Source organism: Bacteroides faecis, from assembly GCF_020091505.1.
Lineage (GTDB): Bacteria > Bacteroidota > Bacteroidia > Bacteroidales > Bacteroidaceae > Bacteroides > Bacteroides faecis.
Genome location: NZ_CP081916.1, coordinates 5,189,342 through 5,247,012, shown reverse-complemented (window position 1 = coordinate 5,247,012; position 57,671 = coordinate 5,189,342). Strand labels below are relative to the sequence as shown.

The 57,671-nt window shown below is 41.8% G+C and carries 46 protein-coding genes and 1 riboswitch (1 of these 47 cut by a window edge); of the genes, 23 read left to right on the top strand and 23 right to left on the bottom strand.

The window, feature by feature from the left end:
* The 5 genes from K6V30_RS20695 to K6V30_RS20675 form a co-directional block, all read right to left on the bottom strand.
* On the bottom strand, nt 1-1,083 hold the 5' portion of the coding sequence (locus K6V30_RS20695; RefSeq protein ID WP_055269022.1) for a DUF5074 domain-containing protein. It extends 258 nt beyond the left edge of the window; 1,083 of the gene's 1,341 nt are visible here — the first part of the coding sequence; the start codon lies at nt 1,081-1,083; the stop codon falls past the left edge of the window.
* Between the two features lie 20 nt (nt 1,084-1,103).
* Nucleotides 1,104-2,480: a DUF5074 domain-containing protein gene (locus K6V30_RS20690; protein ID WP_055269021.1), complete on the bottom strand. Its 1,377-nt coding sequence runs from the start codon at nt 2,478-2,480 to the stop codon at nt 1,104-1,106.
* 346 nt (nt 2,481-2,826) lie between these two features.
* Nucleotides 2,827-3,035: riboswitch (cobalamin riboswitch) on the bottom strand.
* A 159-nt stretch (nt 3,036-3,194) separates the two neighbouring features.
* Nucleotides 3,195-4,136 carry a DUF5106 domain-containing protein gene (locus tag K6V30_RS20685; protein WP_055269020.1) on the bottom strand — a complete coding sequence of 314 codons (942 nt, stop codon included), beginning with the start codon at nt 4,134-4,136 and terminating at the stop codon, nt 3,195-3,197.
* A gap of 749 nt (nt 4,137-4,885) precedes the next feature.
* On the bottom strand, nt 4,886-6,667 hold the full coding sequence (locus tag K6V30_RS20680; RefSeq protein ID WP_010538735.1) for a sensor histidine kinase: 1,782 nt from the start codon (nt 6,665-6,667) through the stop codon (nt 4,886-4,888).
* Nucleotides 6,668-6,676: 9 nt separating this feature from the next.
* On the bottom strand, nt 6,677-7,366 hold the full coding sequence (locus K6V30_RS20675; protein WP_010538734.1) for a response regulator transcription factor: 690 nt from the start codon (nt 7,364-7,366) through the stop codon (nt 6,677-6,679).
* A gap of 240 nt (nt 7,367-7,606) precedes the next feature.
* Between K6V30_RS20675 and K6V30_RS20670 the strand changes: the two genes are divergently transcribed.
* The 4 genes from K6V30_RS20670 to K6V30_RS20655 are packed head-to-tail and all read left to right on the top strand — an operon-like array spanning nt 7,607 to nt 12,415.
* A complete protein-coding gene (locus tag K6V30_RS20670) occupies nt 7,607-8,800 on the top strand; it encodes a hypothetical protein (protein ID WP_010538733.1) in 1,194 nt (397 codons plus the stop codon).
* A gap of 50 nt (nt 8,801-8,850) precedes the next feature.
* Complete coding sequence (locus tag K6V30_RS20665) at nt 8,851-9,651, top strand: DUF3805 domain-containing protein (protein WP_010538732.1); 801 nt, start codon at nt 8,851-8,853, stop codon at nt 9,649-9,651.
* Nucleotides 9,652-11,520: an ABC-F family ATP-binding cassette domain-containing protein gene (locus K6V30_RS20660; protein ID WP_055269019.1), complete on the top strand. Its 1,869-nt coding sequence runs from the start codon at nt 9,652-9,654 to the stop codon at nt 11,518-11,520.
* Between the two features lie 49 nt (nt 11,521-11,569).
* Nucleotides 11,570-12,415 carry a histidinol-phosphatase gene (locus K6V30_RS20655; protein WP_010538730.1) on the top strand — a complete coding sequence of 282 codons (846 nt, stop codon included), beginning with the start codon at nt 11,570-11,572 and terminating at the stop codon, nt 12,413-12,415.
* 131 nt (nt 12,416-12,546) lie between these two features.
* On the opposite strand, the gene K6V30_RS20650 is transcribed toward K6V30_RS20655, so the two are convergent.
* Nucleotides 12,547-13,782, bottom strand: coding sequence for a fucose isomerase (locus K6V30_RS20650; RefSeq protein ID WP_224207196.1), 1,236 nt, complete (start codon nt 13,780-13,782; stop codon nt 12,547-12,549).
* A gap of 180 nt (nt 13,783-13,962) precedes the next feature.
* Between K6V30_RS20650 and K6V30_RS20645 the strand changes: the two genes are divergently transcribed.
* From K6V30_RS20645 to rimI, 4 genes are all read left to right on the top strand, one after another.
* A complete protein-coding gene (locus tag K6V30_RS20645; protein WP_022301816.1) occupies nt 13,963-15,162 on the top strand; it encodes a pyridoxal phosphate-dependent aminotransferase in 1,200 nt (399 codons plus the stop codon).
* A 156-nt stretch (nt 15,163-15,318) separates the two neighbouring features.
* Nucleotides 15,319-16,563, top strand: coding sequence for an ABC transporter permease (locus tag K6V30_RS20640; protein WP_055269018.1), 1,245 nt, complete (start codon nt 15,319-15,321; stop codon nt 16,561-16,563).
* Nucleotides 16,564-16,693: 130 nt separating this feature from the next.
* Nucleotides 16,694-18,160: a RimK family protein gene (locus tag K6V30_RS20635; RefSeq protein WP_055269017.1), complete on the top strand. Its 1,467-nt coding sequence runs from the start codon at nt 16,694-16,696 to the stop codon at nt 18,158-18,160.
* A gap of 2 nt (nt 18,161-18,162) precedes the next feature.
* Nucleotides 18,163-18,615, top strand: coding sequence for a ribosomal protein S18-alanine N-acetyltransferase (rimI, locus tag K6V30_RS20630; protein ID WP_055269016.1), 453 nt, complete (start codon nt 18,163-18,165; stop codon nt 18,613-18,615).
* A gap of 13 nt (nt 18,616-18,628) precedes the next feature.
* Here rimI and K6V30_RS20625 read toward each other — a convergent pair whose 3' ends face one another.
* Nucleotides 18,629-19,801, bottom strand: coding sequence for a glycosyltransferase (locus K6V30_RS20625; protein ID WP_055269015.1), 1,173 nt, complete (start codon nt 19,799-19,801; stop codon nt 18,629-18,631).
* 56 nt (nt 19,802-19,857) lie between these two features.
* Entirely contained in the window at nt 19,858-20,883 is a 1,026-nt protein-coding gene (locus K6V30_RS20620) for an AI-2E family transporter (protein WP_010538723.1), read from the bottom strand.
* Nucleotides 20,884-21,250: 367 nt separating this feature from the next.
* On the opposite strand from K6V30_RS20620, the gene K6V30_RS20615 reads away from it, so the two are divergent.
* Nucleotides 21,251-22,033: a hypothetical protein gene (locus tag K6V30_RS20615; protein ID WP_224207195.1), complete on the top strand. Its 783-nt coding sequence runs from the start codon at nt 21,251-21,253 to the stop codon at nt 22,031-22,033.
* Nucleotides 22,034-22,083: 50 nt separating this feature from the next.
* Here K6V30_RS20615 and K6V30_RS20610 read toward each other — a convergent pair whose 3' ends face one another.
* Nucleotides 22,084-22,539 (bottom strand): GNAT family N-acetyltransferase, encoded by a 456-nt coding sequence (locus K6V30_RS20610; protein WP_010538721.1) that lies wholly within the window; start codon nt 22,537-22,539, stop codon nt 22,084-22,086.
* 133 nt (nt 22,540-22,672) lie between these two features.
* Here K6V30_RS20610 and K6V30_RS20605 point away from each other — a divergent pair, with 133 nt between their 5' ends.
* The 5 genes from K6V30_RS20605 to K6V30_RS20585 all read left to right on the top strand — a co-directional run bounded on the left by K6V30_RS20605 (nt 22,673) and on the right by K6V30_RS20585 (nt 29,471).
* The gene (locus tag K6V30_RS20605) at nt 22,673-23,263 is read left to right on the top strand and encodes a sugar O-acetyltransferase (RefSeq protein WP_010538720.1); all 591 of its coding nucleotides are present in this window, start codon (nt 22,673-22,675) and stop codon (nt 23,261-23,263) included.
* A 775-nt stretch (nt 23,264-24,038) separates the two neighbouring features.
* Nucleotides 24,039-26,516: a TonB-dependent receptor gene (locus K6V30_RS20600; RefSeq protein ID WP_055269013.1), complete on the top strand. Its 2,478-nt coding sequence runs from the start codon at nt 24,039-24,041 to the stop codon at nt 26,514-26,516.
* Nucleotides 26,517-26,572: 56 nt separating this feature from the next.
* A complete protein-coding gene (locus K6V30_RS20595; RefSeq protein WP_055269039.1) occupies nt 26,573-27,652 on the top strand; it encodes a sensor histidine kinase in 1,080 nt (359 codons plus the stop codon).
* Between the two features lie 53 nt (nt 27,653-27,705).
* Entirely contained in the window at nt 27,706-28,755 is a 1,050-nt protein-coding gene (locus K6V30_RS20590) for a sensor histidine kinase (RefSeq protein WP_168166747.1), read from the top strand.
* The gene (locus K6V30_RS20585; RefSeq protein WP_022301823.1) at nt 28,752-29,471 is read left to right on the top strand and encodes a LytR/AlgR family response regulator transcription factor; all 720 of its coding nucleotides are present in this window, start codon (nt 28,752-28,754) and stop codon (nt 29,469-29,471) included. The genes K6V30_RS20590 and K6V30_RS20585 overlap by 4 nt, the downstream gene beginning before the upstream one ends.
* A 36-nt stretch (nt 29,472-29,507) precedes the next feature.
* Here the strand turns inward: K6V30_RS20585 and K6V30_RS20580 are convergent, their stop codons facing one another.
* The 7 genes from K6V30_RS20580 to K6V30_RS20550 all read right to left on the bottom strand — a co-directional run bounded on the left by K6V30_RS20580 (nt 29,508) and on the right by K6V30_RS20550 (nt 35,787).
* On the bottom strand, nt 29,508-29,801 hold the full coding sequence (locus tag K6V30_RS20580) for a YidH family protein (RefSeq protein ID WP_022301824.1): 294 nt from the start codon (nt 29,799-29,801) through the stop codon (nt 29,508-29,510).
* Nucleotides 29,802-29,912: 111 nt separating this feature from the next.
* On the bottom strand, nt 29,913-30,350 hold the full coding sequence (locus K6V30_RS20575) for a glycosyltransferase (RefSeq protein ID WP_224207194.1): 438 nt from the start codon (nt 30,348-30,350) through the stop codon (nt 29,913-29,915).
* Between the two features lie 142 nt (nt 30,351-30,492).
* On the bottom strand, nt 30,493-31,053 hold the full coding sequence (locus tag K6V30_RS20570) for a DUF1349 domain-containing protein (protein ID WP_224207193.1): 561 nt from the start codon (nt 31,051-31,053) through the stop codon (nt 30,493-30,495).
* Nucleotides 31,054-31,276: 223 nt separating this feature from the next.
* Nucleotides 31,277-31,771, bottom strand: coding sequence for a thioredoxin (trxA, locus tag K6V30_RS20565; protein WP_029425622.1), 495 nt, complete (start codon nt 31,769-31,771; stop codon nt 31,277-31,279).
* A 296-nt stretch (nt 31,772-32,067) separates the two neighbouring features.
* On the bottom strand, nt 32,068-33,567 hold the full coding sequence (locus K6V30_RS20560; protein ID WP_010538712.1) for an L-lactate permease: 1,500 nt from the start codon (nt 33,565-33,567) through the stop codon (nt 32,068-32,070).
* Between the two features lie 153 nt (nt 33,568-33,720).
* A complete protein-coding gene (locus tag K6V30_RS20555) occupies nt 33,721-35,175 on the bottom strand; it encodes a DUF3868 domain-containing protein (protein ID WP_055269038.1) in 1,455 nt (484 codons plus the stop codon).
* A gap of 24 nt (nt 35,176-35,199) precedes the next feature.
* A complete protein-coding gene (locus K6V30_RS20550; RefSeq protein ID WP_055269010.1) occupies nt 35,200-35,787 on the bottom strand; it encodes a DUF3575 domain-containing protein in 588 nt (195 codons plus the stop codon).
* A gap of 246 nt (nt 35,788-36,033) precedes the next feature.
* Between K6V30_RS20550 and K6V30_RS20545 the strand changes: the two genes are divergently transcribed.
* The 4 genes from K6V30_RS20545 to K6V30_RS20530 all read left to right on the top strand — a co-directional run bounded on the left by K6V30_RS20545 (nt 36,034) and on the right by K6V30_RS20530 (nt 42,095).
* Nucleotides 36,034-37,578 (top strand): acyl-CoA carboxylase subunit beta, encoded by a 1,545-nt coding sequence (locus K6V30_RS20545; RefSeq protein ID WP_010538709.1) that lies wholly within the window; start codon nt 36,034-36,036, stop codon nt 37,576-37,578.
* Between the two features lie 12 nt (nt 37,579-37,590).
* Complete coding sequence (gene accC / locus K6V30_RS20540) at nt 37,591-39,102, top strand: acetyl-CoA carboxylase biotin carboxylase subunit (protein WP_055269009.1); 1,512 nt, start codon at nt 37,591-37,593, stop codon at nt 39,100-39,102.
* 11 nt (nt 39,103-39,113) lie between these two features.
* The gene (locus tag K6V30_RS20535; protein ID WP_010538707.1) at nt 39,114-39,638 is read left to right on the top strand and encodes a biotin/lipoyl-containing protein; all 525 of its coding nucleotides are present in this window, start codon (nt 39,114-39,116) and stop codon (nt 39,636-39,638) included.
* A gap of 90 nt (nt 39,639-39,728) precedes the next feature.
* On the top strand, nt 39,729-42,095 hold the full coding sequence (locus K6V30_RS20530) for a PAS domain-containing protein (RefSeq protein WP_055269008.1): 2,367 nt from the start codon (nt 39,729-39,731) through the stop codon (nt 42,093-42,095).
* A gap of 100 nt (nt 42,096-42,195) precedes the next feature.
* Here the strand turns inward: K6V30_RS20530 and bioD are convergent, their stop codons facing one another.
* The 6 genes from bioD to K6V30_RS20500 form a co-directional block, all read right to left on the bottom strand.
* On the bottom strand, nt 42,196-42,843 hold the full coding sequence (bioD, locus tag K6V30_RS20525; RefSeq protein WP_055269007.1) for a dethiobiotin synthase: 648 nt from the start codon (nt 42,841-42,843) through the stop codon (nt 42,196-42,198).
* Nucleotides 42,840-43,625: a malonyl-ACP O-methyltransferase BioC gene (gene bioC, locus K6V30_RS20520; RefSeq protein WP_010538704.1), complete on the bottom strand. Its 786-nt coding sequence runs from the start codon at nt 43,623-43,625 to the stop codon at nt 42,840-42,842. Before bioC ends, bioD begins: the two co-directional genes overlap by 4 nt.
* Before the next feature lie 9 nt (nt 43,626-43,634).
* The gene (locus tag K6V30_RS20515) at nt 43,635-44,294 is read right to left on the bottom strand and encodes a DUF452 family protein (RefSeq protein ID WP_010538703.1); all 660 of its coding nucleotides are present in this window, start codon (nt 44,292-44,294) and stop codon (nt 43,635-43,637) included.
* A complete protein-coding gene (locus K6V30_RS20510; protein ID WP_010538702.1) occupies nt 44,291-45,445 on the bottom strand; it encodes an 8-amino-7-oxononanoate synthase in 1,155 nt (384 codons plus the stop codon). Before K6V30_RS20510 ends, K6V30_RS20515 begins: the two co-directional genes overlap by 4 nt.
* Before the next feature lie 25 nt (nt 45,446-45,470).
* Nucleotides 45,471-47,885, bottom strand: a complete 2,415-nt coding sequence (bioA, locus tag K6V30_RS20505; protein ID WP_055269006.1) for an adenosylmethionine--8-amino-7-oxononanoate transaminase — start codon at nt 47,883-47,885, stop codon at nt 45,471-45,473.
* Between the two features lie 91 nt (nt 47,886-47,976).
* The gene (locus K6V30_RS20500; RefSeq protein WP_055269005.1) at nt 47,977-49,083 is read right to left on the bottom strand and encodes a DUF4421 domain-containing protein; all 1,107 of its coding nucleotides are present in this window, start codon (nt 49,081-49,083) and stop codon (nt 47,977-47,979) included.
* Nucleotides 49,084-49,247: 164 nt separating this feature from the next.
* Between K6V30_RS20500 and K6V30_RS20495 the strand changes: the two genes are divergently transcribed.
* Nucleotides 49,248-52,376: a SusC/RagA family TonB-linked outer membrane protein gene (locus K6V30_RS20495; RefSeq protein ID WP_055269004.1), complete on the top strand. Its 3,129-nt coding sequence runs from the start codon at nt 49,248-49,250 to the stop codon at nt 52,374-52,376.
* A gap of 17 nt (nt 52,377-52,393) precedes the next feature.
* Entirely contained in the window at nt 52,394-53,875 is a 1,482-nt protein-coding gene (locus K6V30_RS20490; RefSeq protein WP_055269003.1) for a RagB/SusD family nutrient uptake outer membrane protein, read from the top strand.
* Between the two features lie 79 nt (nt 53,876-53,954).
* Here K6V30_RS20490 and K6V30_RS20485 read toward each other — a convergent pair whose 3' ends face one another.
* Complete coding sequence (locus tag K6V30_RS20485) at nt 53,955-55,160, bottom strand: MFS transporter (RefSeq protein ID WP_055269002.1); 1,206 nt, start codon at nt 55,158-55,160, stop codon at nt 53,955-53,957.
* Between the two features lie 99 nt (nt 55,161-55,259).
* Between K6V30_RS20485 and K6V30_RS20480 the strand changes: the two genes are divergently transcribed.
* From K6V30_RS20480 to K6V30_RS20470, 3 genes are all read left to right on the top strand, one after another.
* Nucleotides 55,260-56,393, top strand: coding sequence for a glycerate kinase (locus K6V30_RS20480; RefSeq protein WP_055269001.1), 1,134 nt, complete (start codon nt 55,260-55,262; stop codon nt 56,391-56,393).
* A 364-nt stretch (nt 56,394-56,757) separates the two neighbouring features.
* On the top strand, nt 56,758-57,003 hold the full coding sequence (locus K6V30_RS20475) for a GlsB/YeaQ/YmgE family stress response membrane protein (RefSeq protein WP_010538695.1): 246 nt from the start codon (nt 56,758-56,760) through the stop codon (nt 57,001-57,003).
* 44 nt (nt 57,004-57,047) lie between these two features.
* On the top strand, nt 57,048-57,335 hold the full coding sequence (locus tag K6V30_RS20470; protein ID WP_010538694.1) for a YtxH domain-containing protein: 288 nt from the start codon (nt 57,048-57,050) through the stop codon (nt 57,333-57,335).
* Nucleotides 57,336-57,671: the final 336 nt, after the last annotated feature.

Genomic DNA, 57,671 nt, shown 5'->3' with positions numbered 1-57,671 from the left:
GTAGATTATGTTTTCACTTTCAGATGCTACCATACCGATGGTAGGTGTAGAGTAAGAACTTTTTGCCGGCTGGAAAGCCAATAATGTTTTTTCTACGGTAAAATCCTTATTGATCTTCACGAGGTAATTTCCTTCACTGGTTGCTTCGAGTGTATAGGCATTGCCGTCTTTAGCCAGTACGAAATTAGTTTTCTGGTTTTGATTGATATCCAATGGTGTGGCGGTAGGTTCTTCTCCTTCTTTAGCGGCAAGCAATTCGTTTACATCGTAGGATTGTACTGGGGCGTCATCTTTATAAGTTTCATTGGACAATACTTTACCGTTGAATACTAATCCGTTATAGATGCTGAACATATACTTGTCCTTGATCTTGATATTGCTAAGTGATTTAAGATCAATACGATGTATACCGTCTCCTGTCACTAAAGCATATTGATCGTTCAGAATGGTCAGACCGTTCAGGTTGGCACCTACTATAGCAGAATTTTCATAATAAAGCGTTTTGGCATCAACGACAAAGAACTGATCTTTATTCGATGTACTGGTCTTTACCAGAACGTAGAACTTGCCATTGTAATTACTGATATTTGCATTGTCATAACTACCCATCCCTAAAGTTTTTCCGGCGTTCAGAGAGGAATAGCAATCCTTGTAGGTAACCTTCTTTTCCGTATCGTAGAAGTTGAATGTTCCGTCAGCCAGGTAAAAGAAACCTTTGGAAAAGTCATGGTTGGAACGAAAACTTGTATTCATTTCTACTTTTCCATACTTATTTGTGATAACACAGGTCAGATCTGCCCGACATGGATTATCGACCTGATAAGTAAATGTTTGTTCGGTAGAGATCTCTTTTCCATTGAGAAGCCATGAATATGTAGCGTCTTCGGGATTAAGTAATTCCGGAGTGATTTCTAATGTTTCTCCTAGTTCCAGCACCTGGTCTTCGGTTGGGAATGTCCCTTTTAATACGTTTGGATAGTTTGCCAGATTGCCAAGATGCAGATCATCGCAATTGTCGTCATTACAGGCAGTAAATCCTACTGCAATACATGCTATTAATAAAGTTGTATATAACTTATTCATCTTGTTTCTAAGTTTTGCTATTAATTAAAAATAAAGGTAGCGGGGAAGTAGTAACCGTCGTAGGTTATTTCTGAAATCTTTTCTCCTGTTGTGGCATTGAATCGGACTATGAGATTTTTGTTATATTCGCTGGTCAGATACATTGCAAGCAATTCATTTGTTTGGGGATTTACACGGATACCTGCACCATAAAATCCATAACCGTCTTTGGTGTAAGTGGTGAGCGCTTCTGTAGGAGCAGGATTGTCAAACGTTGCCCGGTAGATTTTTCCTCCTGCGATATAGTAGAATGTGCCGTCTGAGGTTCCGCAGAAAGTCGCTTCTCTGTAGGCACCGAAAGAGGAGGACTCATAACTCGCATGTATCGGAGCTTTTTCGATAGTAAAGTCCGGCTTGATTTTTACTAAATTATTCTCACCATTAGTACTTTCGACTGTATAGAGATTGCCGTCCTTACATTCTACAAAACGAGTACCACCCGAGGTGGATACATCTATATTCTCGTAAGGAAATTGGTTCTTCCAATCATACTGAGATAGATCTCCGCACAAGGTTTTAATATCTATCTTATAAATCTTCTGGCCTTTTACGTTGAGCAGCAGTTTATCTTGATAAACAATTCCGCTACCGCAACCTCCCCAAGTACTGCCGGTGGAGATTCTTATTGCTTCAAATGTGTTTAAATCTATGCGGTAGAAGTCGCCGTTTGCCGTTACAACAGCATATTGATCGTTGACTGGTATAAATTCGTAGGCTTGGCGTCCGCTAGGTAACAATAGTCCTATGCTTTTTTCTGCATATAGAGTTTTAGGGTCTACGATTACTAACTGATTGTTTTGCTTGGAGCAGACGTATAACTTGCCATTCCACAAAGTGCCCGATTGTGATGTTACTCCTAATTCATCGCCGAAGTTCTGATTCTTGTAGCACCAATGCTCGATGCTGTTGTTGTCGTAGTTGTAGTATGAAATGCTTCCTGACCCATGTCCATACCAGCCCTCGTTAATAATGAAGCATCCTTTGGAGTAGTCAGCTCCCCGAACGGTCACTTTGTTTTCTAACGTAACTTTTCCCAGATCATTACTAAGTTCCAGGATAACTTTTGAACGTGACGGACGTTCGGCATTGAATGTGAATGAAGGGTCTGTAGACATGTCTTCTCCATTCTGATACCACTGGTAATATATATCCAGCGGACTGCTTGCTTTGGGGGAGTATACATATTTCTCTCCGACATTAAGTGTTAGATCTTCTTCCGGGAATGTACCGGCTTTTAAGGCAGGCAGGCCTTGTAGTTTTTCCAAGTGGTCGAGGTCACAGTCGTCTGTAGAACAAGACGCAATTACGAATGCCGCAGTTAAGAACAAAAGCGGCTTGAACAGTTGTTTTAAATTCATATTTTATTTATTTGATTAAGAGAATATTATATCACATGATATATAATGGATTTGCTTGTATGAGTAAATGGTTGATTGCATGACGTATATGGAGCTTTCATGACTTTCTGCTGATCGTAGAAAGTCATGGGATAGCGTTGGAGATGATGTAAACTTAAATATCTTTCCATATTAGCTAAATTCTTTTATTCATAAAAATGTCCGGGCGAAATCGCTTCGACCGGACATACATAATAAACTTGGCAGAGTTTATTAGTTTGTGCATACTTTCTCTGAATCAAAATGGTGAATGAAATGATAGACGAAGGTCCGGTTCATTAGATTCAACGCTTTTTCCTCGAAAGCAGTGAAACGAAATTACATGGCAGGTCTTCTGACTTATTCCTGTTGTGGGCGCCTTCCCGGATTTATTCTTTCCAGTGGCTGAGAGTGAATTGCTCACAACATTATTTTATTGGAACTTACAGCAGCGGGACTGTTCAGGATTTACACCTGATTCCCTTTTAATTGCTTCCCTCGTGTGAGGGGGCGCAAACCAATGCGGTGCAAAGATAGAGAGTTTATTTGTTTTCTGCAAGGAGGTGTTCTTTTTCTTTCATCTTGATACGAAAGAAAAAGGAATGCTCAAAGAACTGCCTCCGCCTAACGCTGAACAAACGAGGCGGGGAGACTTTGCGGTGTGGTGGCGGAGGTGTTATTGGGCGTGTATGTTTTTTATTGGGCGTTCGTCATTAAATATTCTTCTATAGCTTGTGCGGTGGCGTCTTTGAGCAGGACGGTTTTCTCCTTGTTTAGGAGGTATAGGGTTGGGATGGCTTTGAGGTCATATAGTTGTTGCTCTTTTATTGCAAATTTCTTGTCGTAGCCGTTGATCCATTCTTTGGGGAATTCGCTGAGGTGTTTTCTCCATTCGTCGAGTTCTTCGTCGGGATAGACGGAGAGGAGGATGAGTTTCTTTTCTTTTAGGAGTTGGTTGATAAAGGGGGCGTTTTTCAGTCCTTCTATTGTTTCGGTGCAGGCATGGCAGCCGGGGTTGTTGATGAATAATAAGATGTAATCGGCTTTCAGTTGATGCAGATTGCCTTGGGCGCCGGAGGCAAGGGTGTAGGTGAAATTCAGAGCTTTGGTACCGATACGGTTTTTCTGTGCCAGTTGCAGGCGGGCTTGAGGACGTATCTTTTCTGTTTTGTCGAGTATGGGCGAGGCTATCATGGCTTCCAGTACGGGAATGTAGTATTCTTCATTGCGCATTGGAGAGTTCGGGTCGTACAGATATTTATCCGCGAGGTCGGTGAAGTAAGCGAATACTTTCTTATCTGCGTTGCTGCGGTCAATCATTTTGCGCATTGCTTCGTGTGCAGTTTCGAGTGGTACGTGGTTTAGCAGGTCGCAATAGTCTGCCCATGCTTGTTCGGTGACTTCCGGGTGATGGATATAATTGGTGTCGGCAAAGTTAACGTTGTCCCAATAGTGCTTTACAAGAAAGTCGGCACGTTGTTCCGGTGCGGTCAGCATGGGTGGGATGGTGGGCAAGGTAAATGATTTGATGGTATCTTGTGGAGTTTCACTTTTGCTCTGACTTGAGGCGTTACCGCTTTTGCAGGCGCATAGGAGAAGGAAACATAAAGCTAACAGGTAATTTATATTCGTTTTCATAATTCACGGTTTTTATATTGGACTTGTATCTAAACACGGAAGACAAAGATAATCCCCTTTTTATTTTAATCAAAGTATTCTCCTTTTTTTCTGTTCTTCTTTTAGGAAAGACGGGAGATGAATGGGGCTGCGAGAGGATTTTTTCTGAGGGCTTCTAGGGGGAAGAATGGAGGGGGATGATGTGCTATTTTTAAGATATTCATCACAAATGTTCGTTGGAAAATGATTCAACCAGAGAAGGAATTGCATAAATCAATGCAATAATATACGGGATTGTGCATAGTATTGCATGTTAGGAGGGATAATATACACATTTTACAAGCAATGTAAGGTGGCTTAGGTCGGTGTGTAAAGCGAGTTTCCTCGGTGAGTAAGGTTGGTCTCCTCGGTGGGCAACTTAATTTAGGTCGGTGGGCAAGTGGTAGCAGCCGAATTTATAGCTTTGGTCAAGCTGGTTGGCGCTTGTCGGATGATCGGAAGGAAGTGATAAAAGGATTGTCGGGAAGATGTGACGAGGATGAAAAGAAAGGAATATCGGCGAGACTCTTTCTTTAGGACAGGAAAATCCCATTATGTGTAAATAATGGGATTTGATTGTTGCCGAATGGAGGCGTTTTTTCGTTTATCTCTGTACGACGGATGAATAAATCGCTTTCTTGCCTATTTGAATATTCCTTTTTGAAGAATGGTCGATTTTTATGCAGATCGCGTGACCATCCTATTGAGGAGGAATAAGAATAGTATGGAGATTATTTCTCTTTCGCCAATGTGAAAACAAATTCCAGACCACCACCTTGGTTGTTCTTGGCTGAGATGTTGCCGCCGTGTATGATCACGGCATTCTTTACAATGGCCAATCCCAGTCCTGTGCCGCCAAGTTTGCGTGAGCGGCCTTTGTCTACCCGGTAGAAGCGTTCGAAGAGGCGGTTCAGATGTTCCGGCGATACCCCTATCCCTGTATCTGCAAAGCTGAAATAATAGTAATTCTCGTCTTCACGGAAACAGTTGATGTTGATTTGTATATTCGATCCTGCGTAGGCGATGGCATTGTCCATCAGGTTACGGAAGATGGAATAGAGCAATGAGTAGTTACCTTTTATCTGAATACCTTTCTTGAGTGAATCGATAACGGTGATATGCTTTTCTTCCAGTTCCAGTGAAACTTCGTTGATGATGTTTCCTACCAGTACGCTGATGTCCACTCGTTCCATATCTATCATGTTGGCGGCTTCGTCCATACGGGTTAGTACGGATATGTCACGTAGCAGACGGCTGAGGCGGTTGCTCTGTGCATAGCAGCGTTCGAGGAAAGTGTTCATCTTCTCGCGGGAGATGTTTTCGTTGTTGACAATCGTTTCCAGATATCCTTGGATACTGCTTACCGGCGTTTTCAGTTCGTGGGCGATATTTTGTGTCAGCTGGCGTTTCAGTCTTACTTGTTCTTCTTCCTGGGTAACGTCGTTGATGGATATCTCGAAACTGGCATCTTGGAAAATGATACATTCTACGATAAAGTTTCGTCCGTTCTTGTTGATGGTGACAGACATACGTTTTTCGTCTTTTCCCCGTGAACGTTGTTGCTGGTTTTTGTTGATGAAGTTGATGATCTCTTTCAGTTCGCTGATAGCGAAAACTTCTTCTGTCGTTTCCAGGTTAGAGTCTGAGATCAGGTTACTGTATTGGGTAAAGAGATTGTTGACCAGAATCTCCTTCTTATCTTTAGTGAATATACCCAGTCCTTCGTGTGAAATCTGAAGGTGGGTAATCAGCTTTTCGCGTTCGATGTAAAGAGCTTCCTTGGTTTCATGCAGACGTCTGTAGATCTGGATAATGTGCTGCGAAATCTCGCCCAGCTCGTTGTGGGGAAAAGCGGATTGCATTGCCATTTCAATCGGTTCGTTCCGGTCGGCACGCATGGCAAATTCGCGTAACTGGCTGATAGAAGTGCCCAGTTTATTCGTGAATTTGTAGAAGATGATGATAAGCAGCAAAGATATGGCAGCTGTAAACCAAAGGTAATGCGGGTCTGCTTGCAGGTTATTGATCAGACTTACATTATAAGGTAGTGCCGAACGGATCATATAATCTCCGTAGCGTGTGGCGGAGTAAAAATAAGGCAATCCGGTAGTTTCAGAAGTACGACGTACATCGAATCCGTTACCCTCTTTCAGGGCTTTCTGCACTTCCGGGCGATTGAGATGGCTCTCTAGTGGCTGATTCTGATTCTTATAACTGTCATAGATCACATTTCCCTGCAGATCGATCAGTGTGACACGTAAGTCTTGTAGCGCATGCTCACGAATATATTTGCTTGTGACTTCTTCGATAGCTGCGCTATTATTCAGGCGTTCATACAGTCGGCTGTTATAATCTTGTAACTGCGTATTCAGTAACTCGATTTTATATTCTCTTTCACGCTGATACTGGTAGGCTATAAAGCAGATGGCGAATACCAGAAACAACGAAATGACCGAAAGGAAAAGCTTCCGGCTGAAAGAAAGGAAATGTTTTTGGGTGACAGGTAGGTTCATAATCGTTTATTATTCTGCTTCAAAGCAATATCCATATCCCAGGCGGGTGACAATACATTTGCCATATTCGCCTATCTTTTTCCGCAGGCGGGTGATATTTACGTCGATGGTACGGTCGAGTACGTAGACTTCATCACTCCAGATGCGGGCAAGAATATCTTCGCGTGAGAATACACGTCCTTTGTTCTGTACCAATAGAAGCAGTATCTCAAATTCTTTTTTAGTCAGCGGTACTTCTTCGTCATCTATGCTCACCTTTTTCTTGGTGATGTCAATCACGAGTGACTGGTAGACAAGTCGTTCGGGCACTTTTTCCGTTTCCGTTGTGGCTGTGCGTCTCAATACAGCTTTCACGCGGGCGATGACTTCACGCAGGGAGAAGGGTTTCGAGATATAGTCGTCTGCTCCCAGGTTGAATCCGGTCACAGTATCATTTTCTGTGTCTTTCGCCGTGATGAAGATGATAGGCACCATAGCCGTCTTTTTGTCCTTCTTCAGCATGTTCGCCATTTTGAATCCGGAGATTTCTCCCATCATCACGTCCAGGAGAATCAGGTGGTAACTGCTGATGTCCATTTTCAGCGCTTCTTCGGCAGAGTTAGCGGTATCCACCTCGTAACCTTCATTCTCAAGATTAAATTTCAGGATCTCACAGAGGTCTTCTTCATCGTCGACAACTAAAATACGGTAATCGTTCATAAGATATATGTATTAATGTGATATGACAAAGTTAAGTTTTTATTTTATTCCGGGACAAAGATGAGGAGATTTTGTTACGGGCGGATGAAACAAATGTTACAATCATATTACATTCGACGGAAAGTGGCAAGTGAGAGGGGATTTAAAAGATTTTGTTGAATACCCAAGTAAAAAACGGTTGTTATTTGTTATCTTTGTTAGCGATATAAGGTAATAATACATATATTAAGGATATAGATAATGATAAGAATAGATCTGAAACGCTATAGACGCGAAATCATAGGAGCAGTCATTGTGCTCCTTATTTTAATTGGGGGAATATCAGTCTTTAAATATTCTGCTTTTAATTCAGGTTTCGAGATAGTAGATGATTTGGGAGGGAATATCTTTCCGTCGGCTATTTTGTCGGTAGCGACCACAGATGCTCAGGTTATTACTCCTACCGATTCTATGTATCTGGGAAATCCGAAGTCATGTATTGCCATCCGCGTAAAGTCGCGGACAGCTTACAGCAGGGTCCGGATTGAAGTTGCCGAAACTCCGTTTTTCTCACGTTCCGTATCGGAATTCGTACTGAATAAACCAAGAACAGAATATACCATTTATCCGGATATCATCTGGAATTATGAAGCATTGAAGAATAATGTGCAGGCGGAACCGGTGAGCGTGGCGGTAAAAGTAGAAATGAATGGAAAAGATATGGGGCAGCGGGTGCGTACATTTTCAGTACGTAGCGTCAATGAGTGCCTGTTGGGATATGTAGCCAATGGAACGAAGTTCTATGATACCAGCATTTTCTTTGCGGCCTATGTGAATGAAGAGAATCCGATGATCGACCAGCTACTGCGTGAAGCCTTGAATACTCGTATTGTAAACCGCTTTCTGGGCTATCAAAGTACGGCAAAAGGAGCAGTAGACAAGCAGGTATATGCCCTCTGGAATGTTTTGCAGAAACGTAAATTCCGTTATAGCTCTGTTTCTAACACGAGCCTTTCCAGTAATGTCGTCTTTTCGCAGCGTGTCCGTACTTTTGATGACGCTTTGGAGTCTTCGCAGATTAATTGCGTGGATGGAAGTGTACTGTTTGCGTCGTTGCTTCGTTCGATTAATATCGAACCTATATTAGTGCGTACTCCGGGACATATGTTTGTGGGATATTACACCGACAACTCACATAAGGATATGAATTTTCTTGAAACGACGATGATCGGTGATGTCGACCTGGACGACTTCTTTCCGGACGAACAACTGGACTCTACGATGGTAGGTAAATCACAGAATGAAATGTCTTTACTGACTTTTGAGAAATCGAAACAATACGCTAATAAAAAGTATAAGGATAATGTAGAAGGAATCCATTCCGGAAAGTTGAACTACATGTTTTTGGAGATTTCCAAAGAAGTGCGGAGGAAAATACAGCCCATAGGGAAGTGAGATTCATTTTTAATTTGTATTTTTGCCAAGTAATCATTTAACGAAAAAGAATGCAAGGCAAGAAATTTATCTCTCCCGGAGCTTGGTTTTCTATAAACTATCCGTCGGACTGGAATGAGTTTGAAGATGGCGAAGGCTCTTTTCTTTTCTATAATCCCGATGTTTGGACGGGAAACTTTCGTATATCTGCATTTAAAGGGAATGCCGGTTATGGCAAAGAAGCCATTCGGCTGGAGTTGAAAGAGAACGATTCGGCTTCATTGGTGAAAATCGGACAGTTGGATTGCGCTTATAGCAAAGAGATGTTTCAGGAAGACGGCACGTATTACACTTCTCATTTATGGATCACAGGCATTGACAATATAGCTTTCGAATGTTCGTTTACCGTCCCCAAGGGAGGAGCGGTGAAAGAAGCGGAAGAGGTGATTGCTACGTTGGAGATTCGTAAGGAAGATCAGAAATATCCGGCAGAATTGATTCCCATCCGTCTTTCGGAAATCTATCTGGTGAATGAAAGTTATGAGTGGACCGTGTCGATGGTGAAACAGGAACTGAAAAAAGATTTTCAGGGAGTGGAAGAAGACTTGGAGAAACTGCAACAAGTGATTGATTCCGGCAAAATAGGACCGAAAAAGAAAGAGGAGTGGATGGCGATAGGTATCACCATTTGCGCTATCCTTGCAAATGAGATCGATGGCATGGAATGGATGACATTGATTGACGGTAATCGTGAGGCACCTTTGCTCCGGTATAAAGACCGGACTATCGACCCGATGAAGTTAACATGGAGCAGAGTGAAGGCAGGAGAGCCTTGCAACGTAGTAGAGGAATATAAGAAGTGTTTGGATTAAATGGCAGTACCTTATTTACAAGTAGACAACCTGACCAAGTCTTTCGGAGATCTGGTTCTTTTTGAAAATATATCATTTGGCATTGCCGAAGGGCAGCGTGTCGGATTAATAGCAAAGAATGGTAGTGGAAAGACTACTTTATTGAATATTATCTCAGGGAAAGAAGGGCATGATAGCGGTAGCATCGTTTTCCGCCGTGATCTCCGTGTAGATTATCTGGAGCAGGATCCGCAGTACCCCGAAGAACTGACTGTTCTTGAAGCTTGCTTTCATCATGGAAACAGTACTGTAGAACTGATTAAGGAATACGAGCGTTGTATGGAAACCGAAGGACATCCGGGACTGGAAGATCTTTTGGCGCGCATGGATCAGGAAAAAGCATGGGAGTACGAACAGAAAGCAAAGCAGATTCTATCTCAACTGAAAATCAGAAATTTTGATCAGAAGGTGAAGCAACTGTCCGGCGGACAATTGAAGCGTGTTGCATTGGCCAACGCCTTGATTACCGAACCCGACCTGCTGATTCTGGATGAGCCTACCAACCATTTGGATCTGGATATGACTGAATGGCTGGAAGAATATCTCCGCCGTACCAACCTTAGCCTGTTGATGGTAACGCATGACCGTTATTTCCTCGACCGTGTTTGTTCGGAGATTATTGAAATAGACAATCAGCAACTGTATCAATATAAAGGAAATTACAGCTATTATCTGGAGAAACGTGAGGAACGTATCGAAGCGAAAAGCGTGGAAATAGAACGCGCCAATAATCTTTATCGTACTGAACTCGACTGGATGCGCCGGATGCCACAGGCACGCGGTCATAAAGCCCGTTATCGTGAAGACGCTTTTTATGAATTGGAGAAAGTTGCCAAACAGCGCCAGCGTAATGATAACGTGAAACTGGAAGTAAAAGCGTCTTATATTGGAAGCAAGATATTTGAAGCTGATCATTTATCCAAGAGCTTCGGTGATCTGAAGATTCTGGACGATTTCTCATATATTTTCTCCCGTTATGAGAAAATGGGTATTGTGGGAAATAACGGTACCGGAAAATCTACTTTCATTAAAATATTAATGGGACTGGTAAAACCGGATGGAGGAACAATAGACATCGGCGAAACAGTTCGTTTCGGTTATTACTCGCAGGATGGGCTTCAGTTTGACGAGCAGATGAAGGTTATTGATGTGGTACAGGATATTGCCGAAGTAATTGAACTGGGTAATGGCAAGAAACTGACAGCCTCACAATTCCTGCAACATTTCCTGTTTACTCCGGAAACGCAGCATAGTTATGTCTGTAAACTGAGTGGAGGAGAGCGCCGTCGTCTTTACTTGTGCACGGTCTTGATGCGTAATCCTAACTTTCTGGTATTGGATGAGCCTACCAACGATCTGGATATCATTACCTTGAATGTTTTGGAAGAATACCTCCAGAGTTTCAAAGGCTGTGTGATTGTTGTATCTCACGACCGCTACTTTATGGATAAGGTTGTTGATCATCTGTTGGTCTTTAACGGTCAGGGAGATATCCGGGACTTCCCCGGTAACTACAGTGATTATCGTGACTGGAAAGAAGCGAAAGCTCAGAAAGAAAAAGAAGCAGAGAAGCCGCAGGAAGAGAAAACAGCCCGTGTTCGTCTGAATGATAAACGTAAAATGAGTTTCAAGGAAAAACGTGAGTTCGAACAGCTGGAAAAAGAAATAGCACAACTGGAAGCGGAGAAGGTACAGATTGAGGAATTGCTTTGTAGTGGTACTCTTTCTGTAGATGAACTGACTGACAAGTCTAAACGTTTGCCTGAAGTGAATGAACTGATTGACGAAAAGACAATGCGTTGGTTAGAATTAAGCGAGATAGAAGGTTGATGCCGATAAAGATTAATATGAAAACCGAAATAACCAGATAAAACCTATTATGCCCAATCTGACTAATTATCATAGCCACTGTCTGTATTGTGACGGGCGAGCTAATATGGAAGATTTTATTCGTTTTGCCATAAGTGCAGGCTTTACTTCTTATGGTATTTCGTCTCACGCTCCACTGCCATTTTCTACCGCATGGACAATGGAATGGGATCGGATGGATGATTATCTTGCTGAGTTTTCCCGCCTGAAAGAGAAATATGCCGATAAGATAGAATTAATCATCGGTCTTGAAATTGATTATTTGAATGAGGAAAGCCATCCCGCTTTGCCTAGTTTTCAGAATCTGCCACTTGATTATCGGATCGGTTCCGTGCATATGCTCTATTCTCCGGAAGGAAAAGTAGTGGATATTGATACTCCGGCAGATACTTTCCGGCAGTTGGTAGATCAGCATTTTGGAGGTAATCTTGATTACGTGATTTGGTCATACTATAACAATCTGTTTCATATGTTAGATTTGGGAGGCTTTGATATTGTAGGTCATGCGGATAAAATGCATTACAATGCTTCCTGTTATCGCCCCGGCTTATTAGATGAGTTATGGTATGACAGATTGCTACATCGATATTTTACGACAATTGCCGAACATGGATATATTGTTGAAATCAATACAAAGTCCTATCATGATTTGGGGACTTTTTACCCGAATGAACGTTATTTTTCTTTGTTGAAAGAGTTAGGTGTCCGGGTACAAGTGAACAGTGATGCCCACTATCCGGAACGGATCAATAACAGCCGCGTGGAAGCGTTGACTGCTCTGAAGAAGGCCGGTTTCTCCTCTGTAGTGGAGTGGCATGGCGGTAAGTGGGAAGATGTAGCTATTGAACTTTCATAAAATATAGCCTGATTAAAAACAGAGGCTCTGGTTGGTTGTAACTGAACCTCTGTTTGATATAAATAAAGCCTCTGTTGGTCTTCAACAGAGGCTTTATTTTATGATGAGTCTAAAAGTGTTTTTTAGAATGTTTATTCTGTCCGCTTGTAGGCATTTGCCATGAAGAACTCATTCAATGTATCTTCATAGTTACCATGAATCATGATGTGATGGTTGCCCAACGGATTTTTCAAGAAATATTCTGCCGGGGTATTCATCCGGATACGTACCTGTGTACGGCACATATTAATATAATTGGTATTTTCGGTCAGTGTTCCTGTAGACAGATAATATTCATCCAGACATTCACCACCACATTTAATGACCGTTACATCTCCGGTGGGAAGTAGTCCTTGTATGGCTATTCCTTTTTCCGTCTCAAAATGATTACGGATGATATATCTTTCCGTTTGTTGCAGTCCTACGGTACAATGTGCTAATATCAGTTCGTTTGTCCGGGTATTGATCATAGAAGGATTTGCCATGAAACCTTCTTTGGTTGTAAGTGCTTTGACAGCCAGAAGGGTGAAGATGGATTGAAGGTCTCCTTCACATCCTGCCATTATTCCGTCGTCATTCAATAAGGATAATGCCAGGCAACCGGTAGTGTCTATCTGCTCGATCAACTTGAAGCAACTTAAAGTCAGTGCTTCCAGCTTTTCTTCTTTACATATCTTCTTTATCGCCCGGTATAATCGCATAGCCTTGATTAAATCTTCAGGACTTCCCTCGCGACAAGCAAGAGCTTGCGAAGCAACGGCAGCACACGATGCACCTACTTCTTCATCTGTAATTTGTTGAAAATGTTCATAGACTCGTTCCAGTGGAATATCTATGTATTCGATGCCCCAGCGGCGCTTAGCCAAAAGATAGTCAACATTACTGGCAACCAACCAGGAAGAAGGAGTACCGATGACGCCTATACGTTTACCAAACAAAGAACGCTGTGCCCGGAAATTGTTATAAAGTATATGTACCCTTTGAACGATAGACGGGAGTTCACCATGAAGAATTTCGCTCTTCATTCCCCTTCCTCGCAACCAAGTTGATATTTCCAGTGCTGCAGCAAGTGAGTTCTGCATACCGTCTGCTAACAAAATGGCAGGTCGGGGCAGACGTTCGAAATGCTGGATAACCAGTCTTTCCACTCCTCCGGTAGCGACAAAAATGATCTTGAAATCATCACTGTTCAGCTTATCCATATCTTGATAATCGATGAGCCTTACAGTATAATATTTTTCAAGCTCACTCAAAATAGCTTCGTGTGAACTACGCAACGAGGCTTGTTTATGTAGTATTGAAGCGAATGCGATAAGGTGTATGGTCATTATGATATTGTTTTAAGTTTTCTGTATTACAAATGTATAGCTTTCTTTTCAAATTACCATAAGGTTTTTAACCTTGCTAAGGTTTTTAAAGTTTTTATGTCTCTGTATTCAAATAATTGCGTACATTTGCAGCTCCAAGTTAAATAGTAAATAGTAAATTGTAAAATAGTCAATAAAATTATGCCGACCATATCCATTCGCGGAAACGAGATGCCTGCATCTCCTATCAGAAAGCTGGCTCCATTGGCAGACGCTGCCAAGCAACGGGGAGTCCATGTGTTTCACCTGAATATCGGACAGCCTGATCTGCCCACTCCTCAGGCCGCGATTGACGCGATACGCAATATTGATCGTAAAGTACTGGAATATAGCCCCAGTGCCGGAAACCGTAGCTATCGCGAGAAACTAGTAGGATATTATGCAAAGTTCAACATCAACCTGACGGCTGACGATATAATTATTACATCAGGAGGTTCGGAAGCGGTACTTTTCTCCTTCCTTTCCTGTTTGAATCCGGGTGATGAAATCATAGTTCCGGAACCTGCATACGCCAATTATATGGCATTTGCCATTTCTGCTGGAGCAAAGATCCGTACGATTGCCACGACCATTGAAGAAGGGTTTTCTCTGCCGAAAGTGGAGAAATTCGAAGAATTGATCAACGAACGTACCAAAGCGATTCTGATTTGCAACCCGAATAATCCGACAGGATATCTGTATACCCGTCGTGAAATGAATCAGATTCGGGATTTGGTGAAGAAGTATGACCTCTTCCTCTTTTCGGATGAAGTATATCGTGAATTTATTTATACCGGTTCCCCTTATATCTCTGCCTGCCATTTGGAAGGTATTGAGAATAATGTCGTACTGATCGATTCTGTTTCAAAACGTTATTCCGAATGTGGTATTCGCATCGGTGCTTTGATTACCAAGAACAAAGAGATACGTGATGCTGTTATGAAGTTCTGTCAGGCTCGTTTGAGTCCTCCTTTAATCGGACAGATAGCTGCTGAGGCCTCTCTGGATGCTCCGGAAGAATATTCACGGGAGACGTATGATGAATACGTGGAACGTCGTAAATGCCTGATTGACGGATTGAACCGTATTCCGGGTGTTTATTCTCCAATTCCGATGGGGGCTTTCTATACTGTAGCCAAACTTCCTGTAGATGATTCGGATAAGTTCTGTGCCTGGTGTCTTTCTGATTTTGAATATGAAGGGCAAACTGTATTTATGGCTCCGGCTTCTGGTTTTTATACTACCCCGGGCTCAGGTACCAATGAAGTCCGTATCGCCTACGTATTGAAGAAAGAAGATTTGAACCGTGCGCTTTTTATTTTGCAGAAGGCTTTGGAAGCGTATCCGGGAAGAACGGAATAAGGAATAGATTAATAAGTATTAAGTATTAACCGTAGACGCTGATTGGCGTATGATGTATTATAAGGTAATGTCTTAATGCTTAATAAATACTTAATTCCTAATCTCTAAATAAGCTGTGGCTAATACTTAATACCTATTACTTAATATTTAAAAGAATTGTCGTTATCTCTTTTTATAGCTCGTCGTATTTATCGCGAAAGCGATGGTGGAAAGCAGGTTTCACGTCCTGCGGTCCTCATTGCTATGGCCGGTATTGCTATCGGGCTGGCTGTTATGATTATTGCGGTGGCAGTAGTTATAGGGTTTAAAAGTGAGGTAAGGAATAAAGTGATCGGATTCGGGTCACACATTCAGATAGCGAACCTGGATGCGGTTAATTCTTATGAGACTCATCCGATAGCGGTAGGCGACAGCATGATGACTGCTCTTTCCAGCTATCCCGAAGTAAGCCATGTGCAACGTTATTCCACAAAGCCGGGGATGATAAAAACGGATGATGCTTTTCAAGGAATGGTCTTGAAAGGTGTCGGACCGGAGTTTGATCCTGGTTTTATGCAAGAGTATCTGGTGGAAGGAGAGATTCCTGTGTTCAGCGATTCGGTTTCCAGTAATCAGGTACTTATCTCCAAGGCATTGGCTACCAAAATGAAGTTGAAGCTGGGGGATAAGATATATACCTATTATATCCAGGATAATATTCGTGCCCGACGTTTGACGATTGCAGGTATTTATCAGACCAATTTTTCCGAATATGATAACCTCTTTTTATTGACGGACCTTTATTCAGTAAATCGCCTGAATGGCTGGCAGCCGGAGCAGGTGAGTGGAGTAGAGTTGCAGGTGCATAACTATGATAAGCTGGAAGATATAACTTATGAAATAGCAGTTGACACTGACAACCAGCGGGATGAGTTTGGCGGTATATATTATGTACGCAACATAGAACAACTGAATCCTCAAATATTTGAATGGTTGAATTTGCTTGATCTTAATGTATGGGTAATCCTTTTTCTGATGATTGGAGTTGCTGGCTTTACCATGATTTCCGGTTTGCTGATTATTATCATAGAACGAACTAATATGATCGGAATATTAAAGGCTCTGGGAGCTGATAATTTTACGATTCGCAAGACTTTTCTTTGGTTTGCAGTTTTTCTTATTGGTAAAGGAATGCTTTGGGGAAATGTAATTGGACTGGCATTCTGCTTTATTCAATCTCAATTTGGAATATTCAAACTTGATCCGGAGAATTATTATGTGGATACAGTATCGGTTTCTTTCAATATTTGGTTCTTCCTTTTGATTAATGCAGGTACTTTGCTGGCATCCGTCCTGATGCTGATTGGCCCTTCTTTCCTAATAACAAAGATCAATCCTGCAAGTTCCATGCGATACGAGTAATCCCTTCTTTTTCTTTTCTTTTTTTGCTGCAAAAATAATTTAGACTCTTACGTGATGTAGAGTGAATAATATGTCTATATTTGCGCCCAATTTACTTAATATCCTCTTGTAGGTTTAATTTTTAACCATTATGAATAATGTGTTAATTCTGTTGGATAATCCGGATGACTGGAAACCGTATTGTGAGACAAAAAGTATCCTGACTGTTTCCGACTATCTGAAGAACAAGCCGGTTGAAAAAGACCGGAAGTTAGTTATTAATCTTAGCAATGATTACAGCTATAATTCCGAAGGGTATTATTGTTCGTTGCTTGCCCAAACGAGAGGACAACGGGTGATTCCCGATGTTGATATCATCAATAAACTGGAGACAGGGACAGGAATCCGTATGGATCGTAGTTTGCAGGCATTGTGTTATCAGTGGATTCAGAAGAATGAGATCAAAAGTGATATCTGGTATCTGAATATCTATTTCGGGAAATGCCGTGAGAAAGGGTTGGAAAGAGTAGCCCGTTTTATTTTCGAGAATTATCCCTGTCCATTACTGAAAGTTGCCCTGAATACTCATCCTAAGAATCAGATTGAAAGTGTTCAGTTTTTGCCTTTGAACCGGTTGGATGATGAGGAACAGGACTTCTTTGCTAATACACTCGATAATTTTAATAAGAAGATATGGCGTGCGCCTAAGTCGACAAAAGTTCCCAGATATAGTTTGGCAGTACTCATTGATCCGAAAGAAAAATTTCCGCCTAGTAACAAAGGGGCTTTGCATAAGCTGTCCGAAGTAGCCAAGAAGATGAATATTCATGTTGAAATGATTACGGAAGATGACGCTATGCGCTTGCTGGAGTTTGATGCGCTGTTTATCCGTACGACGACATCACTGAATCACTATACATTCCATTTGTCGCAGTTGGCTGCACAAAATGGAATGGTAGTTATTGATGATCCGTTGTCTATTATCCGGTGTACGAATAAGGTTTATCTGAAAGAACTTTTTGAGAAAGAAAAGATTTCGGCACCGAAGTCTACATTGATTTTCCAGTCCAATGAAAATTCGTTCGAACAGATAAGCGAGCAGGTAGGTGCTCCTTTCATTTTGAAGATACCGGACGGTTCTTATTCCATTGGGATGAAAAAAGTATCCAATGAAGAAGAGCTGAAAACCAGCCTTGAAGTCCTTTTCGAGAAGTCGGCTATCTTATTGGCACAGGCGTTTACGCCTACGGAGTTTGATTGGCGTGTTGGTTTGTTGAATGGAGTACCTTTGTATGCCTGCAAGTACTACATGGCAAAAGGACATTGGCAGATTTATTGCCATTATGATTCGGGAAGGAGCCGCTGTGGATTAGTGGATACGATTCCTATCTATCAAGTACCACGTGTGGTATTGGATACAGCGATAAAAGCTGCCAATCTCATAGGAAAAGGTTTGTATGGAGTAGACTTGAAAATGGTGGATGATAAGGCTTACGTTATTGAAATCAATGATAATCCGAGTATTGACCATGAATTGGAAGATGCGATTATCGGTGACGAAATGTATTATCGTCTGCTGAATCACTTTGAGCAGGCTTTGGATATGAAACATTATTAGTGATGGAACAGACCGTATACCTTCGCAAAGCAAATTTGAGGGATATTCCTGCTATTCTGGAAATAGAGCAGGAATGTTTCCGGGAAGATAGTTTCTCGCGGGAACAGTTTGCCTATCTGATCGGTCGTTCAAAAGGAATCTTTTATGTGGTGGTAGAGCAAGAGCAGATTATAGCTTATATCTCGTTGTTGCTTCATGCGGGAACTCGCTATCTGAGAATATATTCGATAGCTGTCCATCCGGATTTCAGAGGTCGGAAACTGGGGCAGTTACTGATGGAACAGACGATTGCTACAGCTCATGACTGTAAGGCGGCAAAGATTACACTCGAAGTGAAAGTTACAAATACTCCTGCTATCAGGTTATATATGAAAAATGGCTTTATTCCCGTGGGAGTAAAGCCAGCCTATTATCATGATGGTTCGGATGCGATTTATATGCAGCGAACCCTGTAATCTATATGATTGCTTATCTTCTCATAAAATCTCCTTTTCTCCGGAAAGAACGGTAGAGTTTAAATCTAAGTGACTGGATGGGTTGGAGAATATCGAATACCGGCAGAGAGAAATAATATTTTCTGCCTCCGCCCATTTCTTTGGCTGTTTGATTGATGACGACTGCCTGTACAATATAACGGAATATCCATATCAATAATGCAATTCCGGCAGACAGCCAGTGTAAATGGAGGATACCGATTACAATACCCGCTATACAGACAGCGTAAAACAGTAAACGGGAGAAAGTTTCAAATCCTGATAAATAGCGTTGTATGCCGCGATAATAGCGTGCGGTAGCCATGTAGCTAATCTTTTCTTCCTTCCATTCTTTGTAGTTATATACAGGTTGTATCCGCATGGTTGCATTGATATCCGTTTCTACCCGTGTGTTTGATGGAGTCGCTATCTGGTTGATGAACAGATCATCTTCTCCGCGTTGCAGATTCAGGTAAGTGGAGTAACCTTTTCTTTGGAAGAATAATTCTTTCCGATAAGCCATGTTACGTCCGATACCCATATATGGCTTTCCTGCCAGTGCAAAACACAAATAACGCAGGGACTGGAATAAAGTGTCAAAAGCCACCCGTTTGTGTAGCCATCCTTTGGTCCGGTCGTAACCGCTATATCCCAGCACTATTTGAGTCTGTGAAGTGAAATTGCGTGCCATTAGTTTAAGCCATTGTCGACTGGCAGGCATACAATTTGTTTCTGTAAATACTAACCAGTCATGTTTACTGGCTTTGATACCTAGCGTTAAGGCTAGTTTCTTGTGGCTGATATAGCGTGCACTGTCAGGAGTAAAGCTATGGTAGAGATGAGGGTATTTCTCTTCCATAAATCCCAATACATCCTCTGTTTCATCTGTAGAAGCATCGTTGATAACAATCACTTCGAACTGCGGATAGTCTTGTTCGAGAATGGAAGGTAAGATTTTACGTAAGTTATCAGCTTCATTTCGTGCATAAAGTATTACGGAAAGTGGAGGCATTTCCTGTGTGAAATGCACTTCTTCTTTGCGTACAGCTTTATTGCGGATATGTATTCGATTATACAAGCCGAAATAATAAATGAGCTGAATGATAAAAAGAATACCTGCCGCTGATAAAAGAATCAGTTCAACAGTGTTGAATGTAAATGCTTCCATTGAATTAAAGTGTCGTTTTTACGACTGCAAAAGTACGCATTTTTTTGGTAGCTCCGTCATCTCGAAGGAAGGTTATTTCGTAAATCCAGATATTCTTTCTTGAACATGTCAACAAAGAGAAAGAATAGTGAGAGTAGTAACGGACCAAAGATAACTCCCATAAAACCGAATAGCGGCAAGCCAATTACAACTCCGAATATGGTAATCAGTGGATGGGTATCGGCCATTTTCTTTTGCAGAATAAATCGGATCAGGTTATCAGATTGTGATACGACTATTGCTCCGTAGGCAGCGAGTCCGATAGCATTGAACCAGTCTCCGGTTACAGCAAGATAAGCGGCTACGGGAAACCATATCAGGGCAGTTCCTACCATCGGAATGATGGTGGCAAAGCAGGTAAGAAATCCCAGAATTAATATGTTCGGTGCTCCGAAGATGAGATATCCTATCATGGCTACTCCTCCTTGGATGATTGCTAATAGCGGGATGCCGATAGCGTTGGAACGTACAATCATGTTAATCTCATGAATAACTTCCTGTGTGTTTGCTTCATTAAATGGCAAAATATCATTCACATAAGCCTCCATTTTTTTTCCTCCTATCAGCATAAAGTATAGTACGAATACCATGACAAACAGATTGATGGCAAGGCTGCTGATGCTTTCCATAATGATCTGTCCGATGCGGGGAAGGATGGAGACAATGAATGATATGGTATCTTTCCCTAATACATCGTAACCGGTTTTTTCTTTGATAAACTCTGCCACTTGCTGCATAGGAGCGATGAATGTTTGAGGGTCCAGATTGATATCTTGAAGTTTGCTTACCAATAGCCAGACGGTTAATCCAAGTGGTACCAAAAATACCATAACCGTTTCTGCTGTGATCAGTAATGCGGCAACACTGCGTTTTATTTTCCATCTTTCTGTCAGGTGTGCCATTTGTTTACGTACTAGAATATAAATAGTGAGTGCTCCCAACAATCCCCCTAGAAAAGGGGTGATTTGACGGAAGATGATGATTCCCATAAATAGTATGATGACGATGAGGGAATATTTCCAGTATTGTTCTTTGATGCTCATATCGTGTATTTAGTTATTCTACTTTATAAACAAAAGAACTATGAAAAAGGTTTGGATATCCGGTGTGAGGTTTAAGATAGACAAGTGTTCTTTGGGCTGACGGTATTTCAGATTCTGTCAGGCATTAGTTAATATCCAAATGAATTATGTTAAATGTTAACGAATCTGCTGCTTTTATTAAACCATGTTATAAGATGCTCCGCTCTGCTCCGGAAATTTGGAGATATGCGGAAAGTCCGTATCTTTGTAGTGTGTTTTTCATAGTATTAGATTTAAGGTTAACAAAAAGATTGGCTGTCTGGGATAGATAGCCTTTTTTTATGCCTTTTTTTGTATATTTGAGGGACTTAAAACTTGAATGAATATAATGAGAACAATCCTATTAACTCTGTTACTCTCTGTTGTGGCAATATCAGCCTTTGCACAGACAAATACTTATCCGGAATGTACAAGTCAAGTTGAAGCTATTAATAAGATGCCGTTACGGATAGCGTATCTTGTACCTGTCGATAGTTTAGGTAAATATATGTATCTGGAGTTTGCAGCTCCGAGTATGTGTGATCACTCAGATGTGGTAGCTGATATAGACTATAGGCAGGTCACAAGTTTTGCGACTTTATATTATGATGAAAAAGGAAGGGTACGCAAGACTATCAAATGGTACTCGGATGGGGGTGACCTTAATAATGTCGTTTATTATGATGAACAGGGTAATATCTTATATGCTGTTTATGCGAGCACTTCTGAAAAATATGGGAAACTGTATTCATGCAATTCACAAATTCATATAAATCATTCTTTTTCGGAACTTGACTTCAGAGAAGGATTTCATATTTGGATTAATATGACTACGGAAAACTTGGCGAATGTATATAAGTCTGATTTGAAAATGCCTGAAAATTGTAAATCTGTTACCTTTTTGCCTATAAAGATTGGTGATCGGGCTTTTCTTTGTACCAATCGTGCTTATATTTCACCCAATGGGAGATTGATAAATAAAGATGATAATATGGCAGGTGCATACTTTGGCGGACGCGTTGTTATTGATGATATTAAAGGTGATTGGTGCAAAGTGAGATATACTCTTATAACAGAATCTGACGAAACTGTTGGATATGTACGGGTTGAAGACTTAGAGATTATAAAGTAATCCAGTCTTTTCGGTTTATTTCTATGAAATCTGTTATTGTTTCTATCTGATTATTTTAGAATGATTTCATATACACGAGAACTTTCTCCCCAAGGATGCCAACAATCTCCGATATAGGTGAAGCCTAATCGTTCGTAATACGAAGTATGACTGGTACTTAAGTATAATTTTGAAAAACCGATTTTTTGTGTATCTTTCTTTGCCCGTTCTATTAAAAGACTGGCATAGTTATTTCCTCTGTACTTTTCCTCAATGAATAAGGAAACGAACCAAGGATATAAATCCATACGAGAATTAAAATCATTGCTAACAAGTCCTGCACACCCTACAATTTCATCACCATTCATAAGAAGATACCATTGAGGTATGGGATTTTCGGCTTTTAGAGAATGTCTGAAACAATCGTCATACACCATTTTCGTGTTTTCATTAGCCCATTTACTTTGGAAATAGGCAATAGCTTTTTCTAAATATTGAGGTGAGTCTTTAAGAGAAATGATATTCATGCTTTATATAAAATTACAAGGATTCAATATCGCCAAAGTTATAAAATTATTTTTGAAAATCAACTGCTGTTTCTTTAATCCGGCTAATTCCATATATTTGCAATACATACTGCATTAAAAAATATCGTGATATATGGAAAATAAAGAATTGTGTGAAAGAATGCATTCAGGGGAAATGTATAATGACTTGTCTATAGAATTGGTTCAAAGAAGAGAACGGGCTGTCTTTTTGACTAATGATTATAATTCCACTTATGGAAGACCTAAAGAAGTTCGGGAGGCATTATTACGTAAACTATTGAAACATGTCGGTAATGGTGTTCATTTTGAGCCGCATTTCCGGTGCGAGTTCGGATTCAATATCAGTATTGGAAACAATTTCTTTGCCAACTTTGATTGTATTATGTTGGATGGAAATCTCATTACGATAGGTGATAATGTATTATTAGGACCACGCGTTGGTCTATATACGGCAAATCATGCGCTCGATCCGCAAGAACGTGTTATGGGGGGATGCTATGCTTATCCGATTGTAATTGAAGATAATGTATGGATAGGTGCCGGAGTTCATATTATGGGTGGTGTTACGATCGGGAAAAATTCTGTAATCGGTGCAGGTAGTGTAATCACAAAGAATATTCCGGAGAATGTAATCGCTGCGGGAGTTCCCTGTAAAGTAATCCGGGAAATAACCGAGAAAGATAAAACGGGTTTTTTACCTTGATGTTGATTGCCATTATTTACAATCAATCCGTTCCCATTTGTCGAATAGCCACACCTCAAATCAAAAAAAAAGAACAGAACAAGTAGAATATTATGGGTAAAGTGAGGATTGCTCCGCAGCTACTGAAAAAATGACCTTTCTTAAAAAGTGGATATTTACACGAGTTCTAAAGACCATGATTCCATTACGTTCACTAAGGGGAATAGAATATCTCAATGATTTGTAAGTGTGGATTTTCTTCTTTATGTCATTGGAAGAGATAATTGAATAAATAGTAATCATTTTCTGTTGATGCCTGTTATTTGGAAAGATTAATCATTCGATTTTGTTTCTTATGTCACGTTTTGATTTCTCGATATCTATGACAAACTAGAGAAAAAATAAGCTAAAATAGCCTTTTTATAACTTTCTCATCAAGAAAAAATAGGTTCCTCGGTGAGGAACGAAGTGTTGGTTTTAAAGGAACAAGGTGTTCCTTTAAAACCAACGAGTGTTATATGAACAAGAATAGATGCATATTTTACGTAGTATTATGCAGTGTGGGCTCGCTTTTCTGTATATTATTACATTAATTTATGCAGCATATCCTGTAGTTCATTATTTTTAGAGTAACCTCCTGTTGTTATTATATTAAATTTAGAACATTTAGAGGGGAAGGCATATTTATCTTATCAATCCTATATCTTGTCTACAAACGAGGCGTGTTCGTCTCATTTGAAAAACAGGCAATACTGTATCCCTTATCTTCGTGTCGAAATAAAAAACAAAATAAGTCATGAAGATGAATAAAACTATGTTATTGGGGGAAATAGCAACCCGTTCAGGTATTCCGGCAGATGAATGTGGGATAGTACTTAAAACTTTTGAAAAAGTTCTTTGCGAAGAACTCATACGGAAACTGTATCGCTATGGGGGATGGATATTATTATTGATTGCCTTATTTGTATCAGTTACTGTTTTGGGGCAAACATCGGAACGGAAAGGCCGTCCGGTACAGACCATTCGTGGAATGGTAGTGGATGGAGACTCAAAATACCCTATACCGTATGCGACAGTGAGATTGTCTGACAAAGCAGGGATGGGGACGACAACCGATAGTTTGGGACGTTTCATTATTCCGCAGGTTCCTGTCGGGAGACATACGATAGAAGCAGCATTTATGGGGTATGAACCGGGACTTTTTAGAGAAATACTGGTAACTTCCGCCAAAGAAGTCTATCTGGAAATCCCTCTGAAGGAAAGTGTAAACGAACTGAGTGAAGTCGTAGTCCGTGCCCGAACGAACAAAGAGGAAGCGATGAATAAGATGGCGACCACTGGGGCACGTATGTTGAGTGTGGAAGAAGCGAGCCGTTATGCAGGTGGTTTTGATGATCCGGCACGCTTAGTTTCCGCTTTCGCCGGAGTAGCACCCAGTGTTTCTTCCAATGGCATCTCTATTCATGGTAATGCACCCCATCTTTTACAATGGCGACTGGAAGATGTAGAAATCCCGAATCCGAATCATTTCGCGGATATTGCCACATTGGGTGGAGGAATTCTTTCTTCTCTTAGTTCACAGGTACTCGGTAATTCAGATTTCTTTACCGGAGCTTTTCCGGCGGAATATGGAAATGCTGTGTCCGGTGTATTTGATATGAAGCTACGAAATGGTAATAATCAAAAGAATGAAAACACGATTCAAGTAGGGATTATGGGAATTGATGTTGCTTCTGAGGGTCCTTTGAGCAAGAAACATAAAGCATCGTATATCTTCAATTACCGTTACTCTACCACAGGACTACTGAATCTTGACGGTGGAACGATGGATTATCAGGATTTGAACTTCAAACTAAACTTTCCTACGCAGAAAGCCGGAACTTTCTCAGTATGGGGAACCAGCTTGGTAGACAAATTTAAGAGTGACATGGAGAGAAATCCGGAGAAATGGGAATATTGGGGTGACCGTAGTGAGTCGCGTGACAAACAGTATATGGCGGCTGGGGGTATCAGCCACCGTTATTTCTTCAATAGTGACGCATCGCTGAAAACCACCGTTGCCGCTACCTATTCACAACTGGACGGAGGCGCTTCCATGTTCAATCACGCTTTGGAATCGACTCCTTACATGGATCTTGAATCGAAGCACACCAACCTCATAGTAACCAGTACCTATAATCGTAAGTTCAGCAACCGGTTTACTAATAAAACAGGCTTTACATATACCGTTATGTTCTATGATATGAATCTTTCCATAGCGCCTTACGAAGCCCAGGTACTGGAAACCGTATCTCAGGGGGACGGCAATACAAGTCTGCTTTCTGTCTACAATAGTTCTTCTGTCGGTTTGAGTGACCGTTGGACTCTCAATGCCGGCATCTACGGGCAATATTTGACATTGAATAATAAATGGTCGGTTGAACCCCGTGCCGGTTTGAAATGGCAAGCTAGCCCGAAAGCTACTTTTGCCTTAGCTTACGGAATGTACAGTCGGATGGAGAAAATGGACGTCTACTTTGTAAAAACAAAAAATACAGGAAGTCAATCTGTTAACAAGAATCTGGATTTTACCAAAGCACAGCATATCATGTTATCTTTCAGCTACAAAATTACAGACCGCATGAATCTGAAAATAGAACCCTATGTACAGTTTCTGCATGATGTACCTGTGATGGCGGACAGTTCCTATTCTGTGCTCAATCGCTCTGATTTTTACGTAGAGGATGCCCTTATCAATAAGGGGAGAGGCCGCAATATTGGAATTGACATTACTCTCGAACGTTTTCTGGAGAAAGGACTCTATTATATGGTTTCCGGTTCGTTGTTTGACTCTCGTTACCGTGGTGGAGACGGTGTGTGGTATGATACGAAGTTTAACCGGAACTACGTCATCAATGGACTTATCGGCAAGGAATGGATGTTGGGGCGAAACAGGGAGAATATCCTTAGTGTCAATCTGAAACTGACATTACAGGGAGGGGACCGGTATTCCCCGATTGATGTAGAAGCGACCCTGAAACACCCGGACAAGGAAGTGCAATATGACGAAACGAGAGCATTCTCCAAACAATATTCACCCATGTTTATCGGTAATTATACTGTCAGCTACCGTATCAATAAGAAGAAAGTATCTCATGAATTTGCTGTAAAAGGATTGAATTTCATGGCTACGAAAGAGCACTACGGACATGAATATAATGTGAAAACCGGAAAAATAGATGCAACTGACGGTTCCACGGTTCTGACGAATGTGAGCTATAAACTTGAATTTTAGATATCCGGATAGAAATCTTGAAGGAAAAAGTTTTATCTTCGTACCCAATGAAGCATATGGCAACTGAAACAGCTACAGCAGGCAACGAATCTGCTATTTTATATAGATTACTTGTTAGTCCTGAATTTCGATGGATACGGTATCTGATACTTGTCATGGTGCTGGGCACTATCTCTTTCAATCAGGTGTTCATCATTTTTATGGACTACCGGGATATATTGGGGGGATGGATTTATGTGTTCACTTTTATATACTTGCTTACTTATGTGGGTGTTATCTGCCTGAATCTTTTTTGGTTATTCTCAAGATATTTGTTGAAAAGGCATTATATGGTGTATTTATCATTATTGTCTGTGGCAATGATCGTTGCACTGTTGATACAGATGATTATAGAATATCTGGCTTATTCCTATTGGCCACAGCTTCATGCACGGGGATCGTATTTCTCGGTTCCCATGCTGATGGACTACATATCTTCTTTTATGCTGTCAACGCTTTGTATGATAGGGGGAACGATGACTGTGCTCCTGAAAGAATGGATGATAGAAAACCGACGTGTTTCACAGATGGAAAAGGCACATGCACTTTCTGAAGTAGAGCAGCTGAAAGAGCAGGTCAGTCCCGAACTTCTTTTCAAAACTTTGCATCATTCGGGAGAACTGACATTGACTGAACCGGAAAAGGCTTCGAAGATGTTGATGAAATTGAGCCAGTTACTACGTTATCAGTTATACGATTGCAGCAGGCACAAAGTATTACTTAGCGGTGAAGTTGCTTTCCTTACAAATTATCTGACATTGGAACAGAGTTCCCGGCCGCAATTCAGCTATCAATTTATTTCGGAAGGGGAGGTAAACCGGATGTTGGTTCCACCTTTGCTTTTTATTCCTTTCGTACAGCATATTATGAAGCTGATGCACGAACAGCAGATCGTTCTTCCTGTTTCTCTGAGTATTCATCTGAAAGTTGAAAAAGGCATGATTGTATTCATTTGCATGTGTCCGCAACTTAATCTCTCTGAAGACAGAGGGCTGGAACGAATCAGGCAAAGGCTGGACTTATTGTATGGTGACCGTTACGGATTGTTGTTAACTACTGAATGTATAAGACTGGAATTGAATGGAGGTGAACAATGATAATAAATATAGAAGATAGAAGTACGGTTGATAGAAATCCGTATGATGGAACTATGGATGACAGAGGTGTGACCGCTTTTCTGATAAGCTCTCATTACAGAATATACAGGCATATCCTGTTGCAACTGGTTGTTTTGCTGATTACCATCAATGTCTTTTGGTACGAGCCTTTGCAGACTGTCTCTTTCTGGCGACGCTTGGGAGGGTGTCTGGCATATTTCTTGTCTATGGATGCGGTGATTTATACGAACCTGCACGTGCTGGTTCCCCGTTTTTTATTAAAGAATCGTTTGGGTAGTTATGTTTTGGCAGCTATCATCACCAATCTGGTGGTAATCACTTTTCTTTCAGTTACGCAAGGATTGCTTTTTGAGGTTATTTTGCCTGTCAGGAACCCCGATGGATTTGCTACTTTCATCAATGCCTTTTCGGGCATACTTACTATGGGGTTTGTTACCGCAGGTTCGGCGGCAATTTCATTGTTCACTCATTGGCTGCGTTATAATCTGCGTATTGATAAACTTGAATCTACCACTTTGCAATCTGAACTGAAGTTCCTTAAAAATCAGATAAACCCGCACTTCCTGTTCAATATGCTGAATAATGCCAATGTGCTGATTAAGAGGAATCCGGAAGAGGCTTCCAAAGTTCTTTTTAAGCTGGAAGATTTACTGCGGTATCAGATTAATGACAGTTCGCGCGAAAGGGTCTCTTTAGCTTCGGATATTCGTTTTCTGAATGACTATCTGAATCTGGAAAAAATACGTAGGGATCATTTTCAGTTTACAGTGGAGCAGGAGGGAGACATTGACTCCATTTGGATTCAGCCGTTATTGTTTATTCCGTTTGTGGAGAATGCGGTGAAACATAGTTTTGATAGTGAGCATCCTTCGTCCGTACATCTTTCTTTTAAGGTAGAAGAAAATCGGTTGGAATTTCGTTGTGAAAATTCCACGCTGGCGGTTGCTGTCAGTAACAAGGTAGGAGGTATTGGGCTGGCAAATATTCAGCGTAGATTGGGGCTGTTATATCCCGATCGTTATGAACTGGAACAGATAGAGAATGAAAATCGGTATATTGTAATTTTATGTATAACGCTATGAATTGTATTATTGTAGATGATGAACCATTGGCACGTGAGGCAATGAAATTACTGATAGAGGAGGCGGAATGTCTTCAGTTGGTGGGAAGCTTTAATAGTGCTGCCACAGCTTCTGACTTTATGGAGCAGCATGTAGTAGACCTTGTATTTCTGGATATTCAGATGCCGGGTATTACGGGAATTGAGTTTGCCCGAACTATCTCCAAACGAACATTGGTAATCTTCACTACCGCTTATACAGAATACGCATTAGATAGTTATGAGGTGGATGCGATTGATTATCTGATAAAGCCGGTGGAGGCGGAACGCTTTCAGAAAGCGATTGAGAAAGCGCAGTCTTATCATTCCTTATTGTTGCAAGAGGAAAAGGAAGCGATTGAAACGATTGCGGCTGCCGAATATTTCTTTGTAAAGGCGGAACGCAGGTATTTCAAAGTCAACTTCTCTGATATCCTCTTTGTCGAAGGATTGAAAGATTATGTGATCTTGCAATTAGGCGAACAACGTATCATTACCCGTATGAGTCTGAAAGCCGTTTTTGATTTATTACCGAAGGAGTCTTTTTTACGGGTCAATAAGTCGTATATAGTCAATACAGCCCATATCAATTCGTTTGATAACAATGATATATTTATCAAATCGTACGAGATTGCAATTGGAAATAGTTATCGGGATGATTTCTTTGAAGGCTTCGTGATGAAGCAACAAAGATGGTGATATTTCATGTGATGTTTTACACTGCAACCAGGTATCCTAATCACAATGGGACTGTTTTACATACCCCTTCAATTGTTTACCCATTTGAAAATAACGGATGAAGCCCAGAATGAACAAGATAACTCCGGTTGCGACACATACCCATGCGAGACCGTCCAGACGGGATATACTTTCGATCTGAAATATTCCGATTCCGGCAGTAAGAAGATAGAGTGAAGTACGGATATAAGAGAACAAGGTTCGTACATTGGCCAACTTTGTTCTTTCAATAGCCAGATAATCGCGGAGTATTAACTCCTCATTCTTGAATTTGTCGGTAGATTCCTGCATAAAATGATACTGTTTTTTTATTTTCCTTCGGATATTTCCGAGAATAGCAACTCTTTTATTATTATAACGGAAAATAGGTATAAATAGTTTGTGAAGCATTTTTTTTACCGGCTATTGATTTTCAGACACTATTGATTCTGTAAAGTCACAAAAATTGTCTGTAGATTGTTCGGAACGAATCTTTTCGCCTAACTCTCCTGCATTCTTTTTATATACAGGATTAGCCACTAAATCGTATATCTTTTCTTTTAATTCCCTGTCGGAATCTTTACCTATTTTAATTCGTTCCGGTCCTATCTTTAATTGCTGTACACGATAGGTCCAATAAGGCTGGTCGATGATAAGCGGCATGATCACCTGTGGTTTGCCGGTGCGAGCTACACTATGTGTTGTGCCTGCCCCTCCGTGATGCATCACCGCATCGCAGTGGGGAAATCTCAGACTATGGGGAATCGTATGTGTCAGTAGGAAAACGTCTTTCTCGTTTGCTAACGTGTGTATCTTCGAACTCATCGAACGAAAGGAACTTCTTGTGCGTTTGGTTTTCATTTTATGATTAGCTTAAATTTTGGGTATATCATTTTTTATTCCTCTGGCAATGTCCTCATATCATCAAGTGCTCTCGGCAGATATTTTATTTCACTAAAATCCCCGGTAAATCCGTTCCCACGCGATCCGTGTACAGCAAACCCTACTTTAATTTACCAGTAGTATTGAGGTTGAAGTTTCGTACCATAGACCAGTTTTTATTGTCCGGGGAATAAAAAAATGAGTACTCAGAGCCTCTCTTTACGATTGCCATATACGCATAGTCACCGGCTGGCATTGAATTACAGTCATCTGAAAACGTACGAGTCACAACAGATACAATTGTCGGCATAAGATTGACAGAGTTCTCGTAACAGAACTTGGCCCAAGTCTCGTCATCCTGATAGACAACAAGTGCCGCCACATCATAAACAGCTTTTAGTTTGCCTGTTACTTTGGCACTAATAGTGAAATTCGCTTCCGGTTCAAAGAGTATAAGCGGAGCATTTACCACTTTGGGCTTGCCGGAAGGACTATTGAAAAGGTTAGTCTTCCTGCTGGCGGTCATACTGATTGAGTTTCCTTTTATTTTGTAATCAACAGGCTGATTGTGTATTAGTAAGTTATGTGGAATAGTGGAAATCTGCTCTGTTGGAAGCGGTTTCTGTGCTGATGTGGAAACAGCTAAAAGCAAGACAAAGATGGAGGTAATAATCGATTTCATAAATGTATTATATTGATTCCTGAACAAATGTATGTAAAATATTCGAATCTTGTATCGCTTTGATATACACAATATTACCTTTTTTCTGTCAGATATATCTGTTGTTCTTCAATCTGATACCATATCGGAAAACATAAGAGTGGTTTATATACAATTAGCCCTCTATTAACCTTAAAGTACTAATAGAGGGCAACTACTTATCAAGAAAAAAGTTGAAGTTAGTTTATTTAGCTTCGTTGTTCTGTTTTAAAAGAAATTCGTCAATTGCTTTTTTTAGTTGGTCTTTCGGCAGCGCTCCTTGTGAAATTCTCGGCTCTTCCTTCATAGGGATCATCAGCAGGGTTGGAATACTGCGGATGCCGAATGCGGCAGCCAATTCCTTTTCTTTATCTACATCGATCTGATAGATATCTACTTTACCACTGTACTCCTTGCTAAGTTCTTCGAGAACGGGGTGAAGTGCTTTACACGGACCGCACCAGGTTGCGTAAAAATCAACGATTGCAGGTCTGCTTCCTTCAAACTTCCACTCTTTCGGGTTGGCTTCATAGTTATATACTTTCTTCAAGAAATCGGCTTTATTTAATGATACTACTTCCATTTTATTTTCCTCCTTTGTTGGTTCGTTACTCTTTTTATTTTCTCCGCTGTTTCCTGCGCAAGCTGTGCTTGCCAGTACAATAGCGAAAGCACTCATTAAGTTTTTTATTAGTTTCATATTCTTTTTCTTTCTATTTGTTATTTCTGATGCAAAGATAGGGTGATTGTAGCACTTGAGAAATGGCAATTTGGCTGGAACACTTGGCTAAATTTCCCACAGACAGTTACTGAACGCTAAAATTTGTCTTTTATTCTTTGGAAGGGATGAAAATTAGCATTGTTTTGGTCGCTCTAAAATAGGGCATTCAAACATGGTGACGCTATCCTGTTGTTATAGCGTCACTATGTATATAGGATAGCGTCACTATATCAACAGGATAGCGTCACTATAATTCTGTTCTCATTTTCAGGAGATTAACTGAAGATATAAACGATAATTCCGGTAATTACCACATAAGCCAGTGCATACGGGATAGCGGCTTTTAGAATTTCTCCTTCCTTTCCTTGTTGGTTTCCGGCAGAAGTTGCGATAGCAATACTTTGCGGAGAAATAATTTTACCACCTGTAGCACCTACTGTATTTGCAGCTGATAACCAGTCCGGACTGACATGGATCTGTCCGGCGACACTGGCCTGTAATTTTCCGAAAAGGATGTTGGATGATGTATCACTTCCCGTGATAAAGGTTCCTAAACATCCGATGACCGGAGCAAACAGCGGATACAAACTTCCGGTGGCGGTAGCCAACGCCGAAGCAATAATAGCAATCATTCCCGAAGCATCCATAATGGTGGATAACCCGACGAGACAAATTACTGTAATGAAGGTTTTCTTCAATTGTTTTACGGTATTCCAAAGTACAATGAACAGTTCTTTAACTTTCGCTCCCTGTATTAAGCCGCCGATAAAAGTACCAAGGAAAAGTAGTACACCTGCATGAGTCAGCCAAGAGATAGTATAGTTCACAGTGGAAGCATTGATAGGCAAGCTGATTCTTGTAATCCAGTTATTTTCTAATGTACTTCTCAATTCCGGGAAAAGCGGACTGGTGAGGATAATCAGGAATAAAATCAGTAAATAGATGCTCCATGCATTGAGTATGTCTTTGGTTCTCAGCGTACTTTTTCGTTCTTTTTCTTCTTTGGACGCAGTCAGCTTCCCATAGAGGACAATGACAATGATCGAAAGAATACTTCCGATGATGGCAGGTGACTCTGCTCCCATGTATCTGGCAGCCAGATATTGTCCGGCCAGAGAAACACCTCCGACTAATAAAGCCAGAAATATATTCTTAGGAAGAGCCTTTAATTTAGGATTAGTGAGGAAAAGCAAAACTAAAGGAATAAGGAACATAAGTACTGATAATTGCAATACGACATTGGTACTAAGATGCAGTACGTCCAGATTTGTTTCCTTTGCCAATACTAATACCGGAGTTCCGATTGCTCCGAAAGCTGTTGCTACGCTGTTGGCTATCAGGCTGACTGTAGCCGAGAATATCGGCTTAAATCCCAGACTGATAAGAATCGCTGCCGGGATGGCAACCGCCGTTCCGAATCCTGCCATCGCCTCCAGTAATCCTCCGAATCCCCATGTCAGTAATAACACCTGAATGCTTTTGTCTGTAGAGATAGAAGTGAACTGCTGTTTGATGATCTCCATTTTTTCTGTTTTCAGCAATACGTTGTAACTGAAAATAGCCATCAGGATAATGATTAAAATAGGAGAGACTGCTTTTAGCGCTCCATATAAAAAGGAATAAAACAGGTTATCTACGGAAAAAGCAAAGCCGAAAAGAGCGATTAACATAGTTACAATTAACGAGATAATACTACTTTTGTCTCCGGACATTTTGAAGAACGCCATCAATACAATCAATAGCAATACCGGAATAATAGCAAGGATTAGTGTCATAATTCTAAATTTTAAATAGTCAACTCCTGGTGAATATCTATATAACAAAACAAAATGCGGTTTTGATGGATGAATGACTAATCATTTTATACAAAAAACGGATTGTCGACCAGACAACCCGTTTTTTATTTGTTTTTAATGCGAACTCTTTTGCTACTTGCTCATTTTCATATTCATGATTTGTTGCAACTGCTTTAAATTGGCTTGGGCAGCTTCATTTCCTAGTTTGGCAGCTTGTTCGAATGCTGCCATAGCACGTTGGATGTCTCCATTTAAGAAATTATACACTCCCGTATTGTTGAGGAACTCAGCAGTGGTATGGTCTGCTTTTTCCATATATTTTAATGCGGTATTGATATCTTTCTGTGAAAGGGCGACAGCTGCTGCATTCAGATTGGCTACTGCATCGGTCGGATACATGCGTACAGCAATATCAAATACATCTACAAAGTCTTTGCTGCCTTTCGGATAACTATTGGCGACCTGGTACATCTCATTCAGACTCAGATATTTCGGATTTTCCCGGATGATGATACGTCCTTGTTCTACATCGAAGTTAACTACTGTATAGTCAATCTTGCAATTCACTTTACGCAATCCCGGATAAATTTCTTTCAGCATGGTGCGATAAGGAGCTCCCCCGCCTACTTTCATGATTTCCTGTTTGCGTTTCACATCGTTCGTAGTATTTTTGATAATATTCAGGAATGTTTCTTTATCCTTCATAGAAGAAGATTCGAGTGCTTTCACTAGTCCATCCCAGTTTTCACCGCCAAAAGTCACCTTATACAGTTTGGCGGGTACCTTTTCCTTCTTAACGAGATAATCTTTCAGAGCTTCCGCACGTTTTTTGGATAGCTGTTCGTTGAAGGCCAGTGGTCCTTCGGGAGAAGCAAATCCTTCAATGCTGATACTTTGTACAGTCAGATTCTTGTCATTCTGAATTTTGTCAAACATAGAATGAATGTTCACCAGTTCGGAGTGGTTGTTCATGAAGTCAGTAAGGATAACAGATTTATTGACAGGGAAATCCAGATGCGCTTCATATTGTTCGCTACGGTTTTTTACCACCTCTATTGTAGGCTGAATATAAGCCACAATAGGCGACATGGCACTCAATCGTTTGGCTTCGGTTGATACGTCATTGGTTATCAGTTCCTGTGCATTCATTTCCTGATAATTGCCGCATCCGCATAGATTCTCAACAAGTTGTAAAGAAGCGTTTGCCATCCACGGTTGGTAAGGTATGACTTGCGTATAATTAAATGTTTCTCTTTTGTTATAAGGAACAATGATAGCGGTAGGTTCCTCTTTGCTGATTGCCAATCCACGGATGTATGCTTTTTCACGTCTTTTCCCATTGACAATAATTTCTTGAAGCGGAACATTATGCTGTCCGTCCGTCAGTAGGGGGATAAGGCTTAAACTGCGTGCCGAGCCTATAGTCAGGTCTTTCATATCAACCGTCATGCCGACATAAAGAGAGTTTCCTTGTTGCCATAAAGATACATTCGAAAGTGTGAGCGCATCATTCAGAAATTTCTGTGCATGAGTCGGAAGTATGGTGGCTGCAAGAGCTATAAATAGATAGATAAATTTTCTTTTCATCATTGTAAGTTTTAGAAAGTTCGATTATTTGATGACATAAATGAAACTGAGGCCGATTTTGGTCGGACCGAAATAATTGCGGCTATTGTGCCCGAGTTTTTCACCTCCGTCTCCACGGGCATATTTATCATATTTCAGGCGGGCGTAGCCAACGCCGATGGTTGCTTCCATGCTCCAGCGTTTACTGATAATCCATTGGTATCCGTAAGAGATACCGACTCCATACAGACTGCCGTCATAACGGTCATGTCCCATTCCGAATATATTCAGATTGCTGACATTCATTTCTCCATAATGTCCGTGCAGGCCGAAGAAGCTTCCGTTGAAACGTTCGCAGAGCCAGTAGCGCAATTCCGGTTGAACGAGCCAGTGTTTGATCTGGCGGTCGTCGCCAAATTTCCACGGATTATAGTTACCGGATACATCAAAAGTGATTTTCTTTGCCAGCCCGACTTCGAATCCCAGATTAGGAGTGGTGGTTGCCCAATAAAGGGCATTAGTCTTGATGGCGAATTTGGGTAGATAGGTTTCATTCCGTTGTACTTGGGCATGCACGCTTGTACCCAATACGAGCAGGAAACCGGCTGCTAATAAAAATTTAATTGTTCTCATTTTTGTTAGGGTCTAGGTTTTATTAAAATGATATGCGATAAACACATGATTGTGTGACTTTGTTGTGGAAACCCGAAAAAAAATAATAATAAGCCGCATCCGCCATAAAGATGTTTAAGGGCATAAATGCTAACAAATTCAGTAAATGATACGTTTACTATATAAAAAGACCTTTGTGTAATCAATATGACAACAATTTAATTTATTACTGCTTATTTTTACACATAACATTTATACAAACAGCCTATGAAAGAGCTTATCAAGAACCTGGAAGAACTGAACAGGAAAGCTGAAAAGGGTGGTGGAGACGCCCGGATCGAAAAACAGCACTCTGTGGGCAAGCTGACCGCCCGTGAACGCATTGATTTACTTTTGGAGAAAGGATCGTTTATCGAACTTGATAAACTGGTAACTCATCGGTGTACCGATTTCGGTATGGAGAAACAGAAATTTTCCGGTGACGGGGTGGTGACCGGTTACGGAATGATCGGCAAACGGCTGGTCTATGTTTTTGCACAGGATTTCACTGTGTTTGGCGGAGCTCTCTCGGAGACACATGCCAAGAAAATCTGTAAAGTGATGGATATGGCAATGCAAATGGGGGCTCCCATTATCGGACTGAATGACTCCGGCGGTGCCCGTATTCAGGAAGGAGTCCGTTCATTGGCAGGATATGCAGAGATTTTCCTGCGCAATTCCATGGCTTCGGGAGTAATTCCCCAGATCAGTGCTATTATGGGGCCGTGTGCCGGTGGCGCTGTTTATTCTCCCGCGTTGACCGATTTTATTCTGATGGTAAAAAATTCCGGTTATATGTTTATCACCGGTCCCGATGTAGTAAAGAGTGTGACACAGGAAGAAGTAAGTAAAGAAGAGTTAGGCGGGGTAGGTATCCACATGACAAAATCGGGTGTGGCGCATCTGTCTGCTGAGAATGATATCGAATGTATCAATTACATCCGTGAACTTATTTCCTATCTGCCGGGAAACAATATGGAAGAGCCACCTTTCGTTGTTACTAATGATTCGCTGACTCGCCTGATACCGGAACTTTCTGACTTGGTGCCTGCCAATCCAAATCAGCCCTATAATATAAAGGAGATGATAGAAGCAATTGCCGACGATAACAACTTCTTTGAACTTCAGTCTGAATTTGCTGCGAATATCGTTACCGGATATATCCGTCTGAACGGAAAGACGATTGGTGTAGTGGCCAATCAGCCGCTGGTGCTGGCAGGGACACTGGATATCAACGCTTCTATAAAAGCCGCCCGTTTTGTCCGTTTCTGTGATGCTTTTAATATACCTCTTCTGACTCTGGTCGATGTGCCGGGATTCCTTCCGGGAGTTGATCAGGAATATGGCGGTATCATTCGTAATGGTGCGAAACTGCTTTATGCTTATTGCGAAGCCACCGTACCGAAAGTAACTGTTATCACTCGTAAGGCCTATGGAGGTGCTTATGATGTCATGAGTTCCAAGCATATTCGTGGTGATGTCAATCTGGCTTTCCCGACTGCCGAAATCGCTGTGATGGGACCGGATGGAGCAGTGAATATTCTTTTCAAGAAAGACATCGAGAAGTCACAAACTCCCGAAGAAAGGCGAAAAGAACTTCAGAGTGATTATCGTGAAAAGTTTGCGAATCCTTACCGTGCAGCGGAATTGGGATATGTGGATGAAGTGATTGATCCTGCCGTGACCCGTTTACGTCTGATACGTAGCTTCGAAATGCTGGCCAACAAACGTCAGTCAAATCCACCTAAGAAACACTCGAATATTCCACTTTAAGAAAAACAAGTTATGATAAAGAAAATATTAGTTGCCAATCGTGGAGAAATAGCCATGCGCATCTTCCGTACATGCCGGGTGATGAATATTTCGACAGTGGCTGTTTACACACATGTAGATCGGGGAGCCTTGCATGTCCGCTATGCAGAAGAGGCTTATTGCATCTCCGGTTCGCCCGAGGATACTTCTTATCTGAAACCGGAGTTGATACTTTCCATTGCCAAGAAGACCGGTGCGGCTATTCACCCGGGATATGGGTTCTTATCAGAGAATGCCGACTTTGCCCGCCGTTGTGAAGAAGAAGGAGTAATATTTATCGGTCCCGGTGCCGACATTATTGCTAAGATGGGAATCAAGACTGAAGCACGCAAAATAATGCGTGAAGCAGGACTGCCTATTGTACCCGGAACCGAAGCTCCTGTGCAAGGCATTGAAGAAGTGAAAAAAGTAGCCAAGGAAGTGGGCTATCCCATCATGCTGAAAGCGCTTGCCGGAGGAGGTGGAAAAGGAATGCGCCTGGTCCGCACCGAAGAAGAAGTAGAAACAGCCCTTCGTTTGTCCCAATCCGAAGCAGGTACTTCGTTTGGTAATGATGCGGTTTATATAGAGAAATATATAGAGAATCCGCACCATATTGAGGTGCAGATTATGGGAGATAAATACGGTAATGTGGTCCATCTGGGCGAACGCGAATGTTCCATTCAACGGCGTAACCAGAAAGTGATTGAAGAATCTCCGTCTCCGTTTGTGAAAGAAGAAACCCGTAAGAAAATGCTGAAGGTAGCTGTGGAGGCGTGTAAGCGAATCGGTTATTATAGTGCCGGAACATTAGAATTTATGATGGACAAGGATCAGAATTTCTATTTTCTGGAGATGAATACCCGTTTGCAGGTAGAACATCCTGTGACGGAGGAATGTACAGGTGTCGATTTGGTACGTGACATGATAATGGTAGCTGCGGGCAATCCATTACCATATAAACAAGAAGATATTAAATTCAGCGGAGCTGCTATCGAATGTCGTATTTATGCGGAAGACCCGGAGAATAATTTTATGCCTTCTCCCGGGGTGATTACTGTTCGTGAAGCTCCCGAAGGCCGTAATCTCCGTTTGGATAGCGCTGCCTATGCCGGATTTGAAGTCTCCCTGCATTATGACCCGATGATCGCCAAGCTCTGTTGCTGGGGACGTACCCGCGAATCTGCTATCTCCAACATGGCGCGTGCCTTGCGTGAGTATAAGATTCTGGGCATTAAGACAACGATTCCTTTCCACCAGCGTGTGTTGAAGAATGCAGCCTTTCTGGAAGGAAAATATGATACGACATTCATTGACACCCGTTTTGATAAAGAAGATTTGAAACGCTGTCAGAATACCGATCCGACAGTTGCCGTGATTGCTGCCGCTGTGAGACATTATGAGAGGGAGAAGGAGGCTGCATCCCGTGCAACCACGCTTCCTGTTGTAGGTGAATCTCTCTGGAAATATTACGGCAAGTTGCAGATGACTGCGAATAACTATTAAAATATAAATATATGAGTACATCATTAGCGACTTATTATGCCAAACTTCTGGATATGCCGGATAGTGAATATAAGGTAGAGATTCTGGAAGACGGACCGATCAAGAAGATAGCGGTCAACGGTAAGATATACGAGGTCGATTACAATATGGGAGGCGACTCTATTCATTCGATTATCATCGATCATCACTCTCATGGAGTGCAGATATCTCCTTCTTCCAATAATTCCTATACGATTATGAATAAGGGAGAACTTTATCAGATAGAGTTACAGGGAGAGATGGAGAAAATACATAATGCCCGTGCCGGTGCGGAAGCTGTGGGACGACAAGTGGTACAGGCTCCGATGCCGGGAGTCATCCTGAAGATATATGTAAAGAAGGGGGATACAGTGAAACGTGGAGATCCGCTTTGTGTATTGGTAGCAATGAAAATGGAAAACGAAATTCGTTCGACCACAGACGGAGTAGTGAAAGAAGTCTTTGTAGAAGATAATATGAAGGTCGCTTTGAATGACCGGGTTATGGTGATTGAATGATTCTTTTAAAAATAAAGGTGTTTTACGTACTTATCTCAAAACTTTTCTTTACTTTTGGCAGATAAGTACGTATTTACATCTTGATGTCTTATGGATAGCGAACAAACAAAAGAAGCATTAAAAGAAGAATTAGAGTTACTCAGAAAAGAAAATGAGCAACTGAAGCGACAACTTCTGTCTCTTGAACAGAAAAAACAGACAGAAGAAAGTACTGCCAGTTTTCAGGAAAGGTATGCTGTCAGAATCTTGAATTCTTTACCGGATATGTTAACCGTTTTCAACAACGACGAAGTAGGAATTGAAGTGGTTTCCAATGAAGAAACCAATCATGTCGGAATATCCAACAAGGACTTTGAAGGAATGCGTATGTGTGACATGGTACCTCCGGAGGCCTATCAGAATATCCACTCGAATATGCAGAAAGTGATTGCTACAAGAACTGTTTCGGCAGCGCATCACGATCTGGATTTCAATGGCTCCCATCATTATTACGAGAACCGTATCTTTCCGTTGGATGAAGAACATGTACTGATCATGTGTCGTGATATCACAGAGCGGGTGGCTACCCAGCGACAGCTGGAGGTGTTTAAGAGTGTACTCGACAAGGTTAGTGATAGTATTCTTGCCGTATCGAGTGATGGAACTTTAGTATATGCCAATAAACAATTTATAGAAGAATATGGTGTCACCCAGCAAATGGGCACACAAAAGATATATGACCTGCCTGTCTCCATGCGTACACCGGAGCTTTGGGAAGCCAAGCTGAAAGATATACGCGATAATGGTGGCAGTTTTTCGTATCGCGCGGTGTATGTGCGTAAAGGTGAAGAGAAAGAAAGGGTGCATCAGGTTTCTACCTATTTGACCAAAGAAGACGATATGGAACTTATTTGGTTTTTTACTCAGGACATTACAGATGTCATCAAGAAACGGGATGACCTTCGGGAATTAAATCTATTGTTGGACGGCATTCTGAATAATATCCCGGTTTATCTGTTTGTGAAAGATCCCGAAGATGACTTCAAGTATCTGTATTGGAATAAAGCTTTTGCCGAACATTCCAAGATTCCGACATCCCGGGCCATCGGGCATACGGACTTTGAAATCTTTCCTGAACGTGCGGATGCCGAAAGATTTCGCAGAGACGATCTGGAACTGATTCGCACGCATGAACGAATCGAAATGCAGGAGACCTATGTGGCAGCTACCGGAGAGACTCGTATCGTGCAGACTTTGAAAGCACTCGTACCTATGGAAGGGCGTGAACCGCTTTTGATAGGCATATCCTGGGATATCACTAATTTCCAGAATATCGAGCAGGAATTGATTAAGGCACGTATCAAGGCTGAGCAGTCCGACAGGCTGAAAACTGCTTTTCTGGCAAATATGAGTCATGAAATCCGGACACCTCTGAATGCGATTGTAGGTTTCTCTAATCTGTTGCCTTCTGCCGAAAATGTGGAGGAGGAGAAGCTTTATTCCCGTATCATCAATCAGAATTCAGAGATATTGTTGCAGCTAATCAATGATATTCTGGACTTGTCGAAAATAGAAGCGGGCACGCTGGAATATGTCAAACAGCCCATGAATCTGGGGGAAGTATGCCGCAATATTTATGAGATTCATAAAGGACGTGTACAAGAAGGAGTTACCCTTATTCTGGATAATAAAGAAGATGATCTGATTATTGAAGAAGATCGGAATCGTATTATGCAGGTTATTACTAATTTTATAACCAATGCCACTAAATTTACTTATGCAGGTGAAATCCGCTTCGGCTTTAAAATAGAGAATCATTGTATTCATGTTTATGTGAAGGATACAGGCATCGGGATAGAGGCGAGTAAAGTGGATCATATCTTTGACCGTTTTGTCAAATTGAATTCTTTTGCACAGGGTACGGGCTTGGGTCTCGCCATTTGCCGGATGATAATAGAAAAAATAGGAGGGGAGATTGGAGTCACTTCGGAAACAGGGAAAGGGTCGACTTTCTTCTTCACCATACCGTATAAGGAGAATTCGGATGAGCATATAACTTTTTCCGATGCTTTTGAAACGAAATATATCAGCCATACTATAAAGAGAATGCAGAAAATCAAAAAGATTCTGGTGGCTGAAGATGTGGACAGTAATTTTGTATTAGTCAAAAACATGATTGGGAAAGAGTATACTTTGCTGTGGGCCAAAGATGGTTTTGAAGCTGTAGAAATGTATAAACGATATCAGCCGGATTTGATTCTGATGGATATCAAAATGCCTCGTATGGATGGTTTGGAGGCTACCCGTATCATTCGTTCGTATTCAAAGGAAATCCCTGTCATAGCACTGACTGCTTATGCCTTTGAGACCGATAAGGAGCAGGCTTTTGAGGCCGGTTGCACTGATTTTGTTACGAAACCGGTATCACGGGAGGCATTGGAAAAAGCGCTGGGAAAATATTCAAATTTAACCATGTAGAATACGGAGACAGAAAATTTTAAAAAGAAACTGCTATTCTATAAAGAAGAATGAATCAGCCTTCTTAAAAAATACCAGTTTCTTTTTCTCAAAACAATATCTATTCTTTTATTTCAGGAACTAATAAAAACTTCGTATCCGGAAAGTATTTTTCCAGCCAAGTCCGGATAAAGTTCATTGTATCATTTTGAATCGTTTTATCTTCCACTGTTGGATAGAGATTATAAAGTACTGTATCCAGAACAATCCCCCGTTTCTGTATGGCTTCAAGGCTCAAAAGTGTATGATTGATGCTTCCCAGTTTGCCGGAAGTAACGAAAATGAGTGGATATTTCTCCTGTGCGATATAATCAATCGTTAAAAGTTTCGTAGTCAGAGGGACCATAAGACCTCCTGCCCCTTCAAGTAAGACATAATCATATCGTTCGCTCAGTATTTCAGTAGATCGTTTGATTTTATCAAAGTTGATAGGTCGATTATCTAATTCGGAAGCCAGATGGGGTGAAGCTGGGTAAGAATATATCTCCGGCATGGTAAGCCCTTCCCGGTCTTCTTCAGTGAAGGAGATTCCCATGATATGACGATGGAGGTCTATGTCTTCGGAGTGACCCACATTCCCGGTTTGGATGAACTTTTGGGTAATTGTCCTTTTGCCATGTTGGTTCCATTCACGTGCCAAGTAGCCGGTCGCATAACTTTTTCCTGCATCAGTATCGATGCCGCTTACAAAATATACATTCTGTTTCATACTTTTTTCTTTTTTGCTATGATATAAATAGGGTGATATGTCAAAGACACAGAAGTGCCTTGTGTAAATTCTTGCGTGTAACGTTCGCAAAAATACTGTAGATCACGACGGGTCCAAGCCTGTCTCTTTTGCTTTGGATAGAAAGAAGAATGTGCTGATAAACTATTTACACCTGTCTGTTTCAGATGATACAATACCTTCATCGGATTTTCGAAAGAGAGGAGAATCAGCTCTTCTTCTGAGTACAGTATATCAAAATGAGGAGACAGGGCAGCTTCAAGTTCTTCTTTTGAACGATAGGGAAGACCTGTTCCGGTAAGCTCACGTATTTCCTTCATATTCTTCTTCCCGAAAGTGCTGAAAGCAAAATAACCTTGACTATGAAGTAGTGTATTGCATCTTTTGAAAAAGTTCTCCGGCGACTCAAACCATTGCAAAGCAGAACAGGAAGTAATTAAAGTACTTTTATCCGGAAAAGGAATCGTTTCTGCATCTCCGGAAAGAAAAGAGACTTGCTTCTCCTTTAATAAATCTTCGCAGCAATATCTCATTTCCGGACACAGATCGTTCAGCAATAACTCTTCCGGACGAAGGGTACGGAGCAGCATTCGGGAATAAACACCTGTGCCGCATCCAAACTCAATCACTTTCGGGCAGGGAGAGAGGATATATTTTTTAAGCAGACGGATCATTTTGTCTGCTATCTGCCGTTGTACGTTTGCTTCACGGGGGTAGGTGGCGATGGCTTTTGAGAAACGTTCCGCAATAATTGTCTTATTCATGATCGATGGTTACTTGATGTTCATAATTACCTCATAAAAAAGTTCCTGCTGATAGTGAGCGGCTTCGACATTTACAAGGGAATCTACTTTATTTCTCCATGCTGTCTCTTGATACTCCGGAAGGAAAATCCGGTCATTTTTCCCTACGATGGCTTTATGCCAGATGAAGTCTGAAGATACCGATGACAGGCATTGTTGCCGGATGGCAGCAAGTTCTTCTTTTAACTCTTCAACCGGACGCTTGGGAGCTATTGTTTGAAAAGCTTTGTAATCGGTGGAAGAGTTACACATTCTTCGCTGGAACTTCTGTAGCGTTTGTTCATTCAATCCTTGCAGGGTACCTTCAAAGACAGATGGCATAATTCCTTTCGTTGCATGTATGGGATAAAGTGTTCCGTTGATGGCGATACTTTGGGAAACAGGCAGGGAAGGATGCTGCTTCATTATCTGCGAGGCAGCCCAAACTCCCATCGACCATGCAATCAGAGTTATTTCGGAATATGCTTGCATCAAAGTAGTATCGAACTCTAACGAGCGATAGTCATAACAAATCATCCAATCACATCCTGCAGGCTGGATGTGAAGAAATGGTGTTTCATCCATTCCCCAGCCGGCAAAGAATAATAGTAGCTGTTTTTGACTGTTATTGATGATAAAATGCTGTTTCATTGGTTTATTATTTCTATTAGTCTGTCGATTTCATTTTCTGTGATGTCCGCTGTCAATGAGAAACGGATACGGGAAGTCCCTTCGGGCACTGTAGGCGGGCGTACAGGCAAAGCGTAGAACCCTTTGCGTTGCAATTCTTCTGCTTTCTTTATGGTATCTTCGCTTGCTCCGACCACCATCGGTACAATGTGGCTGACAGAAGGACACTGATACCCTTTATCGGACAGTGCTTCTTTCAGTTGCCGACTGATTTGCAGCAGATGTTCTCTTTTCTTCCGGAAATCGGTGAGGTGCTTCAGTACCCATGAAGTCCATTGAATCTGGATAGGAGGAAGTGCTGTTGTGAAGATAAATGTACGCATCTTATTGATCAGATACTCCCGGATGATTTGTCGGCAGATGATATATGCTCCGGCAGATGCCGCTGCTTTTCCGAAAGTTCCTATCAGAAAGTCTATGTCGTTGATGCAATTTTGTTCTTCGGCACATCCTAAGCCTTTTTTGCCTCGTGCTCCGAAAGCGTGGGCTTCGTCTACATAAAGAAGAACGTTAGAGTAATTGTGTTTCAATCGTACCAATGCTTGTAAATCGGCTTCATCTCCGTCCATACTGAAGATACTTTCGGTAACGATTATGATCTTCTCATACATACTGTGGTTTTCTTCAAGAAGACGTTGGAGCTGGGGTAAATCATTATGGCGATACCGGATACATTTGGCAGATGATAATCTGATTCCGTCTATCAGGCTTGCATGTACAAGTTTATCCGCAAGTATTAATGTCCGGGCATCGCTGACTGCCGGAAGAATACCTGTATTGGCATGGTATCCACTATTGAATACGAGGGCGCTTTCTGCTCCGAACATAGTGCTTAATTGTTGTTCCAGCTCCTCATAGACAGTGTAGTTGCCTGTCAATAGGCGGGAAGAAGAGGAAGTGGGCAGAAATGATTCAGGGGTGAGGTTCTTTAAGAATTCCTCTCTTAAAGACAAATCATTGGCTAACCCCAGATAATCATTGGATGAAAGGTTCAGCATTCGTTGTCCGTTTACTATCACATCTCTTCCCTCATGAGTCAACTGCGGAAGGGAACGGTAATTCTTCTTTTCTTTTAAAATCAGAAGTTCTTGATTTATGTTGTCTAAAATCATACTTTATACAATGATAAAAAATAAGTTACATCTCGCTTACTATCTTGAGCACTCTGGTAGTTAGTTTACTTAACTGCTCCGGAGCAATGATGAACGGAGGCATCAGATAAACCAATTTTCCAAAAGGGCGTACCCAGATACCTTCTTCTACAAAGCGGCGTTGCATATATGCCATGTTTACTGAGCGTTTTGTTTCGATGACTCCTATGGCTCCTAATATCCGTACATCCGCTACTTGCGCTAACTTGCGGGCAGGAGCCAGTTCCTCCTTTAGCTGAGTTTCAATTCGTTTCACGTTCTCTGCCCAGCAGGAATCGAGCAAGAGCCGGACGGAAGCGCATGCTACTGCGCAAGCGAGCGGATTACCCATAAAAGTGGGACCGTGCATAAAAGCTCCCGGTGCATGATTGGAGATCGTATCTGCTATCCGGTTGCTTGCCAGTACAGCAGACAGCGTCATGTATCCTCCGGTCAGTGCTTTTCCTATACACATGATATCCGGTTCTACTCCGGCATGTTCCCAGGCAAAGAGTTTGCCGGTACGTCCGAATCCTGTTGCTATTTCGTCAAATATCAGGAGAATATCATATTCTTTGCAGAGTTTTTCCGCTTCACGCAGATATTGCGGATGATAAAACCACATACCGCCTGCCCCTTGAACAATAGGTTCGAGGATAAGTGCCGCCAGTTCTTTAGAGTGTTTCTCTATGGTCTCCTGCAAGGGGATGATATCTTCCGGATGCCATTCTCCGTCAAATCGGGAAGAGGGTGCCGGAACAAAATAACGGACAGGAAGCGATGAACCGAAAAGGCTGTGCATTCCTGTTACGGGATCGCATACGGACATTGCATTCCAAGTGTCACCGTGATAACCGGAGCGGATGGTTACGAAATTATTTTTTTCAGGTTTTCCGGCTGCATACCAGTATTGTACGGCCATTTTTAAGGCAACCTCTACTGCTACCGAACCGGAATCCGCATAAAAAATCTTTTGCATGGACGGGGGAACCAATGGCAATAGTAGCTTACCTAATTCGATGGCCGGATCATGCGTCAGTCCTCCAAACATGATATGTGACATCTTATCTAGCTGGTCTTTTGCTGCCTGATTCAGTGTCGGGTGGTTGTATCCGTGCACTGCACACCACCAGGATGACATTCCTTCAATCAATGTCCGTCCATCTTCGAGGGTAATTGTTGCTCCGTCTGCCCGTTTCACTTTATAAACAGGTAATGGATCGGTCGTAGAGGTATAAGGATGCCACAAATGTTCACGATCAAATTGAGAATCCGCGAAATGGTATCCTTCTTCCAGAATCATCTTTTTGTCATCTGAAACCTTCGAACCGAGCGTTGTCAGCAGATCGCCCACAATAGCGGAATTGATGCCGATGAATAGTGCTTTGTGCATGGCTTCGGGAGTGAGTTGTGAACGACCTCCGGCGAAACGCAGGAAAGCGGTGGGATTGATAAAGCGGAACAGGGCAACAGTTCTCAGAATTTCTTCTTCACTCAAGGGCTTTTCACCTTCTAATGGGGTTCCGGGTATCGGACTTAACAAGTTGATGGGAATAGACTGTACATTCAGTTCTGCCAGTGTGAAAGCAAATTCGATACGCTGTTCCATCGTTTCTCCCATACCGATAATTCCACCGCAGCAGATATCCATACCTACCCGGCGGGCAGCATCGAGAGTTGCCAGTTTCTGCTCTTGTGTATGTGTGGAGCAGAGTTTGGGAAAAAAGGAAGGGGCTGTTTCGAGGTTACAGTGGTAGCGGGTGATTCCGGCATCGTGTAGTGAGCGGAGTTCTTCTTCGTTGAGTAATCCCAATGATGCGCAAAGCTGAATTGACGAATGATTCCGCATGAGGCGGACTGTGTCGCAAAGTTGTGTTATCTGTTTGGAAGAAGGTTTTCGTCCGCTGGTGACGAGGGAGAAACGGTTGATGTCTTGACTTTCGTTGTATTTTGCCTGTCGGAGACACTCTTCAGCGGGCAGGAGATCGTAAATCTTGGCTTGGGTCTTGTAGTGAGAGGATTGTGCACACCATTTGCAATTCTCCGGACACCGGCCGGACTTGGCGTTAATGATGGAACACATGTCGAATTCGTGCGAAGCACATGCGATGGTAATCTCGTGCGCGGCGGCATATAGCGCCTCGCTGTCGGCCATGTTGGCCAGCCAAGCGGCTTGGTCGGGCGATATGTCAATGCCTGCCAATACTTGGTCTTTGATTTCTTGAAGTGTCATAAATGTATGATAAGGGATAGTTTGTGCAGCATTCTGCTTGCGAAGAGCCACAGCTACCACATTCGTATGCAGGTGACCGATTTGGAATTCACGTCCCATACTCGCAAAAGCGGCATAGTTCTTTCTGCCCCAATAGCGGAAGCGGGAAAGAAGGGAACGTGTGGTCTGTATGTGGCGTTGTTTCTTCATCAGGTTCTTGTTTTTGAAGTAAAGAACGGGGCAAATGTACAAAGATTCTTTGGATAAGCAAGCAAGTTAATGATTTCTGCTGTATCTGCTTCTACTTCTTTTTTCTGTATTCCTTGCGTAAATTGAGATTGAATCCGACATATACCTGAAGCGTTCCGAATCCATTATCCAGTGAGAAATTATTCCGGTGGTAATTGTAGTTTTTGCCGACAAATGAGGTACCGACGAAATATTTTCCGTTATTATAGACTACTCCCGCACGAATCAGAAAGTCGAGATTAAAATTGCCGTACCATGTCTTTCCTTCGTGGGTTTCTGCATCTACATCGGAAGCTTTATAGGCTATGGCGGGAGTGAGAGACAGGCATGCCAGGCAGTTACGGGCAAATACCCAGTTATAGGCATAGCCAAAACTGATATTGGCATTGGTGTATTTTATATTGTTGACTTTCATGCCGGGATTCATTGTTTCCAGTATGAAATCGGGAAGTTCTGTATAATCAAACTCAAGATTGTGTTTTGAAATGGAAAAACCTGCGATAAACGAACCTGCATTCCGGCGTTGATTGGTTGACTGGCTGAAAGCGGCAGGGTAGGAGAATTTGCGGTTGTTAAAGATATAGTATAGGTTCAGTCCTCTGATATCGACCTTTATTCCGTTGAAGTTCTCGGAGTAATTGGCGGGGATGTCTTCCGGGAAACCGTTGATCTTATGAATTTTGTAGTTATTACCCGTACGACGATAGAAAATGTCTACTCCCAGTTTGGAACTGTATAAGCTTAAGTCAAATTCTGTTCCTTTGTTCCTCCGGTTCGTTTTCCGGTAAATATCGTCCACGTCTACGGACCATCCCAGAAAAATCCATCGCCAGCCAAAGTACAATCCTATTTTGTTATGTGGATTGGGGGAGAAACTCAGCTTTTGTGGTTGTGGCAGATTGCTGGTAACAGAATAATATTCAAAGTTGCTGAAATGTGTCGTCATTAATGCGTAGTTATACCGGTTGGGACTGATGTAAAGTGTGTCGAAGTCACTGAAATTCATGAATTTCTTAATGGCTCTTTTGAAAGCGCTCGGTTGGGCCGGCACCACAGAATCAGCTTGCAGACTATCGTTCATTAGGGTATCTCTCCCTTCAGTTTGAGCCTGTAAGGAGAGTGACAGAAACAGAAAAAGAGATAGAACAATTTGTTTCATCCTGTGATTTTTCGTTGCTATGATTGATACTGTTCGTTTCACGAATGTACTACCTTTCGTTGATTTATACTAATAATCGTCTAAAAAAATGTTTCGTTTCCTAAACAAATGAGATATGTATTCTGTTAGTTAGAACAAGCAAATAAATCCTAAGCCACAAAATTATGAGAATCTATTTACGTTTATTAGTGGCGTTTCTATTGCTTTCTGCCGGCAATATAGTGTATGCAGAAGCACAACAAGAGAAACGCGTGACGGGTACTGTGACTTCTGAAGGAGAGCCTTTACCCGGTGTTTCCGTACAAGTGAAAGGCGCCTCTTCCGGAACCATTACAGATATTGATGGAAACTATTCAATTGAAGCTCCCGCCAATGGGACTATCGTTTTCCGCTTTGTAGGAATGCGGACGGTGGAACAATCGGTGAATAACCGCAATGTAATCAATGTTACTTTAGAATCGGAGAGCAAAGAGCTGGACGAAGTGATGGTAGTTGCTTATGTCACTGCCAAGAAATATAGTTTTACCGGAGCTGCTTCGACAATGAAAGCCGGAGAAATAGAGAAGTTGCAGACTTCCAGCGTATCACGTGTGCTCGAAGGCACGGTATCCGGGGTACAGGCTAGTGCTGCCAGCGGTCAGCCGGGTACGGATGCGGAAATTCGTATTCGTGGTATCGGTTCTATTAATGCTTCCAGTGCACCGTTATATGTTGTAGACGGTGTTCCGTTTGATGGTAGTGTAAACTCTATCAATCCGGATGATATTTCTTCGATGACTGTATTGAAAGATGCTGCATCTGCCGCCTTATACGGTTCTCGTGGTGCCAATGGGGTTATTATCATTACGACGAAACAAGGGGAACAGGACTCAAAGGCGACAGTCAAAGTAAAAGCCTCTTTAGGAGGTTCCAATCGTGCAGTACGTGATTATGACCGGGTAAGTACCAATCAATATTTTGAACTTTATTGGGAAGCACTCCGGAACCAGTATGCTAAAAGTTCGGATTATACTCCGGAAACTGCTGCGGCACAGGCTTCCAAAGATCTGGTTACTAAATTGATGGGCGGCGGTCCGAATCCATATGGAACGCAGTATCCGCAGCCTGTCGGTACGGATGGAAAATTGCTGGATGGTGCCCGCCCTTTATGGAACTCCGACTGGAGCGATGCTATGGAACAGCAAGCACTCCGCACGGAACTGAACCTGAGTGTTTCCGGTGGTGGCAAGTCCAACCAGTATTTCTTTTCTGCCGGATATTTGAATGATAAAGGGATCGCACTGGAATCCGGTTACCAGCGTTTTAATCTTCGCTCGAATGTGACGAGTGAAATGACTTCCTGGCTGAAAGGAAGCATTAACCTGAGTTTTGCGCATTCCATGCAGAATTATCCGGTGTCTTCTGACTCTAAAACCAGCAATGTAATTACGGCTGGCCGTACTATGCCCGGCTTTTATCCTATTTATGAAATGAATACGGATGGCAGCTATAAACTGAATGAAGATGGTAGCCGTATCTATGATTTCGGTTCTTATCGTCCCTCCGGTTCTATGGCAAACTGGAACTTGCCTGCTACATTGCCTTTAGATAAATCGGAACGAATGAAAGATGAATTTTCCGGTCGTACTTATCTTGAAGCTACGATCATCGAAGGACTGAAGTTTAAGACAAGTTTCAATTTCGACTTGATCAACTATAACACGCTGGATTATACCAATCCCAAAATAGGTCCGGCTTTGGAAAACGGAGGTGGTTCCAGTCGTTTGAACTCGCGTACTTTCTCTTGGACATGGAATAATATCGCATCGTATGATAAAACCATCGGCGATCATCACTTCAATGTGCTGGCCGGAATGGAGGCTTATTCTTACCGTTATGATGAACTGACTGCTTCGCGCACCAAAATGGCTCAGCCTGACATGCCCGAACTGGTAGTCGGCTCACAATTGACAGGTGGCTCAGGCTATCGTATCGATTATGCTTTGGTGGGTTATCTGACCCAATTGTTATATGATTATCAGGATAAATACTTCTTCTCCGCATCGTATCGCCGTGACGGTTCTTCCCGTTTTGCACCGGAGACTCGCTGGGGTAACTTCTGGTCTTTGGGAACTTCCTGGCGTATTGACCGTGAAGAGTTTATGGCAAGTACTTCCGACTGGCTATCTGCCTTAACTTTGAAAATGAGTTATGGTGCACAGGGAAATGATAATCTGGGAACCTATTATGCAAGCAAGGGACTTTATACGATTGTTTCCAATTTGGGAGAGAATGCTTTGGTTTCCGACCGTATGGCTACTCCCAACCTGAAATGGGAGACGAACCTGAACTTTAATGTTGGAGTTGACTTTTCGCTGTTTAATAACCGTTTTTCCGGTTCGTTCGACTTCTTTACACGTCGTTCGAAAGACTTGCTTTATTCCCGTCCGATAGCTCCTTCCTTAGGATATGGTTCTATTGATGAGAATGTAGGTGCACTGAAAAATACAGGTATTGAAATGGTGTTGAACGGGACAATAATTAACCAGAATGGATGGGTATGGAAACTAGGTATGAACCTGACACATTATAAGAATAAGGTAACGGAACTTCCATTGAAAGATATGCCGCAAAGTGGCGTGAATAAACTACAGGTGGGACGGTCTGTTTATGACTTCTACATGAAAGAGTGGGCAGGTGTAGACCCCGACAATGGAAATCCGTTGTGGTATATGGACGAGGTAGACGCCAATGATAACCCGACAGGGAAACGTGTTACTACAAGTGATTATGCTTCGGCAAATTATTATTACGTCAACAAATCTTCCCTTCCCAAAGTATATGGTGGTTTTAACACTTCGCTTTCATGGAAAGGATTCGATCTTTCCGCAATCTTTGCTTATAGCATTGGCGGATATATCTACAACCGTGATATTACGATGATTTTGCACAACGGTAGTCTGGAAGGTCGTGACTGGTCGACAGAGATACTGAGAAGATGGACACCGGAAAACCGTTATACGGATGTGCCGGCTTTGAGTACTACTTCCAATAACTGGAACTCTGCTTCCACCCGTTTCTTGCAGAACAACTCGTATATGCGACTGAAAAATCTGACTCTTTCTTACAATTTGCCGAAACAGTTGATCAGTAAATTGGCATTGAGCAGCGTGCAGGTGTTTGTACAAGGTGATAATCTTTTCACTATTCACAGGAATCAGGGACTTGACCCGGAACAGGGAATTACAGGCATCACTTATTATCGTTATCCGGCTATGCGAACCATTTCCGGAGGTATTAATCTATCTTTCTAAAATTACACGATATATATATGAAAAAGATAAAAATACAATCTATGCTGACTGCTGTTGCCGGATTACTATTGGCGACAAGTTGTAGCAGTAGCTTTCTGGATACAGAGCCCACGGATGCAGTAAGCTCCGATCAGGTGGCAGTAGCCGGAAACGCGGAACGTCTCTTCAACGGAGCTTGGTATAACCTGTTCGAGTACGGAACAACTTATGCCAATATTGGCTATCGGGCACTTCAATGTCAGGATGATATGATGGCAAGCGATGTGGTTTCTCGTCCGAAATATGGTTTCAATTCTTCGTATCAGTTCAATGACATAGCGATTCCATCTGACGGAAGAACTTCATTTGCCTGGTATCTGATATATAAAACAATAGATAATTGTAATACTGCGATTTCCATTAAAGGGGACTCCGAGGAACTTCGACAGGCACAGGGGCAGGCATTGGCTTTGCGTGCTTTTTGTTATTTACATCTGGTACAGCATTATCAGTTTACCTATCTGAAAGATAAGGATGCCCTTTGTGTACCTATTTATACAGAACCGACTACGAGCACTACCGAGCCAAAAGGAAAATCAACGGTAGCACAAGTTTATCAGCGTATTTTTGATGATTTGAATCTTGCACAAGAGTATTTGGAAGGCTATGTCCGCAAAGGAGACGCCCAGAAATTCAAACCGAATGCAGATGTTGTCAACGGTCTTTTGGCACGTGCGTACTTATTGACCGGACAATGGGGAGAGGCTGCAAAAGCTGCCGAAGCTGCCCGCAAAGGATACTCACTGATGACTACCACTGCCGAATATGAAGGCTTTAATAATATTTCCAACAAGGAATGGATCTGGGGATCTCCTCAAACACTTTCCCAGTCGGATGCAAGTTACAACTTCTATTATCTAGATGCGACTTATGTCGGAGCTTATAGTAGTTTCATGGCAGATCCTCATTTGAAAGATACTTTTATAGAAGGAGACATCCGCTTGCCTCTGTTCCAATGGATGCGCGAAGGATATCTGGGGTATAAAAAGTTTCACATGCGCTCAGATGATACAGCCGACCTGGTGTTGATGCGTTCTTCAGAAATGTATCTGATAGAAGCGGAAGCGAAAGTTCGTGACGGTGTAGCGTTAGATCAGGCTGTAATCCCTTTGAATACTTTACGCAATGCTCGTGGGGTAGGAAATTATGATGTGACAGGAAAGACAAACGAAGCGGTCATTGATGAAATACTGATGGAGCGTCGTCGTGAACTTTGGGGAGAAGGCTTTGGTATCACTGATATTCTCCGTACCCAGAAAACGGTAGAACGTACGGCCTTATCCGAAGAAGTGCAGAAAACGGAAGTAGACTGCTGGCAGGAGGGAGGTAGCTTTGCAAAGAGAAATCCATTGGGACATTGGTTCCTCAGCTTCCCGAATGGCAAAGCGTTTAGTGAAAACAGTAGCTATTACCTGTATGCGATCCCTGAGAAGGAAATGAATGCAAACCCTAACTTATAATAAATAGCTCTCTTAATTTTTTGACTTTGACCTTAACTTGTGAGCCGGTATACGTCGTGATGACGCATACCGGCTGTTTTTATGCTGCTTTTTGCTTTTTCAAATTAGGTAAAAAGAAAGTGACTAATCCCAGCAGCGGCATATATGCACAGACATTATATACATATTCAATACTGGTTTTATCAGCCAAGTTGCCAAGAACGGCAGAAGCGACACCTGCAACTCCGAAGGCGAATCCGAAGAAAAGCCCTGATACTAATCCTAATTTGGTGGGCAGCAGTTCTTGCGCATAGAGCAGTATGGCAGGAAAGGCGGAGGAAAGCATTAACCCTACACAGAAGCTAAGCACAATGGTCCAAGTAAGATTAGCATGAGGCATAAGTAAAGCGAAAGGTGCTGCTCCCAGAATGGAAGCCCAGATAACATATTTCCGTCCGACGCGGTCGCCTATCGGACCGCCGATCAATGTTCCGATGGCAGTGGCAACTAAGAAAATAAATAAATATAGCTGCGATTCTTGTACGGTTACATTAAATTTATGAATCAGATAGAAAGTATAATAGCTGGTAAGACTTGCCATATAGATATATTTAGAGAAAATCAATATTAATAATATACCGATAGTGATAGCCGTCTTATCCATAGGCAGTGGGAGATGCACTGGCTTTCTGAGACTTACTATTTGCGCTTTCATCCGGTTTAGATAAGATTTGTACCATTTGCATATCGGATACATCACCCCAATAGCCGCTAAAGCGACAAATGAGAAAATGAAAAGATGGTCTCTGCCATAAGGAGCTACCAGTAAGGCTACCAATAATGGGCCTAATGAACCTCCGAAATTACCGCCAACCTGAAACAAGGATTGTGCGAGTCCACGTTTTCCACCCGAAGCGAGGAAAGTGATTCGGGACGCTTCCGGATGCAGTACGGAAGAACCGATACCAATTAAAAATACGGATAATAATATCCAGGGAAGATTGTCGGAGAATGCCAGACTGGTAAGTCCGACCATTGTAAAGCTCATTCCGATAGGCAAAGACCATGCAATGGGATACTTGTCAAAGATAATTCCGGTAATCGGCTGAAAAACAGATGCGGAAAGTTGATAAACTAATGTGATCAGTCCGATTTGCGCGAAGCTTAATCCCAAATCATCCTTGAACAATGGGTAAGCTGCCGAAACTACAGACTGCAAAAGGTCGTTGAGGCAGTGTGAAAGACTTAATGCAATTAAGATAGAGAACGTAATTTTCCCTACAGGCTGTTCTTGATTCTGTACCATAATACCTATTTCTATTGAAGTGTTCCTGAAAAAATTGCCTGCAAAGGTACGTAAACTTCCCGTTTCTCAATATATTTGCTACGATTAATTCTGTATGATATGAAGAAAGTGGTAGTAGCGATGGATTCTTTCAAAGGTTGTCTTTCCTCCACAGAGGCGGAAAAGGCTGCCGAAGAAGGCGTAAAACAAGTTTGTCCGGACTGTGAGGTCGTTTGTTTTCCGATAGCCGACGGAGGTGAAGGGATGCTCGATGTTTTGGTGGAAGCAACCGAAGGTGCATATCAAAAGGTAATTGCCGGTGATCCTTTGATGCGTCCGATAGAAACAGCTTATGGAGTTTCGGGCGATAAACGTATTGCCTTTATCGAAATGGCTGCAGTGAACGGGCTGCCATTATTATCGGCAACGGAACGGAATCCGATGCTGACTACTACTTATGGAACCGGTGAATTGATATTGCACGCGATTGAACATGGATACCGGGAATTTATAATTGGTATCGGAGGGAGTGCGACAAACGATGCCGGACTGGGTATGTTACAGGCATTAGGTTTCCGTTTTTACGATCAGAATGGAGAAATTTTGGGGAAGGGAGGTCAAATCTTGGATCAGATTGTCGCTATTGATTTTTCTTCTGTCCATCCGGCATTGAAAGATGCCCGTTTTACGATAGCATGTGATGTGCGAAATCCCTTTAGTGGTCCGGAAGGTGCCGCATACGTTTTTGCCCGCCAAAAAGGAGCTGACGGTGCTATGATTGAAAAACTGGATGCAGGTATGAAGAGGTTTTCCCGATTGATTCATTCAACTACCGGAAGAGAAATCACAGAGGTTGCCGGAGCGGGAGCCGCCGGTGGTTTGGGAGGAGCATTTCTGGCTTTTCTGAATGCGGAGTTGAAGCCGGGAATCGAATTATTGCTCCGGACATTGAAGTTTGATGAGAAAATAAAAGATGCCGATTTGATAATAACCGGAGAGGGAAGGGTAGACCGCCAATCTGTGATGGGAAAAGTTCCGTTCGGAATATTAGAAGAAGCGAACAAACAAGGCATACCGGTCATTGTTGTAGCAGGTAGCATAGCAGATACGGAAGTTTTGAATAAGGCCGGTTTTCGAGGTATCTTTTCCATTGTTCCTTCGCCTATGTCTTTGGAAGTAGCGATGAAACCGGAAGCCGCTAAGAATAATATTAGCCGGACTGTTGCTCAGATTATTTCTTTAGCAACCTTATAACTGTTCATATCTGTGTTATGCCATAAATAACCTCCTGCCTTTAATCAATTACTGTCTCGCTATGTTATTCTTGTTTCGTTCTACGTGGGTTATCTTTTAGTTCCACCTAGGTAGAACGAAAAAGAATAAGTATAAAAAAAGAATCGAAGATACTGTTCAACGGAATAACGTATGAAAGCCCCTTTATAGAAAAGAGAACGATCTAAGAAACAAGTTCCTGTCTGGATAGAAGGGGAGCTTCGGTCGTAAAAGTTCCTTTGAATAAAGTCTTAAAACTAAGGATTGTAAATTGTAGTTAATTCATTTTTGCCCTACCGAACTATTCTCTACACCTACTGTTGTTAAATAAAAAAAGGAGGATAAAATGGGCTTTATTTGGTATATTATTATTGGTATTGTGGCTGGGTTCCTCGCAGGTAAAATAATGCGCGGCGGAGGTTTTGGCCTTATTATAAATTTGTTACTTGGTATTCTCGGAGGAGTGCTGGGTGGTTGGGTATTTGCCCTTTTCGGACTGGCAGCTTCGGGATTGATCGGGAGTTTGATTACTTCTACTGTGGGGGCTATTCTGGTGTTATGGATTGCTTCTTTATTCTCGAAATCTAAATAATAATTTTATATAATTTATTTTTAATCTAAAAACAGAACTTAATTATGGAATGTAGACATGGAAATTTCTGGATTGGACTTGGAATTGGTTCAATTCTTGGTGCAGTAGCTTATCGTCTTTCACGTACAGCTAAAGCTAAACAGTTGGAAAGTGATATTTATAACGCTATTCACCGTATCGGTCGTGACGCTGAAATAGCAGCAGCTGAAGCAGAAAGAAAAGCAATGAATCTGGGCCTGAAAGCTGTTGAAACAGGAGCTAAAGTTGCAGATAAAGTAGCTGAAGAAGCTGACAAGGTAGTTGGAAAGGCAAAAGACAAATGGGAAAAATAATAGCCCTTGAAAGTGGTAATCGATTTTAATAGAACTGGTTACCACTTTCGATTTGTTCTGTTCTTCCTATTATTAAAGGCCTTTTTCACTTATTAAGAGTGATGTGTGCCCGTACACATTTTGCTTCTCATATACCTCTTTTCCATTCTTTCTGCAGATAAAAAGCTCTTCTTGCATGATACTTATTACTTTTCTAATAGATGTTTTATAGCTTTTCTGCTTAATATCTTATGTTTAACAACATGTGTGCACTTTGTGGTATTGCTTTAAATCGTTGATTTATAGTATTATATTAATAGTTTGTTATGATGTGTGTGCGCACACACTTTTGTTTAA

Coding starts and splice junctions, on each gene's coding strand:
- K6V30_RS20690 (WP_055269021.1), bottom strand. CDS start 2,480: ATGAATTTAAAACAACTGTTCAAGCCGCTTTTGTTCTTAACTGCGGCA.
- K6V30_RS20685 (WP_055269020.1), bottom strand. CDS start 4,136: ATGAAAACGAATATAAATTACCTGTTAGCTTTATGTTTCCTTCTCCTA.
- K6V30_RS20680 (WP_010538735.1), bottom strand. CDS start 6,667: ATGAACCTACCTGTCACCCAAAAACATTTCCTTTCTTTCAGCCGGAAG.
- K6V30_RS20675 (WP_010538734.1), bottom strand. CDS start 7,366: ATGAACGATTACCGTATTTTAGTTGTCGACGATGAAGAAGACCTCTGT.
- K6V30_RS20670 (WP_010538733.1), top strand. CDS start 7,607: ATGATAAGAATAGATCTGAAACGCTATAGACGCGAAATCATAGGAGCA.
- K6V30_RS20665 (WP_010538732.1), top strand. CDS start 8,851: ATGCAAGGCAAGAAATTTATCTCTCCCGGAGCTTGGTTTTCTATAAAC.
- K6V30_RS20660 (WP_055269019.1), top strand. CDS start 9,652: ATGGCAGTACCTTATTTACAAGTAGACAACCTGACCAAGTCTTTCGGA.
- K6V30_RS20655 (WP_010538730.1), top strand. CDS start 11,570: ATGCCCAATCTGACTAATTATCATAGCCACTGTCTGTATTGTGACGGG.
- K6V30_RS20650 (WP_224207196.1), bottom strand. CDS start 13,782: ATGACCATACACCTTATCGCATTCGCTTCAATACTACATAAACAAGCC.
- K6V30_RS20645 (WP_022301816.1), top strand. CDS start 13,963: ATGCCGACCATATCCATTCGCGGAAACGAGATGCCTGCATCTCCTATC.
- K6V30_RS20635 (WP_055269017.1), top strand. CDS start 16,694: ATGAATAATGTGTTAATTCTGTTGGATAATCCGGATGACTGGAAACCG.
- rimI (WP_055269016.1), top strand. CDS start 18,163: ATGGAACAGACCGTATACCTTCGCAAAGCAAATTTGAGGGATATTCCT.
- K6V30_RS20625 (WP_055269015.1), bottom strand. CDS start 19,801: ATGGAAGCATTTACATTCAACACTGTTGAACTGATTCTTTTATCAGCG.
- K6V30_RS20620 (WP_010538723.1), bottom strand. CDS start 20,883: ATGAGCATCAAAGAACAATACTGGAAATATTCCCTCATCGTCATCATA.
- K6V30_RS20615 (WP_224207195.1), top strand. CDS start 21,251: ATGAGAACAATCCTATTAACTCTGTTACTCTCTGTTGTGGCAATATCA.
- K6V30_RS20610 (WP_010538721.1), bottom strand. CDS start 22,539: ATGAATATCATTTCTCTTAAAGACTCACCTCAATATTTAGAAAAAGCT.
- K6V30_RS20605 (WP_010538720.1), top strand. CDS start 22,673: ATGGAAAATAAAGAATTGTGTGAAAGAATGCATTCAGGGGAAATGTAT.
- K6V30_RS20600 (WP_055269013.1), top strand. CDS start 24,039: ATGAAGATGAATAAAACTATGTTATTGGGGGAAATAGCAACCCGTTCA.
- K6V30_RS20595 (WP_055269039.1), top strand. CDS start 26,573: ATGGCAACTGAAACAGCTACAGCAGGCAACGAATCTGCTATTTTATAT.
- K6V30_RS20590 (WP_168166747.1), top strand. CDS start 27,706: ATGGATGACAGAGGTGTGACCGCTTTTCTGATAAGCTCTCATTACAGA.
- K6V30_RS20585 (WP_022301823.1), top strand. CDS start 28,752: ATGAATTGTATTATTGTAGATGATGAACCATTGGCACGTGAGGCAATG.
- K6V30_RS20580 (WP_022301824.1), bottom strand. CDS start 29,801: ATGCAGGAATCTACCGACAAATTCAAGAATGAGGAGTTAATACTCCGC.
- K6V30_RS20575 (WP_224207194.1), bottom strand. CDS start 30,350: ATGAAAACCAAACGCACAAGAAGTTCCTTTCGTTCGATGAGTTCGAAG.
- K6V30_RS20570 (WP_224207193.1), bottom strand. CDS start 31,053: ATGAAATCGATTATTACCTCCATCTTTGTCTTGCTTTTAGCTGTTTCC.
- trxA (WP_029425622.1), bottom strand. CDS start 31,771: ATGAAACTAATAAAAAACTTAATGAGTGCTTTCGCTATTGTACTGGCA.
- K6V30_RS20560 (WP_010538712.1), bottom strand. CDS start 33,567: ATGACACTAATCCTTGCTATTATTCCGGTATTGCTATTGATTGTATTG.
- K6V30_RS20555 (WP_055269038.1), bottom strand. CDS start 35,175: ATGAAAAGAAAATTTATCTATCTATTTATAGCTCTTGCAGCCACCATA.
- K6V30_RS20550 (WP_055269010.1), bottom strand. CDS start 35,787: ATGAGAACAATTAAATTTTTATTAGCAGCCGGTTTCCTGCTCGTATTG.
- K6V30_RS20545 (WP_010538709.1), top strand. CDS start 36,034: ATGAAAGAGCTTATCAAGAACCTGGAAGAACTGAACAGGAAAGCTGAA.
- accC (WP_055269009.1), top strand. CDS start 37,591: ATGATAAAGAAAATATTAGTTGCCAATCGTGGAGAAATAGCCATGCGC.
- K6V30_RS20535 (WP_010538707.1), top strand. CDS start 39,114: ATGAGTACATCATTAGCGACTTATTATGCCAAACTTCTGGATATGCCG.
- K6V30_RS20530 (WP_055269008.1), top strand. CDS start 39,729: ATGGATAGCGAACAAACAAAAGAAGCATTAAAAGAAGAATTAGAGTTA.
- bioD (WP_055269007.1), bottom strand. CDS start 42,843: ATGAAACAGAATGTATATTTTGTAAGCGGCATCGATACTGATGCAGGA.
- bioC (WP_010538704.1), bottom strand. CDS start 43,625: ATGAATAAGACAATTATTGCGGAACGTTTCTCAAAAGCCATCGCCACC.
- K6V30_RS20515 (WP_010538703.1), bottom strand. CDS start 44,294: ATGAAACAGCATTTTATCATCAATAACAGTCAAAAACAGCTACTATTA.
- K6V30_RS20510 (WP_010538702.1), bottom strand. CDS start 45,445: ATGATTTTAGACAACATAAATCAAGAACTTCTGATTTTAAAAGAAAAG.
- bioA (WP_055269006.1), bottom strand. CDS start 47,885: ATGAAGAAACAACGCCACATACAGACCACACGTTCCCTTCTTTCCCGC.
- K6V30_RS20500 (WP_055269005.1), bottom strand. CDS start 49,083: ATGAAACAAATTGTTCTATCTCTTTTTCTGTTTCTGTCACTCTCCTTA.
- K6V30_RS20495 (WP_055269004.1), top strand. CDS start 49,248: ATGAGAATCTATTTACGTTTATTAGTGGCGTTTCTATTGCTTTCTGCC.
- K6V30_RS20490 (WP_055269003.1), top strand. CDS start 52,394: ATGAAAAAGATAAAAATACAATCTATGCTGACTGCTGTTGCCGGATTA.
- K6V30_RS20485 (WP_055269002.1), bottom strand. CDS start 55,160: ATGGTACAGAATCAAGAACAGCCTGTAGGGAAAATTACGTTCTCTATC.
- K6V30_RS20480 (WP_055269001.1), top strand. CDS start 55,260: ATGAAGAAAGTGGTAGTAGCGATGGATTCTTTCAAAGGTTGTCTTTCC.
- K6V30_RS20475 (WP_010538695.1), top strand. CDS start 56,758: ATGGGCTTTATTTGGTATATTATTATTGGTATTGTGGCTGGGTTCCTC.
- K6V30_RS20470 (WP_010538694.1), top strand. CDS start 57,048: ATGGAATGTAGACATGGAAATTTCTGGATTGGACTTGGAATTGGTTCA.